Genomic DNA, 56,912 nt, shown 5'->3' with positions numbered 1-56,912 from the left:
CCCTACGATGGCGCGGTGACCAGTACCGCGTCCTCCACGGACACCCGGCAGGGCCAGGCGACCCACGAGCAGCGGCCGTCGTGGCAGCAGCGGCTGCGCCGATTCGGCTACACGGCGACGCCCTGGAGCGACGTCCGCGACCGGCTCGTGCCGCCGTATGTCCAGCCCAGCCCGCGGATGTGGCAGTTCCTCGGCGTACCGCGGCCGCTCGCCGAGCGGATCGCGCGCTGGTCGGGCTGGATCGGTCCGCTGCTGGTGACGCTGCTCGCCGGGGTGCTGCGGTTCTGGAACCTGGGCAGCCCCAAGGCGGTGATATTCGACGAGACGTACTACGCCAAGGACGCCTGGGCGCTGGTCCACCGCGGTTTCGAGGTCAACTGGGACAAGAACGCCAACGACCTGATCCTCGACATCGGCAGCCAGGTCAAGATCCCGACGGACGCGGCGTACGTCGTCCACCCGCCGGTCGGCAAGTACGTCATCGGGCTGGGCGAGCTGGTCTTCGGGTTCAACCCGTTCGGCTGGCGGTTCATGACGGCGCTGCTGGGCACCCTGGCCGTCCTGCTGCTGTGCCGTATCGGCCGCCGTATCTTCCGCTCGACCTTCCTCGGCTGCCTCGCGGGCGCGCTGATGGCGGTGGACGGGCTGGCGTTCGTGATGGCGCGCACCTCGCTGCTCGACGGGGTGCTGATGTTCTTCGTGCTGGCGGCGTTCGGCTGCCTCGTCCTCGACCGGGACCGGGCCCGCGCGCGCCTCGCCGCCGCGCTGCCGGCCGACCCGGACGGCCGGGTCCGCCCCGACGCGGACGTCGCGCAGACCCTTCGCCTGGGATGGCGCCCCTATCGCTGGCTGGCCGGTCTGATGCTGGGCCTGGCGATCGGCACCAAGTGGAACGGCCTGTACTTCCTGGTCGCGTTCGGCCTGATGACGGTGCTGTGGGACGTCGGCGCCCGCAGGGTCGCCGGTGCCCGCCACCCCTACACCGCGGTCCTCAAGCGCGACCTGGGCCTCGCCTTCCTGGCGACGGTGCCGGTGGCGATCGTCACCTACATCGCGTCGTGGGCCGGCTGGATCCTCTCCCCGACGGACGGCACCGGCGGCTACTACCGCAACTGGGCGGGCGCCGACGGCCGCGGCAGCAGCTGGTCGTGGCTGTTCCCCGACTGGTGGCTGAGCCTGTGGCACTACGAGTCCCAGGTGTACGAGTTCCACGTCGGCCTGTCGTCGCCGCACACCTACCAGTCCAACCCGTGGAGCTGGATCGTCGTCGGCCGCCCGGTGTCGTACTTCTACGAGTCCCCCGCGCCCGGCAAGGACGGCTGCCCCGTCGACGCGGGCGAGAAGTGCGCGCGCGAGGTGCTGGCGATCGGCACCCCGCTGTTGTGGTGGGTGGCCGCGTTCGCGGTCCTGTACGTCCTGTGGCGCTGGGTCTTCCGCCGCGACTGGCGGGCGGGCGCCATCGCCTGCGGCGTCGCGGCCGGCTACCTCCCCTGGTTCCTCTACCAGGAACGCACCATCTTCTTCTTCTACGCCGTCGTCTTCCTGCCCTTCCTCTGCCTGGCCGTGGCCATGCTCCTGGGCGCGATCATCGGCCCGCCGGGCTCCAGTGACACCCGCCGGGTGGCCGGCGCCACGGGCGCGGGCGTCCTGGTCCTGCTGATCGCCTGGAACTTCATCTACTTCTGGCCCCTCTACACGGGCACGGCGATCCCCATAGACAGCTGGCGCTCGCGGATGTGGCTGGACACCTGGGTGTAGCCGGCCGACGGACGGCGACGGCCGGTCGCCGGTGATCGTCAGCGGCCGTCACCGGTCACGCCCAGCCGGACTGACGACGGCCCGACGCGTCCGCAGCCACAGTGCCGCCCGCGCCGCGGGGTGTGCGGGGCCTGCTTCGGGCTCCCCTTGTCGGCGGCGCGCAGCACCGTGATCATCGCCGCGGCACCGCTCAGCAGCCCGCCGAAGCCGGACACCCCGGAGACCACGACCGGCAGGATGCTCGGCGAGGCCGACGCGCTCTCCAGGGCCGCGACATCCTCCGCCGGCTCTGCCTCGTCCACATCCCCCGGTGGCGCGCTCTCGTGGCTGCCGCTGACGGGGGCCAGGACGACGGCACGGTCCTCCGCGGCCCACGACACGAACGAGCCGAGGCAGAGCGCGAACAGAGCGGCGGCGGCGATCAGCCAGAGCAGCGAGGCACGGGCCGTGACCCGTCGGCGCAGGGCCGACAGCAGCGCCTGCCAGATCCGGGTCGGTTCAGTGCTGCTCAGCATGTCGATCGCTCCTCGTCTCCGTGGTGCCACACCTCCGCGGCGACCCCTGCCTCCATTGCGCCCCGGCCGCAGGTTCGCGTCACGGCACTGCATTTCGGGGCTTGACAACCCCCGGGCCAGCCCGTTCGTTCGGCCAAGAATCGGTCACACATTCGGACAACAAAAGAAAACAGTTCCCCCAGTGGTCCCCCACGCCACTTACAGTGCGGTGGACCGAAACGGGGAGGGACACATGTCCAAGGGGGTCAGAAACGCCGTCATAGGCGGCGTGTTCGCCCTGATGGTGGGCGGGGCCGGGTACGGCGCGTACAACATCATGTCGGCGTTGAACGGCGGAGGGGCGACCGGCCAGGGAGGGCCGGCGCCGGTGCGGTCGGGGCCGCCGAGCGCCGAGGAGGTCGAGGAGACCACGGCGAAGTTCTTCGCGGCCTGGGAGAAGGGGGAGTCGGCCCAGGCGGCGGCGTACACGAACAACGACGCGGCGGCCGTGCCGGTGCTGACGTCCTTCAGCGAGGGCGCGCACATCACCGGCGTGAAGATCACGCCGGGCAGGGCGACCGGCGCGACCGTGCCCTTCACGGTGAAGGCGAAGGTCACCTACGACGGCAAGTCCAAGCCGCTCAGCTACAAGAGCGAGCTCAAGGTGGTGCGCGGCATCACCACCGGCCGGGCCCTCGTCGACTGGCAGCCGACCGTGATCCACCCGCAGCTGAAGAAGGACGACAGGCTGGTCACCGGCGAGGCCTCGGCCCCGCCCATCGAGGCCGTCGACCGCGACGGCACCGTGCTGACGAAGGAGAAGTACCCCTCCCTCGGCCCGGTCCTGGACACCCTGCGCGACAGATACGGCAGCAAGGCGGGCGGCACCCCCGGCATCGAGCTGGCGATCCGGCACGCCGACGAGTCGCCGGACACCTCGCTGCTGACCCTCGCCAAGGGCAGGCCCGGCAAGCTGGAGACGACGCTCAGCGCGAGCGTGCAGGCGGCGGCCGAGAAGGCGGTGAAGAAGTACGCCCAGTCCTCGGTGGTGGCCGTCAAGCCGAGCACCGGCGAGGTCCTGGCGGTGGCCAACCACCGCGACGACGCCTTCAACGCGGCCTTCGAGGGACGTGTCCCGCCGGGCTCCACGATGAAGATCATCACCTCGGCGATGCTGATCGACAACGGCGTGACCACGATGAACGGGCCCGCGCCCTGCCCGTCCACGGCGACCTGGCAGAGCCAGACCTTCAAGAACCTCACCGGTATGAAGCCGGACGAGAGCGCGAGCGCCACGCTCGCGGCCGGCTTCATGCGCTCCTGCAACACGGCCTTCATCAAGCTCGTCGACGAGGATCCGCTCTCCGACGCCTCGCTGACGGCGGAGGCCGAGCAGCGCTTCGGGCTCGGCCGCGACTGGAAGACCGGCATCACCTCCTTCGACGGCAGCGTCCCCGCCTCCACCGGCCCGGACCGCGCGGCCAACGCCATCGGTCAGGGCCAGGTCGAGATGAACCCGCTGAACATGGCCTCGGTGACGGCGACCGCGATCACGGGCACGTTCCGGCAGCCGTACCTGGTCGCCCGCGACCTCGACGACCGCCCGTTCGCCACCGCCGACGGGCTGCGGTCGAGCACCGTCGCCCAGCTGAAGCAGATGATGCGACTGACCGCGACCTCGTCCCCGGGCACCGCCGTGCAGGTCATGTCCGGGCTGAGCGGTGACATCGGCGCCAAGACCGGTTCCGCCGAGGTCGGCGGAGAGGCCACCTCGGACAGCTGGTTCACCGGTTTCCGCGATGACGTGGCGGCCGCGGCCATGGCCCAGCAGGGCGGCCACGGCAGCGACGCGGCGGGCCCGATTGTCGCAGACGTGCTACGAGCGTCCGGCTGAACTCATCCCCTGGGGCACGGGACTCTAGGGTGGTCCCCGTCGTTGGTATGCGTGAGTCAGGCGGGGCGGCGGGGGCCCCTGGAATACGCGAGGGAACGGAAAGCAGTGGGCAACAGAGGGCGCGTCGCTGAGCGACGGAAGACCAACCCCGCCGTGCTCGGCGGGATGATCGCCGTGGTCGTCGGCGGCGCCGGGTTCGGCGCCTACGCGCTGTTCGGCGGCGGGGCCGTCGCCGACAGCCGTACGCAGTCGACGTCGGCGAGCGCCGACGACAAGGCCAAGGACGTCAAGACCGGCCCCCTGTCGGCGACCGAGGTCACGTCCGCGGCCCGCGAGTTCCTCACCGCCTGGCAGCGGGGGCAGGTCACCGAGGCGGCCGCCGCCACGGACGACACCACGGCCGCCAAGGCCCTGTTGACCGGCTACACCAAGGACGCCCACATCAAGGACGTCACCCTCACCGCCGGCGCCCGCACCGGCGACAAGGTCCCCTTCGCCGTGAAGGGCACCGTCTCCTACAAGGGCACCACCAAGCCGCTGGCGTACGGCAGTTCGCTGACGGTCGTGCGGCGCGCCGAGGACGGCAAGCCGCTCGTCGAGTGGCACTCGGCGATCGTCCACCCCGACCTGAAGGACGGCGACACCCTCGTCACCGGCGAGTCCGGCACCCCGCCGGTCAAGGCCCTCGACCGGGACGGCGGCGAGATCACCGAGGACAAGTACCCGTCGCTGGGCTCCGTCCTGGACGGGCTGCGCGAGAAGTACGGCGACAAGGCCGGCGGCAAGGCGGGCGTCGAGCTCCAGGTGGTCCGGGGCGAGGCGTCGAAGAAGGCCGAGCTGTCCGACAAGACCCTGCTGGAGCTGAGCCAGGGCACCCCGGGCACGGTGAAGACGACGCTGAGCCCGACGATGCAGGCCGCCGCGGAGCAGCAGGTCGCCGCCAAGTCGCGGGCGTCGGTGGTCGTGCTGCGCCCCTCGACCGGTGAGATCCTGGCCGTCGCGAACTCCTCGCACGGCTTCAACACGGCCTTCCAGGGCTCCCTCGCGCCCGGCTCCACGATGAAGGTCATCACCTCCTCGCTGCTGATCGACAAGGGCCTCGCGTCGGCGGACAAGGAGCACCCCTGCCCGAAGTACTTCACGTACGGCGGCTGGAAGTTCCAGAACGACGACAAGTTCGAGATCAAGGGCGGCACCTTCAAGGCGAGCTTCGCCCGCTCCTGCAACACGGCCTTCATCAGCCAGGCGCCCGCGCTGGACAACGACAGCCTGACCCAGCAGGCTCAGCAGGTCTTCGGCCTCTCCATGAACAACTGGTCCGTCGGCGTCCCGACCTTCGACGGCTCCGTCCCGGTCCAGTCGCAGGCCCAGATGGCGGCCTCGCTCATCGGCCAGGGCGGTGTGCGGATGAACCCGCTGAACATGGCGTCGGTGTCGGCGACCGTGAAGACGGGCACCTTCAAGCAGCCCTACCTGGTGGCCCCCTCGGTCGACAACCGCACTCTCGCCACCGCCTCCCGCTCCCTGTCCGCGTCCACGCTGTCCCAGCTGCGCGAGCTGATGGCGTACACGGCGGCCTACGGCACGGCGGCCGAGGCGATGTCCGGGGTCACCGGTGACGTCGGCGCGAAGACGGGCTCGGCGGAGGTCGACGGCCAGAAGAAGCCGAACGGCTGGTTCACCGCGTACCGGGGCGACCTGGCGGCGGCGGGCGTGGTCCAGGCGGGCGGCCACGGCGGTGACACGGCTGGGCCGATCGTGGCGGATCTGCTGAAGCTGGGCGGCTGAGGGTCAGCTCCTCAGCTGAGGCTCACGCTCGACGGGCGCGGTGGGTGCGGCGGCCAGATATGTCCGCCGCAGGAACCTCATCAGGGCCTTCGTCTCGAACTGCACCACCGAGACGCCTTGCGCGGAGTGGAACTCCACCACGGTCTGCACGCGGCCGCACGGCCACACCTGTATCTCCCCGCTGCCCGCGGGCGCGCGCAGGCCCTGTTCCAGCAGGGAGCGCGAGAAGGTCCACTCGCGTGACCGGCGGCCGGGCAACCGCATGCGCACCAGGCGCGGATCGGTCTCGGGGTCGTACTTCAACACGACCGGAACGGCGTCCTGTTCCTCCGCCAAGAGGTCCGCGTCAGTGACGATATGGGCTCGCGCATACTGCTCGACTACGGACATCGGACGTCCCCTTACCGTGCGTCACCTGCGCGGAAACCATGCATCCGCCTCCCCTCCAATGTCCCATATTTCCGGTATTACACCCTCCGGAGCGTCTTATCTCGTGTTTACAACAGAGAGTGAGCCGCTCTTGCGAATGGTTCGCATCAAGCCACACCATCGAAGGGTGCATGTACCTGACGGATTCATAGACGCCCCGACCTCCGCCGTGACCGGAGTGGTCGCCGCGGCCGCGGTCGCCGTGAGCCTGCGCGGTGCGCGCCGCGAGCTCGACGAGCGGACGGCGCCGCTGGCCGGCCTGGTGGCCGCGTTCATCTTCGCGGTGCAGATGCTGAACTTCCCCGTCGCGGCCGGGACCAGCGGACATCTGCTCGGCGGCGCCCTCGCCGCCATCCTCGTCGGCCCCTATACCGGCGCGTTGTGCATCTCCGTCGTCCTGCTGATGCAGGGCATCCTCTTCGCGGACGGCGGCCTGACCGCGCTCGGCGTGAACATCACCAACATGGCGATCGTCGGCGTCGTCGTGGCCTACGTCGTCTTCCGCGGCCTGGTGAAGGTCCTGCCGAAGACCCGGCGCTCGATCACCGCGGCCTCCTTCGTCGCCGCGATCGTGTCGGTGCCGGCCGCGGCCCTCGCGTTCACGCTGCTGTTCTGGATCGGCGGCACCACCGACGTCTCGATCGGCAAGGTCGCCACCGCCATGGTCGGCGTCCACCTGCTGATCGGCATCGGCGAGGCCGTGATCACCGCGCTGACCATCGGCGCCGTCGTCGCCGTACGCCCGGACCTGGTGTACGGCGCCCGTGACCTGCGACAGCCGCTGAAGCTGCGGGTCGGCGGCGAACTCGTCGACGCCCCGGCCGCCGAGGCCGCGCGGCCCGTCGCCGCACGGACCTCGCGCCGCACCCTGTGGATCAGCGGCCTGGCCACCTCCCTCGTGCTGGCCGGATTCGTCAGTTTCTACGCCTCCGCCAGCCCCGACGGCCTGGAGAAGGTCGCCGAGGACAAGGGCTTCGCCGAGTCCGCCGAGGAGCACGCCAGTGCCGACTCGCCGCTCGCCGACTACGGCGTCAAGAACATCGACAACGTCCGCCTCTCGGGTGGTCTCGCCGGAGTGATCGGCGTCGGCGCGACCGTCGTCGCGGGCACCGGCGTCTTCTGGGCGGTGCGCAGGCGTCGTACGGACGAGGGGGCCGACGTGTCCCCCACGAGCACGAGCGTCTGACATGGGCGCAGGGCACGCGCACCGGCTCTACCGGCACGGGCACTCGCCCGTGCACGGTCTGCCGCCGCACACCAAGCTCGCCGCGACGTTCGCGTTCGTGGTGGTCGTGGTGTCGACACCGCGGGAGGCGATGTGGGCGTTCGGGCTGTACGCCGTGCTGCTCGCGCTCGTCGCGTACGCCGCCCGCGTGCCCGCCGGGTTTCTGCTGAAGCGGCTGCTGATCGAGGTGCCGTTCGTCGCGTTCGCGGTGCTGATGCCGTTCGTGGCGGAGGGCGAGCGGGTCGAGGCGCTGGGGATGTCGCTGAGCGTCAGCGGACTGTGGGGCGCCTGGAACGTGCTGGCCAAGGGCACCCTCGGCGTCGCCGCCTCCGTGCTGCTCGCCTCGACGACCGAGCTGCGGGAACTGCTGTTGGGACTGCAGCGGTTGAGGCTGCCACCGCTGCTCGTGCAGATCGCGTCGTTCATGATCCGCTACGGCGACGTGATCACGGACGAGATGCGGCGCATGCGCGTCGCCCGTGAGTCGCGCGGCTTCGAGGCGAAGGGCGTACGGCACTGGGGCGTGCTCGCGAAGTCGGCGGGCGCGCTGTTCATCCGGTCCTACGAGCGCGGCGAGCGCGTGCATCTGGCCATGATCAGCCGGGGGTACGCCGGTTCGATGCCGGTGATCGACGAGGTGACCGCGTCCCGGGCGCAGTGGTCGTACGCCCTCGCGCTCCCCTTCGCCGCCCTCGTCGTCTGTCTGCTGGGATGGTCGCTGTGACGGAACCGATTCCCTCCCTGGAAGTGGCCGGTCTGGCCTTCGCCTACCCCGACGGCCACCAGGCCCTGTTCGGCGTGGACTTCTCCCTCGCGCGCGGCGAACGGGTCGCGCTGCTCGGCCCGAACGGCGCCGGCAAGACGACGCTCGTCCTCCACCTCAACGGCATCCTGAGCGGCGGCACGGGCACGGTGCACGTCGCCGGGCTGCCCGTCGGCAAGCAGCACATGGCCGAGATCCGGCGCCGGGTCGGGATCGTGTTCCAGGACCCGGACGACCAGCTGTTCATGCCGACGGTCCGCGAGGACGTGGCCTTCGGGCCCGCGGCGGCCGGGCTCAAGGGGCCGGAGCTGGAGGAACGCGTCGACCGGGCCCTGGAGCGGGTCGGCATGGCGGAGTTCAAGAACCGCCCGCCGCACCATCTCTCCTTCGGCCAGCGCCGCCGGGTCGCGGTGGCGACGGTGCTGGCGATGGAGCCGGAGATCCTCGTCCTCGACGAGCCCTCCTCCAACCTCGACCCCGCCTCCCGCCGTGAACTGGCCGACATCCTGCGCTCCTTGGACGTCACCGTCCTCATGGTCACGCACGACCTGCCGTACGCCCTGGAGCTGTGCCCGCGCTCGCTCGTCCTCAGCGAGGGCGTGATCGCGGCGGACGGCAGGACGGCGGAGCTGCTGTCCGACGACGAGCTGATGCGCACGCATCGGCTGGAGCTGCCGTTCGGCTTCGATCCGCGGTCCGTGGTGGGGGTGCCCCCGCGCGAGCCGGGCGAAGCCGGTTCGCGCGTGAGGGAGGGCGCGTGACGAACGAGGAGACCAAGGGCTCGCTGTTGCTCGACGAGCAGCTGTGCTTCGCGCTGTACGCAGCCCAGCGCGCCGTGACGGCCGCCTACCGCCCGCTCCTCGACGAACTCGGGCTCACCTACCCGCAGTACCTCGTCCTGCTGGTCCTGTGGGAGCGCGGCGAGACGACGGTGAAGGAACTGGCGGCGGCCCTCCGGCTCGACTACGGGACCGTCTCCCCGCTGCTGAAGCGGCTGGAGGCGGCCGGGCTGGTGCGGCGGGAGCGGTCGGCGCGGGACGAGCGGTCGGTGCTCGTCGCGGTCACCGCGCAGGGCGAGGGGCTGCGGGAGCGCGCACAGTGCGTACCCGGCACGCTGCTCGCGGAGACCGGGCTCGGCGGCCCGGAGGTGAAGCGGCTGCGCGAGGAGCTGTGGCAGCTGGCGGCGAAGGCGACGGCCGCCGCCGACCGGGCCCGCTGATCTCGGCTTACCAATGGTTACTACCCCCTGGTAACAGCGGCCCCATACCGGCCAGTACCTTGTGCACGATGTACTTGCGCACGTTCCTTCTGGGGGAGGGCCAACCATGACCGACGAGGGCACGGCAGTCGACACCCGTCCGACGAAGATCATGTACGTCGCCGAGGCCACCGCGCACGGCGGCCGGGACGGCTTCGTCACCAGCCTGGACGGGCAGATCGAGCTCAAGGTCGCGATGCCGCCGGCACTCGGCGGTGACGGCAACGGCACCAACCCCGAGCAGCTGTTCGCCGCCGGCTACAGCGCCTGCTTCCACAACGCGCTGATCCTGGTAGGCAACCGCGCGGGCTACGACCTCACCGGGTCCACGGTCTCCGCGAAGGTCGGCATCGGCCCCAACAAGCACCGCGGCTACGGCCTCGCGGTGGCCCTCAGCGTGTCCCTGCCGGTACTGGACGCGGACCTCGCGGCGAAGCTGGTGGATGCGGCGCACGAGGTGTGCCCGTATTCGAACGCGACTCGGGGGAACATCGACGTGAGCATTTTGCTGGGCTGAATTCCGCGGCCGGGATCGGTCGGGGAGACGTCGGCCACAGTTGGAATCGGGGGACTCGGGCCTGTGTTGGGATGGCTGGCGGTGGCCGTGGAGCACAGGCGCAGGGAGTACGGACGTGGATGTGAACGGCACAGTGGCCGAGGGCTTCGAGCCGGTCAGGGAGGCGTTCGTACGGAACTTCACCTCGCTCGGCGAGCGGGGTGCGGCGGTCGCCGTGTACCGGGACGGGCGCAAGGTCGTCGACCTGTGGGCCGGTACGAAGGACGTCGACGGCACGCGGCCCTGGGAGCACGGGACCGCGCAGGTCGTGCGCTCGGCGACCAAGGGGGTCGCCGCCGCCGTACCGCTCCTCCTCCATCAGCGCGGAGAGCTGGACCTGGACGCGCCGGTGGCCGCGTACTGGCCGGAGTTCAAGGCGCACGGCAAGGAGCGGCTGCTGGTCCGGCACGTCCTGAACCACCGCGCCGGGCTCCCGGTGCTGGACCACCCGCTCACGCCCGAGGAGGCCCTGGACCCGCACCGCGGCCCCGAGGCGGTGGCCGCGCAGGCGCCCGCATGGGAGCCGGGCACCGACCACGGCTATCACGCACTGACGTACGGCTGGCTGCTGGACGAACTCGTGCGGCGGGTGACGGGACGCTGGGCGGGCGAGTGGCTCGCGGCGGAGGTCACCGGTCCGCTGGGCCTGGACCTGTGGCTGGGACTGCCGGAGTCGGAGGCGGCACGGGTGGGCCGTACCGGCCGGGTCGACGGTCCTGAACCGGCCGGTGGACTGCGCTCACGCCCGAAGCGGTCGGTCACCGAGGCCTACGACGACCCGGACTCCCTCACGCGCCGCGCCTTCGCCGCCATCACCCCGTTCCCCGACCAGAACGACCCCGCCTACCTCGCCGCCGCCCTCCCCGCGACGAACGGCATCGCGACGGCCGACGGTCTGGCCCGCTTCTACGCGGCGCTGATCGGCGAGGTCGACCGCGTACGGCTCTTCGACCCGGCGACCGTCGAGGCGGCCCGCGCGGAGGAGTCGTCGGGCCCGGATCGCGTCCTGGTCGTCAACACCCGTTTCGGCCTCGGCTACATGCTCCACGGCCCCGCCTCCCCCCTCCTCGGCCCGGGCTCCTTCGGCCACCCCGGCCGCGGCGGCGCTCTGGGCTTCGCCGACCCGGAGTCGGGGATCGCCTTCGCCTACGTGACGAACGGCTTCCGCAAGACGGTGACAGCGGACCCGAGGGCCCAGGGGTTGATACGGGCGGTGCGGGCAGCACTCTCGTAAAGGCTCGGCGCCAGTGCAGCACAGGGCCCGGCACGCCCCCAATCTTTTGGGGGCGCGGGGCTGTATCGATTTGCGGCTCCGCCGCGCGGGCGCGACCAGCCACCTCACCTCTTGACGCGCGGCGCCACCAACCCCCTAGGGGCGCGGGGAACTGCGCGACCAGCCCCCACGCCGCCGCGGCCGAAACACAACCTGTCCCGGCACCCTCACACGTGAATGGGATGCGACGTACGCCCCGACGCCTGGTCGATCTCGCTGTGCGCCTTCGTGAGCATCTGCATCGCCAGCTCGTTCAACGCCCGCGCCCCGGCAATCTCCTCCCCCACCCGCGGCTGATTCGCGTCCGTGTGGTGCCGCGAGGCATGCCCGTGGGCGCGTACCTCACTGCCGTCGGGGAGGCGCACCATCGCCACCGCCCTGGTGTGCGTCTCGTCCTCCTGGAACTCCAGCTCGACATGCCATCCCACTGCGGTGTGCATCATGACGATCACCTCCGGAAGTTCTGCTTCCAGGGTGCGCCCAGGAGGCCACCGCCGACCAGTCAGAGGAGCAAACACGGCAACTCGGGATCAGTGAGACTCGGCACACTCCCTTCGGTGACCGCCTTCGCCCTGCTTCCATGGAGATGTCGCGTTCCACGGAGATGTCGCGCGCCGGACCTGGCCCCGCCGCCACCGCCACCTCCCCCGTTCACCGCACCGGGCCACATCGAGGACATGCGCTGCTGCTTCTCCGCCCACCTCCCCGCCCTCGCGGCACTGTCGGCCCTCCCCGGCCCCTGCGAGGTGCTTCGCTCCGGCGCCCGTCTCGCCCCCGCCCTGCTGCAGTCGGCGTCTGCCGCCGTGCAGCGGTCCCGCTCCCCCCACCCCGACGACCTGATCGCCGTCAGCCTCGAACTCGTCACCCTCACCGAGGACCGCGCCGTCATCACCTGGTACACCGGGATCCCGGGCACCGACGACGGCCTGGGCCACCCCCTCCCCGCGCTCACCGAGGGCGAGATCGTCTACGGCACCCACCCCTCCCGCCTCAACCGCACGGCGTCCGAGGGCCGCCCGACCGCCCACCACCAGGTCGAACTCACCGACCTGGAGCCGGGGCAGACGTACTACTACCAGGCCCGCTCCCGGGGCACCGCCGCGACGCCCACCCCGCTGCACCTCGTACGCGGCAACGCGGTGGGCACCTCGACGTTCGGGTTCGGATCGAGCGGCGGGCCGTACTGCTTCACCACCCCGCAGCCGCCGCCCGGCCGGCATCTGCTGTCGATCGCGCTCTGCAACGACCTGCACCTCGGCGAGACGACCGCCGGCCTCGTCGGCGGCATCCCCCTGTTGCGCGGGGTGCCTCAGCAGCCGGGCCGGGCACCGTATCCGGAGCTGATGAGCCGCGCCCTGGTCGAGGAGGCCCGGCGGCGCGGGGCGGACGTACTGCTGGCCGGGGGCGACATCTCGGCGGGCGGGGCGGCGCACGACCTCGGTGCGGCGCGGCGGATCCTGGACGGCTTCGGCGCGCACGGCGAGGACTACTTCGTCGTACGCGGCAATCACGACCGTTCCCGGGACAACGCCTCCTTCCAGACCGCGTTCCCGGTCGGTGACGCCGGGCCGGGGTACTTCGCCCGCGACCTCGGCGGCCTGCGGGTCATCGGCCTCGACACCTACGTCAAGACCGGCAACGGCGCCGACGCGGGCGGGCTCGGCCCGGAGCAACTGGCGTGGTTCCAGGCCCGGTTGAGGGAGGCCCCGGACCAGCCGACCCTCGTCTTCGGCCACCACCCCCTGACCGTGCGGGACTCGGTCTTCCCGGTCACCCGCGGCCAGCAGCTGGACCGCCGCCAGGCCCGCGCCGTCGTCGACGCCTACGCGTCCGCGCCCGGCGTCTTCCTCCACCATGCCGGCCACACCCACCGCAACAAGCGCACCGTGCTGTCGCGGGCCCCGCACGTGACCCAGCAGGAGGTCGCCGCCGCCAAGGAGTACCCGGGCGGCTTCACCCTGGTGCGCATCCACACCGGCGGTTACGCCCTCAACCACTACAAGGCCGGTGACCTGGCGGCCCGTCAGTGGAGCGAGCGCAGTCGCCGGGTGGCCGCGGGGCTGTGGCCCCACCACGCCCTCGGCCGGTCCGTGACCGACCGCAACAGCGTGACGGCACACGACCTGTCGGGGATCACGCGGCGCGTGTAGGGCCCGACTTCAGGCCGCCGTCGTCACCCCGGAACAGCATCATCCCGGCAGAAGATCGCGAAACTCGGCGCGCCACAGGATGATTTGGGGCATTTCCTACTTAATCTCCCTAAATCGCATCCACCTCACTCCACCGGAGATGACATGCACAAGCTTCGCAAGGCCGCGGTCCTGGTCGCCGCCCTCACCACCGTCGGTCTCGTGGGCGCGGGCACCGCGCAGGCCGACCAGGGCCCCCGGGGCAACAAAGTCGACGTGATGCAGAGCACCAACTGCAAGTCCCACGACCTGAACATCGACATCCTCGGCGTGGTCGGAATCCTCAACGGCCTCCTGGGCAGCGGCGTCAACGGCGAGGGCGATTCGGGCGCCCAGAGCACGCACCTCGGCTCGACAATGGGCTGCAACAACGGCGCCTTCAGCGGCTGACCGAACACCTGACGGTGCGGGAGCCCCGGCCACAACGGGCAGGGGCTCCCGCTACCCCGCGCGCAGCATCAGCCCGATCCCCACGACCAGCAACCCCGCCGCCACGATGCGCGGCGCCCCGAACCGCTCCTTGAAGAACACGGCGCCGATCGCGGCGCCGACGATGATCGACGACTCCCGCAGGGCGGCTATCGGCGCCAGCTCGGCCTTCGTCTGGGCCCACAGCACCAGTGCGTACGCGGCGAAGGACAGCGCGGCACCCAGCAGTCCCACCCCGGCGAACGGCCGCAGCACCGCGACCGTCTCCCGGCGCCAGCGCCAGACGGCGTACGCCGGCACGGCGAGTCCCTGCACCGCCATCAGCCAGGCGATGTACCCGAGGGACGACCCGGAGGCCCGCACCCCCAGCCCGTCCAGCACGGTGTACGCCGCGATGCTCAGCCCGGTCGCCAGCGCCGCGCCGATCGCGGCCCAGTTGGGCGGGTTCCCGCGCAGCCCCCACAGCGCGACGCCCGTGAGTCCCGCGCAGGACAGCGCGATCCCGGCGGCGGCCCATCCGTCCGGTACCTCATGGGCGACGAAGGCGGCGACCACGGCGACGACGAGCGGCGCGCTGCCGCGCGCGATGGGGTACGCCTGCCCGAAGTCGCCCAGCCGGAACGACTTCATGAGCAGCGCGAAGTACACGATGTGGACGAGGGCCGACGCGAGGAGACAGGGCCACGCCCCCGCCGCCGGAAACCCCCCGAACGGGATGAGGGCCAGCCCGATGACCATCCCGCCGCCCGTGATGAGCGTGAACCCCACCAGCTTGTCGGGGATCCGGTGGGCGAGGGCGTTCCAACTGGCGTGTGTGACGGCCGCGAGCAGGACCGCGGCCGTGACCAGCGGGGTCACGAAGTCCGCGGCTGCTCGCGCACGTCCACGAGGGTGGCGCCGGCATGGGTGACGAGGTCCTTGGGCGCCATCGGGAACACCGCGTGCGGGTTCCCCGCGGCGGCCCACACGACGTCGTGGCCGAGCAGCGAACGGTCCGCGAGCACGCGCGTCTTCGTACGGTGCCCGAAGGGCGGTACCCCACCGATGGCGTACCCGGTGGTCTCCCGTACGACCTCCGCCTTGGCCCGCGTGACCTTCTCGGCGCCGAGTTCCTTCCGGACGAGCTCGACGTCGACCCGCGAGGCCCCGTCCATCAGAACCAGCACCGGCTCGCCGTCCGCCGCGAAGATCAGCGACTTGCAGATCTGACTGAGCTCACACCCGATCGCCTCGGCGGCCTCGACGGCGGTACGGGTCGCGTCCGGAAACCGGCGGATCCGCGCCTGGAGGTCGGCCAGCCCGAGCTCACGAAGAGCATCGTCGAATCGGTTCATGTCCCGCAGGCTAGCGGGCCGATACGTGGCCCACGAATGAATTCCGGGTGCCCGGGGCGATGGTGAGGCGGCCGCCATGTCGCAGGCGGCGCCCGCGGAGGACGCGAAGGCCGGTGAGGGCACCCCGTCCCCACGGAGCCCTCACCGGCCGGCCCACTTCACTGGTCGCTCCTCAGGAGCACCGCTCAGACGCGGACCAGCTCCCGCTCGCCGTCCCCGTCCTTGTCGGTCTGCGTCCGCAGCCCCTCGCCCTCCACGTCGACGTTCGGCAGGGCGCGGTCCAGCCACTTCGGCAGCCACCAGGCCTTCTTGCCGAGGAGGGCGAGGACCGCCGGGACGATGGCCATGCGGACCACGAAGGCGTCGAAGAAGACGGCGACGGCGAGGCCGAAGCCGATCATCTTGACCATGGACTCGGACGAGCCGATGAAGCCCGCGAAGACGGCCATCATGATCACGGCGGCGGCCGTGACGACGCGCGCGCCGTACCGGAAGCCGGTCACCACCGCCTGGCTCGGCTTCTCTCCGTGGACGTAGGCCTCCCGCATCCGGGTCACGAGGAACACCTCGTAGTCCATGGCGAGTCCGAAGACCACGCCGACCATGAAGATCGGCATCATGGACATCACCGGGCCGGTCTCCTCCACGCCGATGAGGCCCGCGAACCAGCCCCACTGGAAGACCGCGACGACCGCGCCGAGGGCCGCCATCACGCTCAGCAGGAAGCCGAGCGCCGCCTTGAGCGGGACCAGGACCGAACGGAAGACCACGATCAGCAGGAGGAAGGCCAGGCCCACGACCAGGGCCAGGTAGGGCAGCAGGGCGTCGTTCAGCTTCTCCGAGACGTCGATGTTCATCGCCGTGGAGCCGGTGACCAGCACGGACGCGTCCGTGTCGGCCTTCACCTCGGTGCCTTTGGCACGGATGGCGTGGACCAGGTTCTCGGTCGTGACGGACGACGGCTTGGCGTCCGGGATCACCGTGATGGTGGCCGTGTCGCCCGCCTTGTTGGGCGTCGCCGGCGTGACTGTGACGACGTTCTCGATGCCCTTGACGTCGTTGCCGACCTGCTTGAAGACCGCGTCCGGGTCGTCGCTGCCCTTCGCGTCGACCACGACCATCAGCGGGCCGTTGAAGCCGGGCCCGAAGCCCTCGGACAGCAGGTCGTACGCCCGCCGCTGGGTCGTGGACGTCGGCTGCGATCCGTCGTCGGGCAGGCCCAGTTCGAGGGAGGTCGCGGGGATGGCGGCGGCACCGAGGCCGAGGACGCCGAGGAGGAGGACGGCCACCGGGCGGCGTACGACGAAGCTGGCCCAGCGGGTGCCCATGTTGGGCTTGGCCGGGGCGGCCGTACCGGAGTTGGTACCGGAGGCCGTACCTGAGGCCGTACCGGAGACGGTGGCCGCGGCGGCGGCCTTCTTGGCGGCCCGGTCGCCGCCCATCCAGCGGCTCCTCTTCCCGGTCGGCTGCACCTTCCTGCCCGCGTAGCCGAGCAGCGCCGGGATCATCGTCAGCGCGATCAGCACGGCGATCACGACCGTGCCCGCCGCCGCGATGCCCATCTTGGTCAGCATCGGGATGTTGACGACCGACAGGCCGACCAGCGCGATCACGACCGTCAGGCCCGCGAAGACCACCGCGGAGCCCGCCGTGCCGACGGCGCGTCCGGCCGCCTCCTCGCGCTCGCGGCCCTCCGCCAGTTCGGCGCGGTAGCGGGAGACGATGAACAGGGCGTAGTCGATGCCGACCGCGAGGCCGATCATCATCGCCAGCGTCGAGGTGGTGGAGCCCAGCTCCAGCGCGCTCGCCAGCGCGGTGATCGTCGAGATGCCGATGCCGACGCCGATCAGGGCGGTCAGCAGCGGGAGTCCGGCCGCGATGAGTGAGCCGAAGGTGATGACGAGGACGACCGCGGCGACCCCGATGCCGATGATCTCCGTGGCGCCGGTCTCGGGCGTCGTCTGGAGCGCGTCACCGCCGACCTCCACGGTCAGCCCGGCGTCCCGCGCGTCCTGCGCCGCGTCCTGAAGGGCCTCGCGCGAGGAGTCCTGGAGCTCCATGCCGGAGACCTCGTACTTCACTGACGCGTACGCGATCGTGCCGTCCTTGCTCACGGCGTGCCCGGTGTACGGGTCGGCGACGGAGGCCACCTCGGAGCCGTCGGACAGCTCCTTGACGGTGTCCTCGACGGTCGCCTTGTTGCCGGGGTCGGTCATCTTCTGGCCGTGCGGCGCCTTGAAGACGACCCGGGCGGTGGCGCCGTCGGCGCTCATCCCGGGGAAGCGCTGTTCCAGCAGGTCGAACGCCTTCTGCGCCTCGGTGCCGGGGATCGAGAAGGAGGTGGATCCGGCGGCGGGCGCACTGGCCGCGCCGACGCCGGCGAGGGTGAGCAGCGCGACCCATATCAGTGCGACGAAATGCCGTCGCCTGAAGGCGAGCCGGCCGAGTTTGTAGAGGAACGTGGCCACGAGGGCGACTCCCGGTCAGGTCGTGGGTTGTAGGGCCTGGTTTCGACCCAGGCCCGAGGGCAGGGGTGATCAGCCCGACGACGTGAGCGGTTACGTCAGGTGGAGGGCTTGCTGGGGAGGGGGCTCGTCGGTGACGGGCGTCAGTGGACGGGCGCGCCGAGGGCGGGGAGGACCACGGCGTCGATGTACGAGGTGAGGAAGGCCCGCGTCGGCGGCCTCTCGTCGAGGATCGTGCAGGTGACGAACGCGCCGAGCATCATGTGCACCACGAAGTCCAGTGCGGGGCAGTCCGGACGGACCTCACCCCGGTCGACCGCGCGTTGGAGCACGCGGCGGAACTCCACGATCTCCGGTTCGACGATCTGGCCCCGGAACTCCCTGTGCAGGTCCGGGTTCGCGTGCATCGCCATGGCCAGCCCGCGCATCAGGGCACTGCTCTGCGCCATCTCGGCGTCGTCCGCATGCGCCATGAGCGCGTGGAAGTCGCCGCGAAGCGACCCGGTGTCGACCTCGCCGATGTCCCGGCCAGGCTTGTTGTGCCGGATGGCCTTCACGACCAGCTCGGCCTTCCCGCCCCACTGGCGGTAGAGGGTGGCCTTGCTGGACCGGGTGCGAGCGGCCACGGCGTCCATGGTCAGGGCGTCGTAGCCGACTTCGCGGAGCAGGTCGAGCACGGCCGCGTAGAGCTCGGCCTCGCGCTCCGGGGTGATCCGACTGCGACGCGCCGTTGCGACCTCGGTCATGCCTGCTCACCTTCCCACTCCGAACGACACTGTTTCGTACACAACGAATGTAGCGCACCCTCCAGCGAAACGAAACGGTTTCGTTCGTGTCGTGGGTCACGACGACATCGCCATGGCATGGATGTCACGAGTTGCCCAGCTCCGTCCACAGGAAAAGCATGGGGAGGTGAGCTATCTGCGCCTGCCGCATCTCCATGACGACCTGTTGTGCTTCGTGGCCGAGGACGACCTGTGGCTGGCCCCCCTCGACGACCGGGGCCGCGCCTGGCGCCTCACCGTGGACCGCGCCAAGGCCGGCCACCCCCGCTTCTCGCCCGACGGCCGCCATCTCGCGTACACGAGCTGGCGCGGCCTCGTCCCCGAGATCCATCTGGTCCCGGTCGACGGCGGCCCGGGGACCCGGCTCACCCACTGGGGCTCGGCCGACACCCGGGTGTGCGGCTGGACACCCGACGGCGTGATCCTCGCCGTGGCCTCCCACGGCGAGCCCTTCTCCCACTACACCTTCGCCTACAAGGTCCGCCCCGACGGCGACCCCGGCCGCAAACTCCCCTGGGGGCCGTGCTCCGACATCCAGGTCGCCGACCTCGACGGCGAGCGACGGACCCTGCTGCTCACCGGCACCCCACCGCACGAGCCCGCCTCCTGGAAGCGCTACCGGGGCGGCGCCACCGGCCGCCTGTGGCTGCACGGCGAGCGCCTGCTCGCGGACCTCGACGGCCACCTCGACTCCCCCGTGTTCGTCGGCGGCCGGATCGCCTTCCTCTCCGACCACGAGGGCGTCGGCAACCTCTACTCGTGCGCGTACGACGGCTCCGACCTGCGCCGCCACACCGACCACGACGCCTTCTACGCCCGGCACGCGGCGAGCGACGGCACCCGGGTGGTGTACCAGTGCGCGGGCGACCTGTGGATCGTGGACGACCTCGCCGCCGGCTCCGAGCCGCGCCGCCTGGACGTACGCCTGAACGGGTCGGGCGCCGGCCGCCGCAGGTACCAGGTGCCGGCCGCCCAGCACGTCGACGGCATCTCCGTCGACGAGACCGGCCGCGCGAGTGCCGTCGTCGTCCGCGGCAGCCTCTACTGGCTCACCCACCGCGACGGCCCGGCCCGCACGATCACCGACACGCCGGGCGTACGGGTCCGGCTCCCGGAGATGCTCGGTTCGGCCGGGCAGGTCGCCTATGTGACGGACGCCGAGGGCGAGGACGCCGTCGAGATCGCCTACCTGCCGCGGGCGACCGGTGACCGCGAGCCGCGCAGGCTGGCCTCCGGCGAGGTGGGCCGGGTCCTGGAGATGGTCGCCGACCCGCAGGGCGAGCGCCTCGCCATCGCCGCCCACGACGGACGGCTCCTGCTGCTCGACGCGACGGAGGACTCCAACGGCGAGGTCACCGAGCTGATCAGCTCGGTCAACGGCCCCGTGAGGGACCTGGCGTTCTCCCCGGACGGCTCCTGGCTGACCTGGTCGCACCCCGGCATCGGCCGCTCCCTGCGCCAGATCAAGCTGGCCCGTATCAGGGACGGGCTGATCCTCGACGTCACGGGCGGCCGCTTCGAGGACGAGAACCCGGTGTTCACCCGGGACGGCCGCTATCTCGCCTTCCTCTCCTGGCGGGGCTTCGACCCGGTCTACGACGTCCACACCGGCGACCTCTCCTTCCCGCTGGGCTGCCGCCCCTACCTGGTCCCCCTCTCCTCCGCGACCCCCTCCCCCTTCGCCCTGACCCCCGAGGGCCGCCCGGCCGCCGGGGGCCTGGACCCGGTGGAGGACGAGGAGGGCGGGACCGGCGCCGCGCCGACCGTCGAGACCGAGGGCCTGGAGAGCAGGGTCACCCCGTTCCCGGTCGGCGCCTCCAAGTACTCGGCGCTGCACCCGGTCGCGGGCGGCGGCCTGGTCTGGCTGCGCTGGCCGATCTCGGGCGCGCTGGGCGAGACGTTCGCCAACCCGGACGACACGACCGGCCGGCCGACCCTGGAGCACTTCAACATCAGCAAGGCGAAGAAGTCCGAACTCGTCGACCACCTCGACTGGTTCGCGGTCAGCGGCGACGGCTCCCGCCTCGTCCTCGTCGACGAGGGCGACCTGCGGGCGGTGCCCGCCGCCGAGTCCGGCGACAGCGACAGCACGGTCTGGATCGACTCGCGCCGCATCCTGCACGAGGTCGACCCGACGGCGGAGTGGAAGCAGGCGTACGAGGAGGCGGGCCGGCTGATCCGGGCGTACTTCTGGGAGCCGGGGATGTGCGGCATCGACTGGGACGCGGTCCTCGCCCAGTACCGCCCCCTGGTCGAACGGGTCGCCTCCCCCGACGAGTTCGCCGACCTGCTCCGCGAGGTACTCGGCGAACTCGGCACCTCCCACGCCTACGTCACGGCCGCCCGCCGCAACGAGGGCCCCCCGCACTACCAGCGCTGGCAGGGCCTGCTGGGCGCCAACTTCGTACGCCGCGACGACGACTGGATGGTCCGCCGCATCCTCCCCGGCGAGTCCTCCGACTCCAAGGCCCGCTCCCCGCTGGCGGGCACCGGCATCCGCGAGGGCGCGGTGCTCACCCACGTCGACGGCCGCCCCGTGGACCCGGTCACGGGCCCCTACCCCCTGCTCGCCGGCGCCGGCGGCACGACCGTGGAGCTGACCTTCACCCCCGCCGAGGGCGAGGCGGGCCGCGCGCGGCGCGTGGCAGTGGTCCCCCTGATCGACGAACGCCCCCTGCGCTACCAGGACTGGGTCGCCAAACGCCGCGCCGTCGTCCGGGAGTTGAGCGGCGGCCGCTGCGGCTACCTCCACATCCCCGACATGGGCGGCTCGGGCTGGGCCCAGTTCAACCGCGACCTGCGCATGGAGATGTCCCGCCCCGCCCTGATCGTCGACGTACGCGGCAACGCCGGCGGCCACATCAGCGAACTCGTCGTCGAGAAGCTGACCCGCACGATCCTCGGCTGGGACCTGACGAGAAACGCCCAGCCCGTGTCGTACGCCTCGAACGCCCCACGCGGCCCCGTCGTCGCCCTCGCCGACGAGGCGACCTCCTCCGACGGCGACATGATCACGGCCGCCTTCAAACTCCTCGGACTCGGCCCGGTCGTGGGCCAACGCACCTGGGGCGGAGTCGTCGGCATGACCGGCCGCCACCGCCTCGGCGACGGCACGGTGATCACGGTCCCGATGAACGCGGCCTGGTTCGACGCCTACGGCTGGACCATCGAGAACAAGGGGGTGACCCCGGACGTGGAGGTCCTCCGGACACCGCTGGACTGGGCGGAGGGCAGACACGCCCAACTGACGGACGCGGTTGAACTGGCCTTGGACCTCCTGGAATCCAACCCCCCGGCAACGCCCCCGGATTACACACACGTACCGGATCGCTCAAGGCCCAAGCTGCCGCCCCGCACGACTTGACGTGGCGTAGGGCAACCCACCCAGGGGCGCGGGGAACTGCGCGACCAGCCCCCACCGGCCCGCACCCGAAACGCAGACGCGGGGCACCCCCCAAGCAGGGGCACCCCACGTCCACGTCAGCTGAGCCGAGGGCTACGACTACCGGTCGTAGTCCCGGTCGAACCGCTCCTCGTCCTCACGACGCACCCGCTCGGACTCCTCGTCCCGCTGCGGCCGCTGCGGCCGACCCCGCTCCGGCTGCTGCGGCTGCGGCTGCCCCTGCGGACGCCCGCGCTCCTGCTGCCCGTGCTGGCGAGCACGCTCCTGGAGCTGCTCGGACTTCTCCTTGAACTGGTCCTTCATACCCATGTGGGTTCACTCCCGTAGTGAGTGGGGGATTGGCCCCTCGGTGGGGCCTCGACCAGATTCACACGGGCGATAACCCCCCGCATGTCGATCAGTTACGCCGCGTAGTCCTCGCCTGCTCATCGGCCGCGCCGCCCGCTCCGACCAGCCCGATCCGCCGCCCCTCCAGCCGGTCCCCGAACCGCCGCACCTCCCGCTGTCCCACGGTCCCGATGAGCCCCGGCAGATACCCGCGCACCCCCTGCATCCCGCGCAGCCACCACTGCGCGTACACATGACTCGACCGCCACTCGATCCCGGCCACGATCCGGTCGACCGCGGGCCCCAGCGGATACGTCTTGTTGGACGGCCACGGCAGCCGCTTCCTCAACTCCCGCATGACGTCGTCCTGATCGGCACCGCGCACCATGTCGGTGTCGGTCCAGGACAGATACCCGACACCCACCCGCACGCCCTTGTGGCCGACTTCGGCCCGCAGACTGTGCGCGTACGCCTCGACACCGGACTTGGACGCGCAGTACGCGGTCATCATCGGCGCCGGGGTGATGGCGGCGAGCGAGGCGATCTGGAGCAGATAGCCGCGGCTCTCCATCAGCACCGGCAGAAACGCGCGCGCGGTCACCGCCGACCCGATGAGGTTGACCTCGATGACCCGCCGCCAGGCCTCCGGATCGGAGTCCACGAACGGACCGCCGCTCGCCACACCGGCGTTGGCGACGACGATGTCGACCTTCCCGAACCGCTCCTTGACCTCCCGCGCGACCCGGGCCATCGCCTCGTGGTCGGTGACGTCGGCGTACCAGTGGTCGCTGTCGCTGTGCAGCCGCTCGGAGACCTGCTTGAGCACGTCCGGCTCCAGCCCGACCAGCGCCACCTTCGCGCCGCGCGCGGAGAGCTTGCGGGCGAGCAGCTCCCCCACGCCGCGCGCCGCCCCCGTGACCACGGCGACCTGCCCTTCGAGGCTCACCCTGCTCATGCGCCCTCCTTCACCTGTGTGTACGTCGTGCTGCGCGTGTACCGCGTGACGAGTTCGCGTATCTTCCCGGTCACCGGGCCGGGCGCCTCTATCGGCGTCATGTGCCCGAGGCCGGGCAGTTCGGTGACGCCGAGGCAGTGGGGCAGCGCGGCGGCCAGCGTGTGGGCGTGCACGGGCGGGGTCAGCCGGTCGGCCGTGCCGACGACGATCGCGGTCGGTACCGCCAACTCCCGTACGCCGTGGTCGAGATCGAGCAGATCGAGGACCTGCGACCAGGCGTATCGCACCTTGCGCGGGCACGCGTGCACGATCCGCGCGCACGCCTCGACCATGTGCGGGGCCGAACCGGGGCCCATCGTGCCGTACTTGAGGATCGCCCGCGCGACCGGCGTGACCGGCCCGAGCGGCGCCCGGGCGCCGAGGACGCGCTTGGTCAGCCAGGTCCGCAGCCGTCCCGGCCGCAGCGGTAGGACCGTGGACTCGGCGACCAGCCGCGAGGATCCGGTGCTGCACAGCAGGACGGCGGCGGCGTGCTCGCGGAACCCGGGGCGGGTGGACGCGGCCATCACCGTCATGCCGCCCATGGAGTGTCCGGCGATCACGGCCTTCTCGCCGGGCGCGAGGGTCGCCTTCAGTACGGCTTCGAGGTCGTCGGCGAGCGCGTCGGCGCTGCACGCCGGGCCGGCGGGGCTGCGTCCGTGGCCGCGCTGGTCGTAGGCGATGACCCGGTGGTCGGCGGTCAGTTCCCGGATCTGCGCGGCCCAGAAGGCGGTCGAGCAGGTCCAGCCGTGCGCGAGGACGACGGCCGGCGCGTCCTGCGGGCCGTGCACCTCTATGTGCAGCCGGGCGCCGTCGGCGGAGGTGGCCGTCAGCTCACGGGCGGGGGCGGGCGGGGCGTACGGCCCGGACGTCACGTGCATGAGACGGCTCACGCGGTCACCTCGGCTTCTTCCTTGACGTCTTCCTCGGCGGTGGCTCGGAGCACGGCGTACTCCGACAGGTCCACGCGCCGCGTGACCCGCCGGAACTCCGAGGTGGTCCCGGGCCAGATGGTCGCGTTACGGCCGGTGGCGTCCAGGTACCAGCTGGTGCAGCCGCCCGTGTTCCACACCGTCCGCTTCATCCGCTCCTGCACCCGCCGGTTCCAGGTGTGCACGGCACTCGGCCGCGCGTCCAGGGCGACCCGCCCTCCCAGGACGTTCAGCTGCCGCAGGAAGTCGGCCATGTAGTTCAGCTGGGACTCGATGATCAGGATCATGGAGGAGTTCCCGAGCCCCGTGTTGGGCCCGATGACGGTCATCCAGTTCGGGAACCCGGCCGCGGAGGCGCCCCGCAGCGCCTCCATCCCGCCCTTCCAGGCCTCGGCGAGCGTCTTGCCCTCGGCCCCCACCACCCGCTCGGCGATGGGCATGTCGGTGACATGGAACCCCGTGCCGAAGATGATCGCGTCGACCTCGGCCTCGCTCCCGTCGGCGGCCACGACGGTCGAACCACGGACCTCGCTCAGCCCGCTGGCCACCACGTCGACATTGGGCTGGGCGAGCGCGGGGTAGTACGTGCTGCTCAGCAGGATCCGCTTGCAGCCGATGCGGTAGTCCGGGGTCAGCTTGGCGCGCAGGGCCGGGTCCTTGATGGAGCGGGCCATGTTGCGCTTGGCCAACTGCTCCACGAAGCCGAGCTCGCCCGGATGCTTCGTGAACGCCTGGACCTGGAGCTCCCGGATCCCCCACAGCAGTCCGCGGCGCAGCTGGGCGGTGAGGGGCAGGGCCCGGTGCAGGGAGCGTTCGACGCCCGTGATGGCGCGGTCGACGCGGGGCATGACCCAGGGCGGGGTGCGCTGGAAGAGGATGAGCCGCTCCACGTCGGGCTGGACGGCGGGCACGATCTGGATGGCGGAGGCTCCTGTCCCCACCATCGCGACGCGCTTGCCGCGCAGGTCGTAGTCGTGGTCCCAGCGGGCCGAGTGGAAGACCTTGCCGGGGAAGGAGTCGAGCCCCGGGACGTCGGGGACCTTGGGGTCGGACAGCGGCCCGGTGGCGGAGACGACGAAGTCGGCCGACAGACTCCCGCCGCTGGTCTCGATGTCCCAGCACAGCCGCTCGCCGTTCCAGGTCATCCGCTCCACCTCCGCGTTGAAGCGGATGTGCGGCCGCAGCCCGAAGACGTCCGTGACGTGCTCCAGATAGGCCCGGATGTGTTCCTGCCCGGAGAAAGTGCGCGGCCAGTCGGGGTTGGGCGCGAAGGAGAACGAGTACAGATGGGACGGCACATCGCAGGCGCACCCCGGATAACTGTTGTCCCGCCAGGTGCCGCCGACGCTGTCGGCCCGCTCCAGGACGACGAAGTCGGTGACGCCCTCGCGTCGCAGCCGGACGGCTGCCCCCAACCCACCGAACCCGGACCCGACCACCGCGACCCGCACATGTTCGCGTTCGGCCATGCCTGTGCCTCCACACTTGAACACACTTGAACCGGAACCCTGCCAGTGAACACTGGCGCAATGGGGAGAGTAGAGGAGGTCCGTACCGACCGGTAGGGGTCGGCCGACGAAAGTTACCTGCGGTACGCCTTAAGGTGCCCAGGTGACCGAGAAGCGTGAATACCGCATGGAGGAACTCGCCCGCCTGGCCGGCATCACGGTCCGCACCCTGCGCTTCTACCGCGAACGCAAGCTGATACCGCCACCGCGCCGCGAGGGCCGCATCGCCTGGTACGACGACCACCACCTGGCCCGCCTGCACACGATCTCGGCCCTGCTGGAACGCGGCCACACCCTCAACGGCATCGCGGAACTGGCCGACGCCCTCGACCACGGCCGCGACGTCGCCGACCTCCTCGGCGTCGGCGCCCCCACCGAGGAGGAGCCGGTCCGCCTCACCCCCGAGGAACTCGCCGCCCGCTTCGAGGGCGAGGTCACCCCCGAGAACCTCGCCGCCGCCATGGAACTCGGCTACCTCGGCACCGACGGCGACGAGATCGTCCACATCAGCCGCCGCCTCCTGGACGTCTCCTCCGCCCTGGTCCGCGAGGGCATCCCCCTCGCCGAGGTCCTCGCCGCCGGCAAACGCGTCCGCGAACACGTCGACGACCTCGCGGAGATGTTCGCCGACATCGTCCTGCGCCACGCGGGGGAGGAAGACCTGCAACGCCTTCGCCCACTGGCGAGGAGCGTGGTGGAGGCAGAACTGTCACTGGCCCTGGACCGGCGGTTGCGGAAGCAGTCTTAAGCCTGGAATATCCCGCTTTCCAAGGACATTCACTCCATCGAGGCACTTTTCGGGCTTCGGCATAAGACGGTCCGCGATGCCTCCGGTCTCCCGGTGCGCAAAACGACTGACAACGCCCGGCGCGGTGGCGCGGGTGGGCCGCTACGACCTGCCCGCGCCCGCCCTGTCACATCTCGAAGACAACCGTGACGGGAGCATGATCCGACCACCGTTCCGCGTGGCTGGCCGCCCGCTCCACGAATGCCTTGACCGCGCGCTCCGCGAGCCCGGGGGTAGCCACCGCAAGGTCGATCCTCCATCCCGAATCGTTGTCGAAGGCACGGCCTCGATACGACCACCACGTGTACGGCCCCTCCACGTCCGGGTGCAGCGACCGTACGACGTCGACGTACCCGCCCGCCGAGGGCGCGAGCACCTCGCCGAGCCACTCCCGCTCCTCCGGCAGGAACCCGGAGCTCTTCTGGTTGCCCCGCCAGTTCCTCAGGTCGGCCTTCTCGTGCGCGATGTTCCAGTCACCGCAGACGAGCACCTCGCGGCCGTCGGCGGCGGCGCGCTCGCGCAGGTCCTTCAGATAGGCCAGGAACTCACCCATGAAGCGGACCTTCTCGTCCTGCCGCTCGGTGCCGACCTCGCCGGAGGGGAGATAGAGGGAGGCGACCGTCACACCCGGCAGGTCCGCCTCGACGTAGCGCCCGCTCCCGTCGAACTCACTCGACCCGAAGCCGACCTGGATCCGGTCGGGCTCCCGCCGGGTGTACAGGGAAACACCGGCACGCCCCTTCGCGGCGGCGGGCGCGTGCACGACATGCCAGCCGTCGGGCGTACGCACCTGCTCGGGCAGCTGCTGCGGCTCCGCACGCACCTCCTGCAGGCACAGCACATCGGCTTCGGTACCGGCGAGCCACTCCACGAAGCCCTTCTTCGCGGCGGCCCGCAGCCCGTTCACATTCACAGAGGTCACAGTCAGCAAAACACTCTCCCAGGCGACAGGAGAGTACGTTACTGGGTGAGTTCCTCACCTCGGCCACCAACCGCTCTCGTACGGGATGCACCACCTGGTAGCGGGGCTGCCTCTCGCGTGAGCCATTTGAACGCCTCGGCCTCAACGTCCGTTCGTTGAGCCCATACGCCTTCGCAACCGAGTGACCGGCTCACGATGCGTAGGACGCGTCGGTACCTGTAGCCGGGGGCGCTGGCCTTCGCCCTCGCGTACGTGTTCCGCCCTGTGGGCGGTGAGGCTGCCCGCGGCAGGGGCCGTGGCCCCTGCCGCGGCATATTGCACTAATCCCCGCGCGTGCGAATGTAGCGCCACCCAAAGAAGAGCACTCCCAGCACTCCCCCAGCTGCTCCCGCCACACACAGTACGGTTGCCCATGGAGCCATGTCCTGCGTGATCCACAGCAGGCTCACTACGGCCAGAGCTATGGAGAACGAGAATCGCTCTCCATTACCCAGGCGGCGGCCGGTCAGTCCCCGGTTGCTGTGCACGTGTATGTCACGCCCTTCATTTTGATGTCCGTCCACCCTATCCGCGTACTGAGGGGGGCGACATCAGTGCCACCGCCACCGCCACCGCTATCCTTCTTTCGACAGTAGTAACCGAGCGCATCGAGCTTCTTAATATCGCTCATTGCCTGGTACTTCTTGTATGAAGCGATCATGGCGGCCCGTCTTTGCGCAGGCGTGGCTTCCTTCGCCTTCGAGTACAAATAGCACCCGACACTAGCTCCGATCCCTACCCACGACGCACCCTTGGCCAGCGCCTTGGCAAGGCCTGCCGCACCACTGCCGATCCCCAAGACTGTGCAGATTTCATTAGCTCCGACGCGGGATTGTCCTGCCGTTGCCGCCTGTGCGACTACTGCCGTCCTGCCACCTTCCGGTGAAGTCGCATATGCAGTATTGGCGCCAATTCCGCACATTGCGCCGGTCATAATTACGGCAATCGCGGTAGAAATCCCCTTGCTTCGCATACTCACGAAGTAAATCCCCGTACGTTCGGCAATTACTGGTCAGGCAATTGCTTGATCATTACAGCAGGGAGGCTACCAGCGGGAAGATGCGTACACAATGGCGAACTTTGCTCATGGGGCTTCGTTAACGATTTCTTACCTAGGCCATCTCCACAGAATCGGGCGAATCTCATGCAATTCCGCAGACCGGGCATCTCGACCGCGTAGACGTAACCGCCTGACCGTGTGCACCCAGCGAAAGACGTAGGGCTCGAATGTCCCCCCGCCAGCGAGCCCGTGCGCCGTCCTGCTCGGCCTCAGCTCTCCGAAGCCACGGAGCTGAAACGCCTTCCCACCGCAATCTGCTCGACCGCATCCGCTCTCCTGAACGCAAGGTGCGCGAGAACGCCGGCCGCGCCCAGACCTGCCCCGCCCTCGACGAGATCCGCGACGGCGTCGTACGCATCGCCGAGGGCGGCCCGCTCGTCGTCGTACCCCCGGGCAAGGACTACGCGAAGGGCGGCGGGCACGTCCGCGTCCGTATGCACGTCGCCGGCGGGGCGACCGTGGTCGTGGACGAGTGGGATGCACCCGCGGGTCGCGGGCCGGTCATCGGAAGCCGAGGATCGAATCGCTCCGCTCGTGCCGCCGGCAACCGTCTGAACGAGCACCAAGGGCCGCCCACCTACGACCGGCACCCTGTGACGTTCTCACCGGGCAACGTCCAGATTCACGCGATCAGCGTCGCGCTGGAGACCGGCGACCAAACGCGCGCCCTCTCCCTCAACCGTCGCACCAGCCCCGACCTGGTCGCCGCGCTGTCCAACTCCCGCCAGGGCCACCATCACATGGACCTCGCCCGCAAGTGGCTGTGGGACGGCAACCGCGACAAAGCGCTGTCCGAACTTGAGACGGCCGAACGCATTGCCCCGCAGCTGGTTCGCAACCATCCCATCGCCCGCTCGACGCTGCGCAGCATCGTCTACAACGAGCGCACCGCCACTCGCGAGAAGCTGCGCCGCATGTCGAACCGCTTCCACCTCGACGGATGAGGGTCGTATCCCCCTGAGTCACATTGGCCCCCTGACTCGTTTTTAGCTTCAGGGGCATGAGTCGACGAGGAACCCCCACCAGCCTTCTCAAGGCGGCGCGTTAGGCACCGCTGCGCCCTTCCACCCCCAACTCGGTGACCTCGCACGGGACACGTCGAGGGACACAGCCGGCCGCAACCCCCGGCCGTTACGCGCAGTCTCGTATTCCCCGGCCGCGCCCCGCCCTGTCGGCTACCGGTGCAAGGCTCTCGCGACGCCTCTGAACGGCAACCGCGCGGTTGTTCTCGCCGCTCACAATGCCCGCTCACCACGCCTCGCCGCGCGATGGCTCCAAGCACAGGCCGAACGGCTTGCCCGGCGCCTCGACCCGGACCCGTTCGCCCCGTGGCTGCACGCCGCCCCGCTCGTCCTCACGGGTAACACACACGCCGCTGACGTACTGCGTACATGGGTCCGAGACCCGACCAGGTATGCGGACGCCATACACAAGCTCGCCGCCCGCGTCTCGTACCACCTCACCATCACAGACAGCGATGCGCGTACCCCCTCATCGTGGCCCCCGTACCCGTACGGCGGCCCCCACAGTCCATGCCCCCCGCCGCGCGTTTCCCCTACCCGGCCGGGGGCGGGTTTCCAACCCGCAGCCGCCTACGCCGCCTCGCGGATCACCGCACAGCGCGGAAGCAGACTCCCCGCCCGCCCCCACATCGCATCTCCCTCCCCGGGCGGCCGGGGACTCCACCGCGGCCGAGGCCGCCAACAGAAGGCCCGCCACGGTGCGCACCACGTCCGAAGCACCACCCAACTCAAGGAGGCACGGAACGTGACCACAGCACAGAAGCGCATCCCGACCGACGCGCGGACGCTGATCAACACAGACCTGCGCGAAACCCTGGTCGACAACATGCGACATGCTGATCAAAGACGCCGGCGACCTGATTCTGCTGGACTGGGCCCTTGCCTGCCCTGCCCCTGCATGGGCAGATGCCGCGCTGACAGTCCCCCGGCTCATTGCCGCCGGGCACACACCAGATCAGGCGGAGTCGATAGCCCAGCAGGTTCCCGCGTACCGCACAGCTGCCCCCGCGGCGGTCACCGCCCTCGCGCGCACGGTCTACGCCGCATGGGAGGGCTGGGAGCGAACGCGCCCTATGCCCCACAGGGCCGCGCTTACCGCTGCAGCTGGGGCGTGGGCTGCGCACCGCGAGACCCCGGTACCGATACGGCCGTAAAAGCACATACCGATACCGGCACCCTGGACCCAGTCCGGTTCTGGAATCCGGCGCAATAGAACTCATATACGGTGTTCGGCATGGACATACGCCGGGTCGCCTTCGACCACCCCGACGCTGTCAAGCTCAACGACCAGGTCCAGGCCGAGTACGGCGTCCGCTACGGCGACGACGGCGACGCCACCCCGCTGGACGTCACGGACTTCAGGCCGCCGAACGGCCTGTACCTGATCGCGTACGACGAGCTCGGCACCCCCGTGGCCTCCGGCGGCTGGCGGTCCCAGGACGAGAACGGCGAGGGCAACGCGGACGGCGACGCCGAGCTCAAGCGGATGTACGTCATCGAGCAGATGCGCGGCCGGGGCCTCGCACGCCGCATCCTGGCCGCGCTGGAGGAGGACGCGCGGGACGCGGGCCGCAGGCGCATGGTCCTGGAGACCGGGGCCAAGCAGCCGGAGGCGGTGGCGCTGTACACGTCCAGCGGGTACGAGCCGTGCGAGAAGTTCGGCTTCTACCGCTTCCACGAGCTCAGCCTGTGCTACGCCAAGGCCCTGTGACCCGTACGCCCGACCTCACCCGCCCCCGCCCTCCTCGCCCGTCAGTCGGTTGATGCGGTACACGTCCCGCACACAGAGGTTGAGGCCCAGGGAGAGCACGACCAGTCCCGCGCACGCCACCAGCACCGTCCGGCTGTCCCAGAGTCCGGCCGCGAGGGCCGTGAGCAGATAGCCGAGGGGGATGGCGAGCCGTTCGCCGACGTTGTTGAACGCGCTCATACGCCCCAACTCACCCTGCGGCACATGCTGCTGGAAGGCGGTCGTCCACGCGACGATCGTCACGTCGAGGCCGACCCCGGCGAGCAGCGCGGCCAACAGCACCCAGGGCAGCGGCAGTCCCCACGCCATGGCGAGCAGCGGCGCGGCGAGCGGCGTACAGGCCAGGATGGCCACGACCAGCAGCCGGTACGGCCGCCAGCGCAGGCACACCACCGTCCCGCCCAGCAGCCCCGCCGCGAACGCGGCCTGCACGAGCCCCCAGTCGCGTGCCCCCGCGTACCGCTCCGCCGCGACGACGGGCCCGAGCAGCTGGTATCCGGCCAGCCACGCGGCGACCAGGAGCGTGCCCGCGGCCGTGTAGGTCCACAGCCAGGTCCGCGACCAGAACCCCGCCCAACCGTGCCGCAGGTCGCTGAGCGCGCTGGTGACGATGATCGGCGCGTCCAGGCGCAGCCCGAGCAGCAGGAGGGCGGCGACGGCGAAGGTGAGTGCGTCCCAGGCGAGCGCCCAGGCCGGGCCGCTGACCGCGACGACGGCTCCGCCGATGGCCGGCCCGAGCACCTTGACGGCGTTGCTGGGCAGCCTGAGCAGCGCGTTGGCCTGCTGCAGCTGTGCCACGGGGACGATCTGGCCGACGGCGCCCTGGGTGGCGGGCACGGTGAAGGCCACCGCGGTCCCGGAGACGAAACCGCAGACCGCGATGGAGGTCGTCGACGCCTGCCCCGTGGCGACGATCACGGCCAGCGCGCCCTGGGCGACGGCCGCGAGCAGATTGCCGAGGAAGAGCATCAGGCTGCGGGACATCCGGTCCGCGAGCACTCCGCCCACGAGCAGGAACAACACCGTCGGCACGGTGTTCGTGGCGAGCACCAGCCCCAGCTCACCGGCTCCGCCGCCCTCCCCGATCACGGAGTAGGCGAGCGCGAGCGGCGCCATGGCGGACCCGGTGGCGGAGACGAGGTTGGCCAGCACGAACCGCCGGAAGCCCGGAATCCGCAGCGGCGCCGCACGTCCCGCCGATAACTCTGCGTCGACCTTCTCCACGCTCCCCCTCGGGACGGCGGCACTTGGGCACAACAAAGATCCCGCCCGATCAGCCGATCGGACGGGATCTCTCAACTCCCGGGTTTCCCCGGAGAGTTGTTGCGGTGGACCTGAGGGGATTTGAACCCCTGGCCCCCTCGATGCGAACGAGGTGCGCTACCGGACTGCGCCACAGGCCCTTGCAACGAGTGAAACTTTAGCACCCCGATCGGCCTGCTTGGAAATCCGTTCCCGGCCGGCCGCCGCGCCCGGCCGCAGGTGACGGCTACTCGTTGGCCGCGCGCGGCCGGTCGCCGTCCTCGTACTGGTCGAACAGCGGCGTACGGCCCCGCTCGCGGGCCCGGCGGGCGGAGGCGGCGCGGCGGGCGTCGCTGCGACCGCCCCCGTCGGCCTTCTCCTCCTCGCACCCCGCGTCCCCGTCGCCCGGCTCCGCGCCCCGCGCGGCACCGCCCCCGGCCTCGACGCCGGTCTCCCGGTCCCGGCCCACGGTGCTCGACCGCGCCGAGCTCCAGGCGTCCGGGGCGCCGAGGTCCACGTCGGGCGTGGCCCGGGGCGCGACCGGCGCGGTCACATACGTCGGCAGCGGCACGGGCACCGGGTCCCAGCTGTCGCCGTGTCCGGGCCTGCGCTGCCGCTCGCGCTGCTGGTCGACCCACTCGGCGTGGTCGGTCTGCTCGACGAGGGCGCGCCGGTCGGCGGCGAGGGCGGACAGGCTGGGGTCGGTGGCGCCTGGTTCGGCCCCCTCGTCGGGCTCGTCGAGGCCCGCACCGGGGTCGGTGCCGCCGCGACGACCCGACTGGCGCGCATGCTCACGAAGCCGCTGCGCGGCGGCCTCGGCCTGCCGTCGGTCCATCTGGTAGGCGAAGCGGCGGCGCTCCTGGGACCGCAGGTACGCGATGTACCCGCTGAGCAGCACGGCGGGGACGCCGGGCGCCCACAGGAACGCCAGCCCGCCGACCGCGGCGACGATCGCGCCGAGCGTGAAGGCGAGGAAGAGCATCACGGTCGTACGGCGACGGCGCGCGAGCACCTTCGAGCGCCGGGCGCGTGCCGCGGCCGCCTCGTCCGAGGGGGCTCGCCGGGCGGCGGGCACCCGCTTGCGTGCCTTGGCCGCGGGGCCGGGGCCCGCTTCGGCGGAGGGCGCGCTCGCGCGTTCGGGTGCCGACCGGGAACCGTGTTCGGGTGCCGGCTTGCTCCCCTGGTCCCGCGCGGAGTCGCGTGCCGGTTCCGGGCGCCCTGGTGCCTGTGCCGGGACCGGCGCCTGGGTCTGCGGACGGGTCGGAGGCATGGCGAAGGCCCGGACGTCCACCGACTCGGTGACGTCGCCCGGGTCGTCGGCGCTGGGCTCCCCCTCCTCGGTGGAGCGCGCGCGCAGGTCCTTGGCGTACCGGCGCTCCATCCCCGCCCGTCCGGACAGCAACCGGATGGCTGTGCTGAAGCGTTCCGTCGGACGGGCCTCGTTCAGCTCGTCCTGCCTACGGAGCCACATCGGCACCAAGTAGGCGGCCCAGGCCCCGACAATGACTGCGTAGATGAGGCCGCTGCTGCTCACGCCTCACACGGTAGAGGGGTTTCCGTGGGGCCATCCGCCAATTGAGCCGGTGTGTCGCACGATCTGGCTGATATTTCGAACTTTTTTTGTGACCGATGCGATCAGCAGGCCGCCGAGGCCGCGAATTTAATGCCTGAGCCGGTCATCCTGCGATCAATTTCGAACACTTATTCAATTTCCGAGGCGTCTTCGGACTACGCGGGATTCCCCTGCGGGTTCTGCCGGGTGTTCTGCGACTTCGCGTCCGCGGCTCGCTGGGAGCGTTCCCGTTGCCAGCGGCTCAGCAACCCTTCCGGCACCTCTTCCGCCGTGAGCGCGAAGACGAGATGGTCCCGCCAGGCCCCGTCGATGTGGAGATATCGCGGACGCAGCCCCTCCTCGCGGAATCCGAGTTTCTCCACGACCCGCCGGCTGGGCCGGTTCTCGGGGCGAATGCAGACCTCGATGCGGTGCAGACCGACGCCGCGGAAACAGTGGTCCACGACCAGGGCCACGGCCGTCGGCATCACCCCGCGGCCCGCCACCGCCTCGTCCACCCAGTAGCCGACGTGCCCCGAGCACATCGATCCCCAGGTGATCCCGGCGACCGTCAACTGCCCGACCAGCCGCCCCTGGTACTCGATGACGAACGGCAGCATGCGGCCCGAGTTCGCCTCGGAGCGCAGGTGCCGGACCATCTGGCGGTAGGTCGGCCGGTGCGCGATCGGCCCGCTGGGCGTGGGCGGCGGAATCGTCGCCTCCCACGGCCGCAGCCAGTCCCGGTTGCGCCGGTTGACCTCGCGCCAGGCCCGTTGGTCGCGCATCTTTATCGGCCTGAGGACGACGTCGCCGTCCCTCAGCACGACGGGCCAGGATGGGCTGTTCAGCTCGCACCCCCACTGCTGGGTCTGGGGTGGTCGCCGCCGCGGATCTGGTCGACGGCGTGGATCAGGAGGGGCTCCAGGACGGCCAGACCGTCCTTCACCCCGCCGCTGGAACCGGGCAGGTTGATGATCAGCGTGCCCCCGGCGACTCCGGCGAGCCCGCGGGACAGCGCCGCCGTGGGCACCTTCTCCCGTCCGAACGCCCTGATCGCCTCGCCGATGCCCGGAACCTCGAAGTCCAGGACGGCTCGGGTGGCCTCCGGTGTGCGGTCGGTGGGAGAGATGCCCGTGCCGCCCGTGGTCACGATGACGTCGTAGCCGGCGTCGACGCCGGCGCGCAGGGCGGCGAGGACCGGGTCGCCGTCGGGCACGACCTGCGGTCCCTCGACGTCGAAGCCGAAGCCCTTCAGGCCCTGGGCGACCAGCGGACCGCCCTTGTCCTCGTAGACCCCGGCCGCGGCCCGGTTGGAGGCGGTGACCACCAGAGCCCGATACGTCATGCCCGGCTCCAGTCGCCCGACTTGCCGCCCGTCTTCTCCTCGACCCGTACGTCCGTGATGACCGCTCCCTTGTCGACCGCCTTCACCATGTCGATCACGGTGAGCGCGGCGACGGAGACCGCGGTGAGGGCCTCCATCTCGACGCCCGTGCGGTCCGTGGTCTTCACGGTGGCCACGATCTCCACGGCGTCGTCCGCGACCGACAGGTCCAGTTTCACACCGGACACCGCGAGCGGGTGACAGAGCGGGATCAGATCGGGGGTCCGCTTGGCGCCCATGATCCCGGCGATCCGGGCGGTGGCGAGGGCGTCGCCCTTGGGGACACCCTCGCCGCGCAGCAGCTCGACCACACGGGGCGAGACGAGGACGCGGCCGCTGGCGCGGGCGGTGCGCGCGGTGACGTCCTTCTCGGAGACGTCGACCATGCGGGCCGCGCCCGCCTCGTCGATGTGCGTGAGGTGGTCCTGCGTGGATGGGTCCTGCGTGCTCATGCTGGTGTGGCGCTCCCGGTCCTGGCCCGTCGCGGTGCGGCGCACGGGCCTGCTGTGCGCGACACGGTACCGCCAACCAGGGCCGCTCAGCCGAGCAGGACCACCTCGACCTCGGCGCCGGGCTCGACGCTCTCGGTGTCCTCGGGGACGACGATCAGCGCGTCCGCGTGCGCGAGGGCGGCGACCAGGTGGGATCCGGCGCCGCCGACCAGCCGCACCGCGCCGTCGGCGTACGTCCCGCGCAGGAACTGTCTGCGCCCCTTGGGCGAGGTCAGCGCCTTGTCGGCGGTCAGGGTCGCGGTGGTCCGGGGGCGGTGGACGTCCTCCAGGCCCATCAGGGTGCGGATCGCGGGGCGCACGAACAGTTCGAAGGAGACGTAGGACGACACCGGGTTGCCGGGGAGCGCGAGCAGCGGAGTGTGATCGGGGCCGATGGAGCCGAAGCCCTGGGGCTTGCCGGGCTGCATGGCGAGCTTGCGGAAGTCGATGCCGCCGCCGGCCTCGTCCTCGTCGGCGACGTGCGACAGGGCTTCCTTGACGACGTCGTACGCCCCGACGCTCACGCCGCCGGTGGTGACCATGAGGTCGGCGCGGACGAGCTGGTCCTCGATGGTGGAGCGGAGGGTCTCGGCGTCGTCGGCGACGGCGCCCACGCGGTAGGCGATGGCGCCGGCGTCGCGGGCGGCCGCGGTGAGGGCGAAGCTGTTGGAGTCGTAGATCTGGCCGCCGGAGAGCTGCTCGTCGGGCTGGACGAGTTCGCTGCCGGTGGACATGACGACGACCCGGGGGCGCGGGCGCACCCGTACCGTGCCACGGCCGATGGCGGCGAGCAGGGCGATCTGGGGCGGGCCGAGGACCGTGCCGGCTTCGAGGGCGCGGTCGCCGTACTTCACGTCGCTGCCCTTGGCGCGCACGTGCGCGCGTGCCTCGGCCGGCCGGTGGACGTGCACCTGGCCCTGGGCGCCCTCGGGGGCCAGGCTGCGGGCGCGCATGCCGGTGACCGGCCCCTCGCCGAGGCCGCCGTCGGTCCATTCCACGGGGACGACGGTCTCGGCGCCGGGCGGCAGCGGGGCGCCGGTCATGATGCGGGCGGCCTGGCCGGGCCCCACGTGGAGCAGGTCGGCCTGGCCCGCCGCGACGTCCCCGACGACCTCCAGGACGGCGGGGAACTCCTCGCTCGCGCCCGCGACATCCGCGACCCGGACCGCGTACCCGTCCATGGAGCTGTTGTCGAACGGCGGCAGGGAGACCGGCACCGTGACGTCGTCGACCAGGACACAGCCCTGGGCGTCGAGCAGTTGCAGCTCGATGGGTTCGAGGGGGCGGACGGTCGTGAGGATGTCCTCCAGGTGCTCGTCCACCGACCAGAGGTGGTCCTGGCCGGCGGGGCGGGGCGCGGCGGTGCTCAACTCGCTACATCTCCTCGGCTACGTAACTGCGAAGCCAGGTCCGGAAGTCCGGGCCCAGGTCTTCACGTTCGCATGCGAGTCTGACAATGGCACGCAGGTAGTCGCCGCGGTCGCCGGTGTCATAGCGGCGGCCCTTGAAGACGACGCCGTGCACGGGGCCGCCGACCTTCTCGTCCTGCGAGAGCTGCTGGAGCGCGTCGGTGAGCTGGATCTCGCCGCCACGGCCCGGCTCGGTCTTGCGCAGTATGTCGAAGATGTGCGGGTCGAGCACATAACGGCCGATGATGGCGTAGTTGGACGGGGCGTCGGCCGCGGCCGGCTTCTCGACGAGGTCGTGCACCTTGACCACGTCGCTGTCCTCGGTGGGGTCCACGGCCGCACAGCCGTAGAGGTGGATCTGCTCGGGCGCGACCTCCATCAGCGCGACGACGCTGCCGCCGTGCCGCTCCTGGACCTCGACCATCCGCTTGAGCAGCGGGTCGCGCGGGTCGATCAGGTCGTCGCCGAGGAGGACGGCGAAGGGCTCGTGGCCCACGTGGGGGGCCGCGCACAGGACGGCGTGGCCGAGGCCCTTGGGGTCGCCCTGGCGGACGTAGTGCATGGTGGCGAGGTCGCTGGACTCCTGCACCTTCGCGAGCCGGCCGGCGTCGCCCTTCTTCTGCAGGGCCGATTCCAGCTCGTAGTTGCGGTCGAAGTGGTCCTCCAGGGGGCGCTTGTTGCGGCCCGTGATCATGAGGACGTCGTCGAGGCCCGCGGACACGGCCTCTTCGACCACATACTGGATAGCCGGCTTGTCGACGACCGGCAGCATCTCCTTGGGAGTGGCTTTGGTGGCCGGCAGGAAGCGGGTGCCGAGACCCGCTGCGGGGATGACAGCCTTGCTGATCCGAGGGTGGGACTGAGTCATGCCCGCCACCCTATCCGGTGCCTTTGTAGGGAATCTGAGGCTCCGGTTATTTGGCTCTCTTATGAGCACATTGGGAAGGGTAAGGGAGCGGCCCATGAGTCACACCGGACGTCCGGACGATCCTGACAAGCGCGCGTTGCGGCGGGAGATCCTGTCGGTGAGAGGCAGGTTGACGGCGGATGACGTGCGGGTATCGGCCGGCGCGCTGGCCGGGCGGGCGCTGGAGCTGCCCGAGCTGGCACACGCGCGCGTCGTGGCGGCGTACGTCTCCGTGGGGAGTGAACCCGGCACCCTCGCGCTGCTCGACGCGCTGCGCGCGCGGGGGGTGAGCGTCCTGCTGCCCGCCCTGCTGCCCGACAACGACCTCGACTGGGGCGGCTACTTCGGGGAGGGTTCCCTGGCCCGCGTCCAACACGGCGGGAAGATGGCCCTCTTCGAGCCGTCCGGCGAGCGGCTCGGCCCGGACGCCGTGACCGGCGCCGACGTGGTGCTGCTGCCTGGCCTGGCGGTCGACGCGCGCGGGATGCGGCTGGGGCGCGGCGGCGGGTCGTACGACCGCGTCCTCGCCCGTCTGGAACGCGCGGGCGCCCGGCCCTCGCTGGTGGTGCTGCTGTACGACTCGGAGGTCGTCGAGCGCGTCCCGGAGGAGCCGCACGACCGACCGGTGCACGCGGTGGTGACACCGTCGGGGGTGCGCCGCTTCGAGGAGCACTGAGCCCGCCCCGATCGCGAAGGGGCCCTCCACGCGCGCGTGGAGGGCCCCTTCGGCGGTACGGCGTCAGCGGCTCACGGCCTGAGCACCAGGGTGTCGCTGGTGCTGTCCTCGACCGCCTTGTCCGAGAAGGACCAGTCGAGCAGTTCGCCGTCGGCCCACTTGTCGGTCTGGTCGGTGTAGTGGGCGCTGTAGGCGTGCCCGGAGGCGCCGGTGAGGTTGATCCACTTCGACTTGTCGAGGTCGCTGAGGTTGACCACCATCCGCATCGACGGCACCCAGACGACGCCGTAGCCGCCGGCGGCGTTCCAGCCGGAGGCGTTGACCGTGGCCTCGCCGCCGCTGAGCTTCCAGGGGCCGCGGTTGAGGATGTACTGCAGGACACCGGGGCCCTCGGTGCCGAGGGTCTGGTTCTTCAGGAACAGGCGGTGCAGCCGACCCCAGCTCCAGGTGTCGATGTCCTTGCCGAGCTTGGCGGTCAGCTCCCAGCGGGCGTCGACCATGGCGCGCCGGAACAGGTCGTCGCGGTTGTGGTTCGCGCCCTTGCGGTTGCCCGACTTGGGCGTCGTCCACCAGTCGCTGTCCTTGTCCTCCATGAGGGTGCGCACCACCTCGAACCAGCGGTCGCCGCCGTCGGGCTGCGCCTGGTCGGTGTCGCGCTCGCCGCACTCGCGTACCTTCTCGGTCGCGTCCACGGGCCCCGTGGTGCTGACCGGGTCGACCAGCAGGCACTGGCCCTTGACCCGCAGCTCCTTGGGCAGCTTGTTGCCGAAGGCGAGCTTGAGGATGTTGCGCCAGACCGCGTTGAAGTAGGCGGCCGCCGCCGAGTCGGCGTCCTGGGTGCGGTCCCAGCCCTCCAGGAGCTCCTGTGCCTCCCGGACGTCCGCCGCGTCCCGGACGTCCTTGTCGGAGATGTCGATCTTCAGCAGCTCGGGGACCAGCAGCCTGGCGATCTCGCTGCTGTTGTCGAGCTGCATCTGGCGCATGTCGTCGGTGGAGATCTTGCCGCCGCCGTCGATCTTCGACTGGATCAGGTCGTTGATGCGCTGGCTGCGGGCGCCGTAGCCCCAGTCCGTGGTGAGCGTGTACGGGTACTTGGCCTTGTCGACGACGGCCTGGTTGGCGGTGACGATGTAGCCCCGGGACGGGTTGTACTCGTACGGCAGCTCGTCCTCGTCGATGTAGCCGGTCCAGCGGGACCTGGAGTCCCAGCCGGGCGCCGGGACGGAGCCGTCGTAGCCCTTCGCGCGCGTGGGGATCTTCCCGGGCAGCGTGTAGCCGATGTTGTCCTTGGTGTCGGCGTAGATCAGGTTCTGCGAGGGCACGTCGAACAGGGCCGCCGCGCCGCGGAAGTCCGTCCAGTTCGCCGCCTTGTCGATGGCGAAGACGGCGTCCATGGAGGTGCCCGGGTCGAGCGCGGTCCAGCGCAGCGAGATGCCGTAGCCGTCGCCACGGTCGGGGGCGGCGGTGTCGACGGTGGCCTTCTTGCCGACCTTCACCAGCTCGGAGCTGCGGTCGGACAGCAGGGGTCCGTTCTCGGTCTCGCGGACGACGATCTTCTTGGGCGAGCCGCCGGCGACCTTGATGGTCTCCTCGCGCGTGGTGAAGGGCACCGTCTTGCCGTCGAGCTGGTAGCCGTCGCCGGAGAGCTTCTCCAGGTAGAGGTCGGTGACGTCGACGCCGGAGTTGGTCATGCCCCAGGCGATGTTCTGGTTGTGGCCGATGATCACGCCGGGCATGCCCGCGAAGGTGTAGCCGCTGACGTCGTACTGGCACTTGCTGGAGACCGCGCGGCAGTGCAGGCCCATCTGGTACCAGACGGACGGCAGCGCGGCCGACAGGTGCGGGTCGTTGGCCAGCAGGGGCTTGCCGGTGATCGTGTACTTGCCGTCGACGACCCACGAGTTGGAGCCGATGCCGTTGCCGTTCACGCCGACGGCCGTCGGGAGGTCGTCCAGGACGTCCTGGAGGCCCGCCAGCTGGCTCTGCAGGCCGCTGGTGCCCGAGCCGGAGGCGGCGCCCGTGCCGGTGCCGGACGAGCCCGCGGAGGACGTGGCGCCGCTCTGCTGGAAGGTCCTGGTGATGTCGTCGTACTGGCCGGTCTGGACGATCGTCTCGTTCCGGCCGTACGGGTAGTCCGGGTACAGGTCCTGGATCTGCTTGGGGCCGAGGCGGCTGGTCATCAGGGCGCGGTCGATCTCGTCCTGCATGTTGCCGCGCAGGTCCCAGGCCATCGCCTTCAGCCAGGCGAGCGAGTCGACCGGGGTCCACTTCTCGGGCTTGTAGTCGTTGGTGAACCCGAGCGCCGCGTACTCCAGGGAGATGTCCTTGTTGTCCTTGCCGTCCAGATAGGCGTTGACTCCCTGGGCGTAGGCCTGCAGGTACTTCTTGGTGGACGCCGACAGCGTCTTGTCGTACTCCTCCTTGGCGACGCGGTCCCAGCCGAGGGTGCGCAGGAACTCGTCGTTGTCGACCTGGCTCTCGCCGAACATCTCCGACAGCCGCCCGGAGGTCATGTGCCGGCGGACGTCCATCTCGTAGAACCGGTCCTGCGCCTGGACGTAGCCCTGCGCCATGAACAGGTCCGCGTCGGAGGAGGCGTAGATCTGCGGGATGCCGTAGTCGTCGCGCTTGACGTCGACGGGCCCGGACAGGCCGGGCAGCGTGAGTGATCCCGTGGTCTGCGGGAAGGAGGCACGGACGGTGCTGATGGACCAGTACCCCCCGTAGCCGACGCCTCCGACAAGGGCCAGCACCAGCACGAGGACGATCAGACGGGCTCTGCGCCCCTTCTTCCTGCCGGACTTGCCGGGCTGCTGACCCGTGGAGGCGGTGGTGTTGGGGGGCATCGCTGTCCTTGCTGTCCTAACGCGAGAGGCAGGCGGTCCTGGAGTGCTGGAGCAACCATAGGCGCAGGGCCCGATGCAACTTGACTCGGAGTAGGGAACCAGCACGGACGGACGTTCGATCATGCACCCCTTAGCGTCAAGAAATCGTCAAGAGTTAGGTAAGGTAACGAAGTAGTTGGGTGCGGAGAACCGCCACTTCGTGTCCTATGTACGTGAGCCCACGCGCGCGTGCGCGCGGGCCAGGGAAGGGAACGGCCGCTGACTGTCCACGACCTCAACCAGCTCCTGCTCGTCTGCTCGCTCGTCCTGCTCGTCGCCGTCGCCGCGGTCCGGATCTCCTCGCGCAGCGGGCTCCCCAGCCTGCTCGTGTACCTGGGCATCGGCGTCCTCATGGGCCAGGACGGCATCGGCGGCATCCGCTTCGACGACGCCGAGCTGACCCAGGTCATCGGGTACGCGGCCCTGGTCGTGATCCTGGCCGAGGGCGGTCTCGGCACGAAGTGGAAGGAGATCAAGCCGGCCCTTCCGGCCGCCACCGCGCTGGCGCTGGTCGGGGTCACGGTGAGCGTCGGGGTCACGGCGACGGCCGCGCACTACCTGGTCGGGCTGGAATGGCGGCAGGCACTGATCATCGGGGCGGTCGTCTCCTCGACCGACGCCGCGGCGGTGTTCTCCGTACTACGGCGGATCCCGCTCCCCTCGCGCATCACCGGCACCCTGGAGGCCGAGTCCGGGTTCAACGACGCCCCCGTGGTCATCCTGGTGGTCGCCTTCTCCACGCACGGTCCGATCGAGCACTGGTACGTGCTGCTGGGCGAGATAATGCTGGAGCTGGCCATCGGCGCCGCCATCGGCCTCGCGGTGGGCTGGCTGGGCGCCTGGGGCCTCAGGCACGTGGCGCTGCCCGCCTCCGGTCTCTACCCGATCGCCGTCATGGCCATCGCCGTCGCCGCCTACGCGGCCGGCGCGATGGCGCACGGCAGCGGCTTCCTGGCGGTCTATCTGGCCTCGATGGTCATGGGCAACGCCAAGCTGCCGCACTGGCCCGCCACGCGCGGGTTCGCCGACGGGGTCGGCTGGATCGCCCAGATCGGCATGTTCGTCCTGCTCGGCCTGCTGGTCACCCCGCACGAGCTGGGCGACGACATCCTGCCCGCGCTCGTCATCGGGCTGGTGCTGACCATGGTGGCCCGCCCGCTGAGCGTGGTGCTGTGCCTGGTGCCGTTCGGCGTCCCCTGGCGGGAGCAGGCCCTGATGTCCTGGGCCGGGCTGCGCGGCGCCGTGCCCATCATCCTGGCGACGATCCCCATGGTGGGCGGCGTCGAGGACAGCCGGCGCATCTTCAACATCGTCTTCGTCCTGGTCGTGGTCTACACGCTGGTCCAGGGGCCGACCCTGCCGTGGTTCGCGCGCAAGCTGCGGCTCGGCCAGGAACCCGAGCCCGCCGACCTCGGCATCGAATCGGCACCGCTGGAACGGCTGCGCGGGCATCTGCTGTCCTTCGCGATCCCCCGGGGCTCGAAGATGCACGGCGTCGAGGTCAACGAGCTGCGGCTGCCCGCCGGGTCCGCCGTGACCCTCGTCGTACGCGATGGAAAATCGTTCGTTCCGCTGCCTACGACAGTGCTGCGACGCGGGGACGAACTCCTGGTCGTCGCCACCGACCCGGTGCGGGACGCGGCCGAGCGCCGACTGCGCGCGGTGGGGGCCGGCGGCAAGCTGGCCGGATGGCTGGGGACGAACGGTACGTCCTGATCGCAGGCCGAGCGCCCGCAGTGCTCAGATTCACAAGGTCAACGGCCCGCGTTCCCTGTACTATGCAGGCGTACCCCTAGATCGAACCACCTCTGCCTGACGCAGAGCTGGCGCGACCGTATGGCGGCCGGGACGTCCCTCCTCAGCGGACGCCGGTATCTACCGCAGTTCCGCGCGACAGGACAGCTCTCGGCGCCGCCCCCCACCCGACGGGGCCGCGCTACCAGGCGGCAGAAAGGCACGGGCCGTGGCATCCACGGTCACCACCGAGCAGTCGAAGGACTCGCCGGCCTCCTCCCGCCCGGGATACGGACAGCTGCTGCGCACCCGCGGCGCCTGGACGTTCCTGCTCCCCGGCTTCGCGGCACGCCAGCCGTTCGCGATGCTGACCATCTCCATCGTGCTGCTGGTGCAGCACACCACCGGTTCCTACGGTGCGGCGGGCGCCGCCGCGGCCGTCACCGGCGTCTCCATGGCGCTGTTCGCGCCCTACAGCGGCCGCCTCGCCGACCGCTACGGACAGCGCGCCGTCCTGATCCCGGGCGTCCTCGTGCACGTCGCGTCCGGTCTGACGCTGACGGCGCTCGCGCTGGCGGAGGCACCCCTGTGGGCGCTGTTCGTCGCCGCCGTGCCGACCGGCGCCTCGGTGCCGCAGATCGGCCCCATGGTGCGGGCCCGCTGGGGTGTGAAGCTCCAGGGCTCGCCCCTGATGACGACCGCGGCCGCCTTCGAGTCGGTCACCGACGAGCTGACCTTCGTCGTCGGCCCGCTGCTGGCCACCGCCCTGTGCACCGCCGTCGACCCGGCCGCGGGCCTGGTCACGGAGGCCGCGCTCACACTGCTCGGCGGTCTGCTGTTCGCCGCGCAGAAGAGCACCCAGCCCTCGGTCGCCGTCGCCGGGCACGCGCGCGTGGAGCACTCTTCGGCGCTGCGCGTCCCCGGCGTGCGCGTGCTGATCGTGACCTTCCTCGGCATCGGTTCCGTCTTCGGCGGCATGCAGGTCTCCCTGACCGCGTTCACCGAGTCCATCGGCGAACCCGGACTCAACGGCGTCCTGTACGGCACGTTCGCCGCCGGCAACATGCTCTCCGGCATCGTCTGCGGCGCCATCGCGTGGAAGGTGGCCCCACAGCGCCGCCTCCTCGTGGGCTACGCCGCCCTCGCGCTGGCCGCGTCCGGCCTGTGGGCCGCGCACTCGGTGCTCGTCCTGGCCGGCCTCGGACTGCTGGTCGGCATGTGCATCGCGCCCGCGCTGATCACCGGCTACACGCTGGTCGAGAGCCTGGTCCCGGCCGGTGCCCGCACCGAGGCCTTCACCTGGCTCACGGGCGCGGTCGCGCTCGGCCAGGCCGCCGCGGTCACCGTGGCCGGACAGCTGGAGGACCGCTTCTGGGGCGGCGCCGGATTCCTGGTCCCGATGGGCGGGACGCTGCTGGCGCTGGCGACCCTGGTGGCCCTGCGGTCACGGCTGGTGGCCCGGCCCCGGGGGCGCACCGTGGCACGTGGCGTCGGTCACCGCGTGCCGGTGGCAGTGGACTGAGCGGCCGGAATACGTCACACTTGACCGTCGTTAGCACTCATCGAGTGAGAGTGCCAGGAGGAAGACAGTGCCGACCTACCAATACCAGTGCACCGCGTGCGGCGAGGGCCTCGAGGCGGTGCAGAAGTTCACCGACGACGCCCTGACCGAGTGCCCCAGCTGCCAGGGCCGCCTCAAGAAGGTGTTCTCCGCGGTCGGCATCGTCTTCAAGGGCTCCGGCTTCTACCGCAACGACAGCCGCGGCTCCTCGTCGAGCAGCTCCCCGGCGTCGTCGAAGCCGTCGACGTCCTCCTCGTCCGACTCGTCCTCCTCCTCGACGTCGTCTTCCTCGTCGTCCTCGGAGTCGAAGTCGTCGAGCGCCGGCACCTCCTCCAGCAGCTCCGCGGCGTAAGCACTTCCTAGGGGCACGTAGGACGCACTTCTTACGGGACCCTGTCGCCCTCCGGCGACGGGGTCCTCGGCGTTCGCGGGTGCGGTTAGGGTGCGGACATGGCGAACAAGGCGAACGTCGAACTCGGCGTGATCGGTGGCTCCGGCTTCTACTCGTTCCTCGACGACGTGACCGAGATACAGGTGGACACCCCCTACGGGCCGCCCAGTGACTCCCTCTTCCTCGGCGAGATCGCCGGCCGGCGGGTCGCCTTCCTGCCCCGGCACGGCCGCGGCCACCATCTGCCGCCGCACCGCATCAACTACCGGGCCAACCTCTGGGCGCTGCGCTCGCTCGGTGCCCGCCAGGTCCTCGGCCCCTGCGCGGTCGGCGGTCTGCGCCCCGAGTACGGGCCGGGCACCCTGCTGGTGCCGGACCAGCTGGTCGACCGCACGAAGTCCCGGGTCGGCACGTACTTCGACGGGCTGCCGCTGCCCGACGGCACCGTGCCGAACGTGGTGCACGTCTCCCTCGCCGACCCCTACTGCTCCACCGGCCGCGCGGCCGCGCTGAAGGCGGCACGAGGGCGGGACTGGGAGCCGGTGGACGGCGGCACGCTGGTCGTGGTCGAGGGGCCCCGCTTCTCGACCCGTGCCGAATCGTTGTGGCACCAGGCGCAGGGCTGGTCGGTGGTGGGCATGACCGGCCATCCCGAGGCCGCGCTCGCCCGTGAACTCGAGCTCTGCTACACGTCGTTGACGCTGGTCACCGACCTCGACGCGGGCGCCGAGACCGGCGAGGGCGTCTCGCACGACGAGGTGCTGCGGGTGTTCGCGGCCAACGTGGACCGGCTGCGGGGCGTGCTCTTCGACGCGGTGGCCGCGCTGCCGGCGAACGAGGAGCGGGACTGTCTGTGCGCGACGGCGCTGGGTGGGATGGATCCGGGGTTCGAGCTGCCGTAGGGGACGGTGGCAGGGGGCAGCTGCAGGGGACGGTCGCAGGGGGGTGTGCGGGGCGGGGCGTCTGCGGAGCAGTGGAACTTCCCGTTCGGGTGGCGGAGTTTTCCACAACCGGGCGGTGGTCCACGGGCTCCGGCGGGCGGCGGCGCGATGGCTCATCGTGGCTACGTCGTGGCTTGCCAAGCCGTTCCGTCGTCACAGGTGGTGGTCCTCATGTCCGTTGCCCGTCCGCTTTCCTCCGCCCTCCCCGCCCCTGCCCCCTCCCCCTCCTTGTCTCCCTTCTCCCCCGTCCTTCCGCTGCCGCTGGGCACGGACGCTCCGGCCACGTGCGAGGTGCCGCACTTCGCTCCGGTGCGGGTGCGCGGCGGGCGGTATCGGTTGCGCCGGCTGCTACGGCATCGCAGGCGGGCCGCGGCGGCGGGGCTCGCCGTCACCGCGGCCGCGCTCGTGGCCGCGGGGCCCGGGGAGACCGGCCCGGCACGCGGGCATCCGGTGGCGGAGCCGGTTCGCCAACACCGGGCCGTGGAGCGGGTCTCCGCGCCGGTGCGGATCGCCGACGAGGCCACCGTGCGGCTGCTGCGGCCCGGCGACCGGGTCGATGTGATCGCCGCGGAGGAGAGCGCGCCGGGCGGGGGTGGCGGCGGCGCCGAGGTCGTCGCGCGCGGGGCGCGGGTGTCGAAGGTGCCGGAGCCGCTGGACGTCACGGCCGGGAGCGGGGCGCTGGTGGTGCTGTCGGTGCCGCGGTCCACGGCGGCGCGTCTCGCGGGCGCGAGCGCTACGGCGCGGCTGGCGGTGACGCTGTGCTGAGCTGGGTCGGGCGTGTCGTACACATGATGCTCATCGTCCTGTCAAGCCCCACGTTCCGGTGGTGCAATTGGACAGGATGGCCTAGCCCTGACGTAGGTTGCGGAGCTGTTCGTTCCACAACCTGTGCACATGAGGAGAGGCTCCGCGGTGAGCGAGAAGAAGGAACCGGGCATCTGGGACGGCTTCAAGGCCTTCCTGATGCGCGGGAACGTCGTCGATCTGGCGGTAGCGGTGGTCATCGGCGCCGCGTTCACCAACATCGTGAACGCGGTGGTGAAGGGGATCATCAACCCGCTGGTCGGAGCGATCGGCACCAAGAACCTCGATCACTACAGCTCGTGCCTGAGCTCGTCGTGCGCGGGCGACAAGGGCATCCAGATCCTGTGGGGCTCGGTCCTCGGCGCCGCCCTCAGCTTCGTGATCACCGCGGCCGTCGTCTACTTCCTGATGGTCCTGCCGATGGCGAAGTACCTGGCCCGGGTGGAGGCCCGCCGCAAGGCGAAGGAGGGCGCGCAGGAGGTCATCGAGGTGACCGAGCTGGAGGTCCTCAAGGAGATCCGCGACGCGCTGGTCGCCCAGCGCGGCTCGGGACACGACCAGCGGTAAAGGCTCAGATGTGGTGGGGCGGCTTCTCGTCGAGGAAGCGCTTCAGGTCGGCCGCGCTGTCACCGTCGGCGCGCGGCCGCTCGCCCCAGCCCCGGTCGGTGTCGTCCGAGGACTGCTGGTCCAGCGGGTCGTCGAAGATCAGCGCGGGCTTCGGCTCGCGCGGCTCGGAGGCGGGGGCGGTGCTCATACGTCCAGAGTACGGCCCACAGGGCGACGGCCTGCCCGACGGTGGGTCGGGGGCTCGCGCACGACGGCACCGGGAGGCTCGCGCGTGGCGGCCCGGGAGGCTCGCGCGCGGTGGCCCGGGAGGCTCGCGCACGACGGCCCGGGGGCTTGCGCGCGGTGGCCCGGGAGGCTTGCGCACGACGGCCCGGGGGCTTGCGTGCGATGGGCCGGGGAGCCTGGCACGCGATGGTCCTGGAGGCTTAGGCTCGACGGTCGGGAAAGCCTGCGCGCGACGGTCCCGGGAGGCATGCGCGGCTGTGATCCCTTCGCAGGAAATTCCGCGCCCGATCTGCTGTGCTTGACCCCATGACGTCCAGTTCGACTCCCGCGCCGGACTCCCCCCGCCCGCCCGGACACCGCCGTCCCCTGCGTCGGCTCACGGCCCGGGGCCGCGGTGAGGCGCACCGTGCCGCCACTCCCCTGGAGCTCTTCTTCGACCTGTGCTTCGTCGTGGCCATCGCCCAGGCGGGCATGCAGTTGGTGCACGCCGTCGCGGAGGGGCATCCGGGCGAGGGGATCCTCAACTACGCGATGGTGTTCTTCGCCATCTGGTGGGCGTGGATGAACTTCACCTGGTTCGCCTCGGCCTACGACAACGACGACGTCCTCTACCGGGTCGTCACCCTCGTCCAGATCGCCGGCGTGCTGGTGCTGGCGGCCGGGGTCACCAGGGCGTTCGAGGACCACGACTACCTGGCCGTCCTGCTCGGCTATGTGATCATGCGGCTCGCCCTCGTGACGCAGTGGCTGCGCGCGGCCAGGTCGAGCGAGGGCTCGGAACGACGGATGGCCCTGCGGTACGCCTGCGGTGTGCTGCTGTGTCAGATCGGCTGGGTCGGCCTGGTGGTGCTGCCCAAGGACGCCAGGCCCTGGGTGTTCCTGGTGATGGCGGTCCTGGAGATGTGTGTGCCGCCGTTCGCGGAGAAGGACCATCCGACGTCCTGGCATCCGCGTCATATCGCCGAGCGGTACGGGCTGTTCACGATCATCGTGCTCGGCGAGACCATCGCCGCCGCCACGGTGGCCGTGAAGACCGGCATCGACGAGAACGACGCGCTGGGCGACCTGCTGCCGATCGCCGCGGGCGGGCTGCTGATCATCTTCGCCGCCTGGTGGATCTACTTCGTGGTGCCGATCCACGGCCATCTGAACTCCAACAGACAGGCCTTCCTGTGGGGTTACGGCCACTACGTGGTGTTCGCCTCGGCGGCGGCGATCGGCGCGGGTCTCGAGGTGGCGGTCGAACAGGCCGTCCACAAGGCGCACATCTCGACGCTGGCGGCGTCGGCGGCGGTGACCCTGCCGACGGCGCTGTATCTGCTCACCGTGTGGGCGCTGCACTCGCGCTACTTCAAGGTGGGCATCGCCCAGCAGCTGGTGCTGCCGACCGCGGCCCTCCTGGTGATCTGCTGCACCTTCCTGGGCGACTGGGCGGTGCTCGCGGCCGGGCTGGTCTCGGCGGGGACGGTGGCGACCGGGGAGACGTTGACGGCACGCAGGGCGGGCCGGGCGCGCAGGGAGGCGACGGCGCCGGTCGGCTGACGGCAGGAGCGGCGGCGTCCGGCCGGAGTCCCTCGTGAGTTCCGCGAGAGTTCCGGGGGCGGCGCAGGTGGCTGGACGACACTGGGCCCATGACAGTTGACGCTCTGACAGATGTCGCCGGGCTGCGGGTGGGCCACGCGACGCGCGACGGCGAGGGCTGGCTCACCGGCACCACGGTCGTCCTGGCGCCCGAGGGCGGGGCGGTGGCCGCGGTGGACGTACGCGGCGGCGGGCCCGGCACCAAGGAGACGGACGCCCTCGATCCGCGCAACCTCGTACAGAAGGTCGAGGCGATCGTGCTGACCGGGGGCAGCGCGTACGGGCTCGACGCGGCGTCCGGGGTGATGGCCTGGCTGGAGGAACAGCGGCGCGGGGTGCGGGTCGGGGTGGATCCGGCGCATGTCGTGCCGGTGGTGCCCGCCGCCTGTGTCTTCGATCTCGGGCGGGGCGGTGACTTCCGCGCGAGGCCGGACGCGGCCACCGGTCGGGAGGCCGTCGAGGCGGCCGCGGCGAGCGAACCGGGCGCCCCGGTGCTGGAGGGCTGCGTGGGCGCCGGCACCGGGGCCACCGTCGGGCCGGTCAAGGGCGGGATCGGCACCGCGAGCACGGTCCTCGGCTCGGGGATCACGGTGGCCGCGCTGGTCGTGGCCAACGCGGCCGGGTCGGCGGTGGATCCGGAGACCGGCGTGCTCTACGGCGAGCTGTTCCAGGGGCGGGTCGACTACCCGGAGGCGGGCCTGCACGAGGCCGCGCGGCAGCGGCTCGCGGACATCGCGGCGAAGAGCGCGCCGCCCCCGCTGAACACCACGCTCGCGGTGGTCGCCACCGACGCGGACCTGACGAAGGCACAGGCGCAGAAGCTGGCCGGTACGGCGCACGACGGCATCGCGCGGGCCGTGCGGCCGGTGCATCTGCTCAATGACGGGGACACGGTGTTCGCGCTGGCCACCGGGGACCGCCCGCTCGACGCGGGGCATCCGCTCGCGCTGAACGAGCTGCTCGCGGCGGGCGCGGACGCGGTGACGCGCGCGATCGTACGGGCCGTGCGGGCGGCCGGGTCGGTGGCCGGGCCGGGTGGGGTGTGGCCGTCGTACGGGGCGCTGTACGGAGGCTGACGATGTCGAAGTGTCGCGGTTCTGTCACGTGACGGCATTCACCACGAACGCTGGGAACCCGGTTCGGGGGCGGTGACCTCTTCCCCCCTGCAACGGAACGCATCCCGCAGATCGCATGAAGATGGAGCAGATCGTGACAACGCCGGACATAGCAGCGCGGCGCGCACTGGGGGCCTGTGCCGCCCTGATGATCGGCGCCCTGACGCTCACCGCCTGCGGTGGGAGCGCCAACGCCGACAACGACGACAAGGCCGGCAAGGACTCCACGTCGTCCGCCGCGACGATCGAGATCTCGGCGAAGGACGGCTCCAACGGGGCCTCGATCAACTCGACCGGCGTGAAGGTCAGCGACGGCAGGCTGACCGAGGTGAAGATGACGGTGGCGGAGAGCGGGCAGTCCGTGCCGGGCTCCCTGTCCGCCGACGGGGGCAGCTGGAAGCCGAAGGAGCAGCTGGAGCGGGGGACGAAGTACCGCATCGCGGCCACCGCGAAGGACGGGGACGGGCGCAGCACCGCTGCGGACTCCACCTTCACCACGGTCTCCTCGGCCAACAGCTTCATCGGGACCTACACACCCGACGAGGGCACCACGGTCGGCGTCGGGATGCCGGTGTCGTTCAACTTCGACAAGGCGATCGGCGACAAGAAGGCCGTCCAGTCGCACATCACCGTCTCCTCCAGCAGCGGGCAGAAGGTGGTCGGGCACTGGTTCGGGCAGCAGCGGCTCGACTTCCGGCCCGAGGAGTACTGGAAGGCCGGCTCCAAGGTCACGATGAAGATCGACCTGGACGGCGTCGAGGGCGCGAACGGCGTCTACGGCGTGCAGAAGAAGACGGTGACCTTCACCATCGGGCGTTCGCAGGTCTCCACGGTCGACGTGAACACGCAGACGATGACGGTCGTGCGGGACGGCAGGACGATCAAGTCGGTGCCGATCTCGGCGGGCAGCCCGGAGTTCACCACCTACAACGGGCAGATGGTGATCACCGAGAAGTTCGAGAAGCTGCGGATGGACAGCCGGACGGTCGGCCTCGCCAACGCCTACGACATCCCGGACGTGCCGCACGCGATGCGGCTGACGCAGTCGGGGACCTTCATCCACGGCAACTACTGGTACAGCAAGGGCAACCCGCCCTTCGGCCGCCAGGGCACGAGCCATGGCTGCGTCGGCCTGCAGGACGTGCGGGGCGGACAGGGGGACACGCCCTCGAAGTGGTTCTTCGACAACTCGACGGTCGGTGACGTCGTGATCGTCAAGAACTCCCCCGACAAGACCGTGACGCCGGACAACGGCCTCAACGGCTGGAACATGTCGTGGAACGAGTGGGTGGCGGGCAGCGCAGTCTGACCCCCTCGGTCTCCCTCGTAACGGCCTGAAGGAGCTTTCCAGCAGGGATTCTTGACGGTTCGTCGGGCCGCGCGGGAACTTCTCGCGCGGCCCGCGCGTTTTACCGGACGTACGTTTTCTCGGTTCCCGGACATGATGTCCGACCGAGGGGCTACGGTATGCACCCACAAGGTGACATGCAGCAACGCCGGGAGAAACCTTGAGCGTTCCGTACGAGACGGCAGCGTACGAACCAGCCGAGTCGCCCGAGTCTCCGGAGGAGCATCTCGCGCGACTTCTCGGCCGCGCCCTGAACTCCTTCGAGTTGCCGGACGAGACGATACGGCGGCTCGACTGTGCCCTGGCCCACGACAGCTCACTGCACTCCGCGCACCACAGCGCGGGGCTGCACCGCGAGACGTACCGGCACACCTGGCTGCTCGCCGACGGCTCGGCGCTCACCCTGTGGGAGCTCGTCCACAACACCGCACGGGGCCGCGAACCGCAGCACGAGGTGTACGCCGACGAGGAGGAGCTGCGCGCCGCGACCGCACGGCTGCCGCTGCCGCCGGACGCCCCGGACTTCGAACTGCCGGTGACGGTGCAGCTGTCGGCGATACCCGCGTCCCGGCACGCGTACGCGCCGGACGACTCGGCGGACCACGCGCGCCGGGTGCTGCGCCGGGCGGAGAACCCCGACCGGCCGGACGCGGCGACGGCCGCGCTGCTGGCCACGGCGTGCGCGCACCAGATCACCCAGGCCTTCGGACGTCCGTGCCGTGCCGCCGGGCTGTGCTTCTCGCTCTACGAGCACGCCTTCCTGCTGCGCGACGGCGAGGAAGTGTCCCTCTGGGAGGTCGAGCACACGGCGACGCCGGACGGGCGGCACATGTGCGAGGTGTACGTCAGCGAGGACGCGGCGCGCGCGGCGATGGAGCGGCGGGCGGCACAGCTCTCGTAACGCCGGGCAGCGCAGGTGTCCTAGCGGCGGACGCCGTGCTCAGCGGCCGTTGCCGAGCTGTCGCACCAGGCCCGCGAAGGCGTCCCGTTCGGCCGGAGTGAGCTCGACGGCCTCCAGGTCGGGGGCGGTCTGCCGCTGGTGCGGAAGGCCGGGGAGCGCCTGGCCGGGTGCGCGCCGGGGGTCCAGCGCGCGGTAGCGGCGCAGCAGACGGGTCAGTCCGGTCACCCACAGTGCGACCGCCAGGGCGAGTACGACGGGGCCCAGCAGCTGGAGGATCGTGACGTTTTCCGGCATACGCCCCAGTAGACACCACGGTCCGGGCCAGGTGGCCCGGACCGTGACGTATCTCGCAGGTGCCGTGAACAACTCACAGCTCCCCAAAGGGACAAGCGGGAGGCCTACGCGGCGACCGGCTGCTTCGCCTCGGCGGCCGGGGAGACGGCGTCCGCGGTGCCCTCCGGTGCCTTCCGGCGCATCCCCTTCAGCAGGATGACCAGGCCGGCCGTGACCGCCGTACCGGCGGCGATGGCCAGCAGGTAGAGGAACGGCTTGCCGATCAGGAAGGTGACCCAGATGCCGCCGTGCGGGGCGCGCAGGGTCGAGCCGAAGGCCATGGCCAGCGCGCCGGTGACCGCGCCGCCCGCCATGGACGCGGGGATCACGCGCAGCGGGTCGGCCGCCGCGAACGGGATGGCGCCCTCGGAGATGAAGGACGCGCCCAGCACCCAGGCCGCCTTGCCGTTCTCGCGCTCGGCCGTGGTGAACAGCTTCTTGCGGACCGTGGTGGCCAGGGCCATGCCCAGCGGCGGGACCATGCCCGCGGCCATCACGGCGGCCATGATCTTCATCGCGGAGTCGCTGGGCGCCGCGACGGAGATGCCGGCCGTCGCGAAGGTGTAGGCCACCTTGTTGACCGGGCCGCCGAGGTCGAAGCACATCATCAGGCCGAGCAGGATGCCGAGCAGGACGGCGTTGGCGCCGGAGAGGCTGTTCAGCCAGTCGGTCAGGCCCTTCTGCGCCTCGGAGATCGGCTTGCCGATCACCACGAACATCAGGAAGCCGACGACCGCCGAGCCCACCAGCGGGATCACCACCACCGGCATGATGCCGCGCAGCACCGGCGGGATGTCGATCCGCTGGATGCCGAGGACCACGCCACCGGCGATCAGACCGGCGACCAGTCCGCCGAGGAACCCGGCGCCGATGGTCACGGAGATCGCGCCGCCGACGAAGCCGGGCACGAGACCCGGCCGGTCCGCCATGCCGTAGGCGATGTAACCGGCGAGGACCGGGACGAGGAAGCCGAAGGCCGCCGCGCCGATCTGGAAGAGCAGCGCGCCCCAGCTGTCGACCTGGCCCCAGTCGAAGTGCTCGGTGACCGACTTGGCCTCGTTGATCTGGTAGCCGCCGATCGCGAAGCCGAGGGCGATCAGCAGGCCGCCCGCCGCGACGAACGGCACCATGTAGCTCACGCCGGACATCAGCCACTTGCGCAGCTTGGTGCCGTAGCCCTCGCCGGACTCGCCGGCGCGCTCGACGGGGGTGCCGGGCCGGGCGGCACCGGTGACCTCGCCGCGCTCGGCCTTGCCGCGGACCTCGGCGATGAGCTCGGCAGGGCGGTTGATGCCCGCCTTCACACCGACGTCGACGGTCGGCTTCCCGGCGAACCGGTCCTTCTCGCGTACGGCCACGTCGTGGGCGAAGATCACGCCGTCCGCGGCGGCGATGACGGCCGGGTCGAGCCGGGTGAAGCCGGCCGAGCCCTGCGTCTCGACGACGAGTTCGACACCCGCCTCGCGGCCCGCGTTCTCCAGTGACTCGGCGGCCATGTACGTGTGGGCGATGCCGGTCGGGCAGGAGGTGACGGCGACGATGCGGAAGGGTCGCTCGGCGGCCGGCACGGCGGGTGCCTCGGAGGTGGTGCCCGTGGCGGCGTCGGCGGAGGCCGCCACCGACGACGCCACGGAGTCTGGGGAAACGGAGGCGGCGGGCGCGTCGGCCGCCTCGGGCGCCGGGGGCTCCTCGCCCCGGATCAGCGCCGCCGCGGACGCCGCGTCGCCCGCGCCGCGCAGGGCGTCGGTGAACTCGGCGTTCATCAGCTGGCGGGCCAGCGACGAAAGGATCGTCAGGTGGGCGTCGTCCGCGCCCGCCGGAGCGGCGATGAGGAAGATCAGGTCGGCGGGGCCGTCCGCAGCGCCGAAGTCGATCCCGGCGGCGCTGCGCCCGAAGGCGAGCGTCGGCTCGGTGACATGGGCGCTGCGGCAGTGCGGGATGCCGATGCCGCCGTCGAGGCCGGTCGGCATCTGTGCCTCGCGCGCGGCCACGTCGGCGAGGAAGCCCTCCAGGTCGGTCACCCGGCCCAGGGCCACCATGCGCTCGGCGAGGGCACGCGCCGCCGCTTCCTTGGTGTCGGCGGACAGGTCGAGATCGACCAGGTCCGCGGTGATCATGTCGCTCATCGCGGGCTCCTTAGCACGCGTATCGCCCGGTGAGTCTGGTGGGCGGGAAAGGGGACGGGGGTGCCGTGGGGGGAGGTTCGGGTGGGGGAGGCGAGGTCGGGGAAATCCCGCCTCCCCCGGGCGGCAGAGCGGCTCAGGAGGCCCTGCCGTCCGTCGGCGGGCGTGAGTAACGCCGAGCTTCGCCGCTTATGGGCCGGATCGGCAACAACTGTGACAACCGCGACATTCGTCATGACACCGGCTCCTTGAGGACACGGTCCACCGGCACCTCGGCCGTGACCGTCACCGCCGACGGGTCCAGATCGGAAGGCGAGGGCATCACGCTGCCGGGCAGCTGCACGGCGGCCGCGCCGTGCGCGACGGCCGAGGCGAGGGCCTGCGGGCCGCTGCCGCCCGCGATGAGGAACCCGGCCAGGGAGGAGTCGCCGGCACCGACATTGCTGCGTACGACATCCACGCGCGCGGTGGCGAACCAGGCGCCCGCCCCGTCCACGAGAAGCTGCCCGTCCGCGCCCAGGCTCGCCAGTACGGCGCCGGCGCCCATCTCACGCAGTTCCTCGGCGGCCTTCAGCGCGTCGCCGACGGTGGTCAGGGGGCGCCCGACCGCTGCCGCGAGCTCCTCGGCGTTGGGCTTCACCACGTCGGGACGAGCCCGCAGGGCATCGAGGAGGGCGGGTCCCGAGGTGTCCAGGGCGATCCGCGCGCCCCCTGCGTGCGCCCGGGCGACCACGTCGGCGTACCAGGACGGCGCGAGTCCGCGCGGCAGGCTGCCGCAGCAGGCGATCCAGGCGGCGTCGCGCGACTGCTCGCGCACCGTCTCCAGGAGCAGCTCCTGCTCGTCCGCCGACAGCTCGGGGCCGGGCGCGTTGATCTTCGTGAGCACCCCGTCCGACTCCGCGAGCGCGATGTTGGAGCGGGTGGCCCCGGCGACGGGGACGGGCGCGACCTCGATGCCCTGGGCGTCGAGCAGGTCGGCGACGAGCGCGCCGGGCGCGCCGCCCAGGGGCAGTACCGCGACCGTGCGCTGCCCGGCCGCCGCCACGGCACGGGAGACGTTCACGCCCTTGCCGCCCGGGTCCATGCGCTCGCCGGTGGCGCGGATGACCTCGCCGCGGTCGAGGGAGGGCACCTCGTAGGTGCGGTCCAGGGACGGGTTCGGGGTGACGGTGAGGATCATGCGCGCACTACTTCCGTGCCGCCGCGCTCGATCGCGGTGGCGTCTTCGGGGCTCAGCCCGCTGTCGGTGATCAGCAGGTCCACATCGCTCAGGTCACCGAAGCGGGCGAAGTGCTCCTGGCCGTGCTTGGAGGAGTCGGCGAGCAGCACCACGCGGCGGGCGGCGGCCACGGCCGCGC

Annotated in this window: 52 protein-coding genes, 1 tRNA gene and 1 pseudogene (1 of these 54 cut by a window edge); 26 read left to right on the top strand and 28 right to left on the bottom strand. The window is 71.1% G+C overall.

The window, feature by feature from the left end:
* The first annotated feature begins 15 nt into the window (after positions 1–15).
* Positions 16–1,758 carry a phospholipid carrier-dependent glycosyltransferase gene (locus tag ACFZBP_RS23665; protein ID WP_391415852.1) on the top strand — a complete coding sequence of 581 codons (1,743 nt, stop codon included), beginning with the start codon at positions 16–18 and terminating at the stop codon, positions 1,756–1,758.
* Between the two features lie 38 nt (positions 1,759–1,796).
* Here ACFZBP_RS23665 and ACFZBP_RS23660 read toward each other — a convergent pair whose 3' ends face one another.
* A complete protein-coding gene (locus tag ACFZBP_RS23660) occupies positions 1,797–2,273 on the bottom strand; it encodes a hypothetical protein (RefSeq protein WP_391415850.1) in 477 nt (158 codons plus the stop codon).
* A gap of 232 nt (positions 2,274–2,505) precedes the next feature.
* Here ACFZBP_RS23660 and ACFZBP_RS23655 point away from each other — a divergent pair, with 232 nt between their 5' ends.
* Positions 2,506–4,146, top strand: a complete 1,641-nt coding sequence (locus ACFZBP_RS23655) for a penicillin-binding transpeptidase domain-containing protein (protein WP_391415847.1) — start codon at positions 2,506–2,508, stop codon at positions 4,144–4,146.
* Positions 4,147–4,251: 105 nt separating this feature from the next.
* Positions 4,252–5,934 carry a penicillin-binding transpeptidase domain-containing protein gene (locus tag ACFZBP_RS23650; RefSeq protein ID WP_391415845.1) on the top strand — a complete coding sequence of 561 codons (1,683 nt, stop codon included), beginning with the start codon at positions 4,252–4,254 and terminating at the stop codon, positions 5,932–5,934.
* Between the two features lie 3 nt (positions 5,935–5,937).
* Here ACFZBP_RS23650 and ACFZBP_RS23645 read toward each other — a convergent pair whose 3' ends face one another.
* Positions 5,938–6,324, bottom strand: coding sequence for an SsgA family sporulation/cell division regulator (locus tag ACFZBP_RS23645; protein ID WP_391415843.1), 387 nt, complete (start codon positions 6,322–6,324; stop codon positions 5,938–5,940).
* Between the two features lie 166 nt (positions 6,325–6,490).
* Here ACFZBP_RS23645 and ACFZBP_RS23640 point away from each other — a divergent pair, with 166 nt between their 5' ends.
* From ACFZBP_RS23640 to ACFZBP_RS23615, 6 genes are all read left to right on the top strand, one after another.
* Entirely contained in the window at positions 6,491–7,549 is a 1,059-nt protein-coding gene (locus tag ACFZBP_RS23640; RefSeq protein ID WP_383447998.1) for an energy-coupling factor ABC transporter permease, read from the top strand.
* Position 7,550: 1 nt separating this feature from the next.
* Positions 7,551–8,312: a cobalt ECF transporter T component CbiQ gene (gene cbiQ, locus ACFZBP_RS23635; RefSeq protein ID WP_391415841.1), complete on the top strand. Its 762-nt coding sequence runs from the start codon at positions 7,551–7,553 to the stop codon at positions 8,310–8,312.
* Positions 8,300–9,112, top strand: coding sequence for an ATP-binding cassette domain-containing protein (locus ACFZBP_RS23630; RefSeq protein WP_391415839.1), 813 nt, complete (start codon positions 8,300–8,302; stop codon positions 9,110–9,112). Before cbiQ ends, ACFZBP_RS23630 begins: the two co-directional genes overlap by 13 nt.
* The gene (locus tag ACFZBP_RS23625) at positions 9,109–9,570 is read left to right on the top strand and encodes a MarR family transcriptional regulator (RefSeq protein WP_391415837.1); all 462 of its coding nucleotides are present in this window, start codon (positions 9,109–9,111) and stop codon (positions 9,568–9,570) included. Before ACFZBP_RS23630 ends, ACFZBP_RS23625 begins: the two co-directional genes overlap by 4 nt.
* A 106-nt stretch (positions 9,571–9,676) precedes the next feature.
* Complete coding sequence (locus ACFZBP_RS23620) at positions 9,677–10,126, top strand: Ohr family peroxiredoxin (RefSeq protein ID WP_391415835.1); 450 nt, start codon at positions 9,677–9,679, stop codon at positions 10,124–10,126.
* A gap of 115 nt (positions 10,127–10,241) precedes the next feature.
* Positions 10,242–11,399 carry a serine hydrolase gene (locus ACFZBP_RS23615; RefSeq protein WP_391415833.1) on the top strand — a complete coding sequence of 386 codons (1,158 nt, stop codon included), beginning with the start codon at positions 10,242–10,244 and terminating at the stop codon, positions 11,397–11,399.
* Between the two features lie 206 nt (positions 11,400–11,605).
* Here the strand turns inward: ACFZBP_RS23615 and ACFZBP_RS23610 are convergent, their stop codons facing one another.
* A complete protein-coding gene (locus ACFZBP_RS23610; protein WP_391415831.1) occupies positions 11,606–11,881 on the bottom strand; it encodes a dsRBD fold-containing protein in 276 nt (91 codons plus the stop codon).
* Positions 11,882–12,115: 234 nt separating this feature from the next.
* Between ACFZBP_RS23610 and ACFZBP_RS23605 the strand changes: the two genes are divergently transcribed.
* The gene (locus ACFZBP_RS23605; RefSeq protein ID WP_391415829.1) at positions 12,116–13,588 is read left to right on the top strand and encodes a metallophosphoesterase; all 1,473 of its coding nucleotides are present in this window, start codon (positions 12,116–12,118) and stop codon (positions 13,586–13,588) included.
* Positions 13,589–13,732: 144 nt separating this feature from the next.
* Complete coding sequence (locus ACFZBP_RS23600; RefSeq protein ID WP_383447974.1) at positions 13,733–14,017, top strand: hypothetical protein; 285 nt, start codon at positions 13,733–13,735, stop codon at positions 14,015–14,017.
* A 51-nt stretch (positions 14,018–14,068) separates the two neighbouring features.
* Here the strand turns inward: ACFZBP_RS23600 and ACFZBP_RS23595 are convergent, their stop codons facing one another.
* From ACFZBP_RS23595 to ACFZBP_RS23580, 4 genes are all read right to left on the bottom strand, one after another.
* Entirely contained in the window at positions 14,069–14,914 is an 846-nt protein-coding gene (locus ACFZBP_RS23595) for an EamA family transporter (RefSeq protein ID WP_383447971.1), read from the bottom strand.
* Positions 14,911–15,390 (bottom strand): YbaK/EbsC family protein, encoded by a 480-nt coding sequence (locus tag ACFZBP_RS23590; RefSeq protein WP_391415826.1) that lies wholly within the window; start codon positions 15,388–15,390, stop codon positions 14,911–14,913. The genes ACFZBP_RS23595 and ACFZBP_RS23590 overlap by 4 nt, the downstream gene beginning before the upstream one ends.
* Before the next feature lie 185 nt (positions 15,391–15,575).
* Positions 15,576–17,858: an MMPL family transporter gene (locus ACFZBP_RS23585; protein ID WP_391415823.1), complete on the bottom strand. Its 2,283-nt coding sequence runs from the start codon at positions 17,856–17,858 to the stop codon at positions 15,576–15,578.
* A 140-nt stretch (positions 17,859–17,998) separates the two neighbouring features.
* Positions 17,999–18,601 carry a TetR/AcrR family transcriptional regulator C-terminal ligand-binding domain-containing protein gene (locus tag ACFZBP_RS23580; RefSeq protein WP_391415821.1) on the bottom strand — a complete coding sequence of 201 codons (603 nt, stop codon included), beginning with the start codon at positions 18,599–18,601 and terminating at the stop codon, positions 17,999–18,001.
* 166 nt (positions 18,602–18,767) lie between these two features.
* Here ACFZBP_RS23580 and ACFZBP_RS23575 point away from each other — a divergent pair, with 166 nt between their 5' ends.
* The gene (locus tag ACFZBP_RS23575) at positions 18,768–22,004 is read left to right on the top strand and encodes a S41 family peptidase (RefSeq protein WP_391415819.1); all 3,237 of its coding nucleotides are present in this window, start codon (positions 18,768–18,770) and stop codon (positions 22,002–22,004) included.
* 138 nt (positions 22,005–22,142) lie between these two features.
* Here ACFZBP_RS23575 and ACFZBP_RS23570 read toward each other — a convergent pair whose 3' ends face one another.
* The 4 genes from ACFZBP_RS23570 to ACFZBP_RS23555 all read right to left on the bottom strand — a co-directional run bounded on the left by ACFZBP_RS23570 (position 22,143) and on the right by ACFZBP_RS23555 (position 25,765).
* Positions 22,143–22,352 carry a hypothetical protein gene (locus ACFZBP_RS23570; protein ID WP_383447955.1) on the bottom strand — a complete coding sequence of 70 codons (210 nt, stop codon included), beginning with the start codon at positions 22,350–22,352 and terminating at the stop codon, positions 22,143–22,145.
* 88 nt (positions 22,353–22,440) lie between these two features.
* Positions 22,441–23,325 carry a short-chain dehydrogenase/reductase gene (locus ACFZBP_RS23565; RefSeq protein WP_391415816.1) on the bottom strand — a complete coding sequence of 295 codons (885 nt, stop codon included), beginning with the start codon at positions 23,323–23,325 and terminating at the stop codon, positions 22,441–22,443.
* Positions 23,322–24,257 carry an alpha/beta fold hydrolase gene (locus ACFZBP_RS23560; RefSeq protein WP_383447945.1) on the bottom strand — a complete coding sequence of 312 codons (936 nt, stop codon included), beginning with the start codon at positions 24,255–24,257 and terminating at the stop codon, positions 23,322–23,324. The genes ACFZBP_RS23565 and ACFZBP_RS23560 overlap by 4 nt, the downstream gene beginning before the upstream one ends.
* The gene (locus tag ACFZBP_RS23555; RefSeq protein ID WP_391415814.1) at positions 24,254–25,765 is read right to left on the bottom strand and encodes an NAD(P)-binding domain-containing protein; all 1,512 of its coding nucleotides are present in this window, start codon (positions 25,763–25,765) and stop codon (positions 24,254–24,256) included. Before ACFZBP_RS23555 ends, ACFZBP_RS23560 begins: the two co-directional genes overlap by 4 nt.
* 142 nt (positions 25,766–25,907) lie before the next feature.
* On the opposite strand from ACFZBP_RS23555, the gene ACFZBP_RS23550 reads away from it, so the two are divergent.
* Positions 25,908–26,552 (top strand): MerR family transcriptional regulator, encoded by a 645-nt coding sequence (locus tag ACFZBP_RS23550; RefSeq protein ID WP_391415812.1) that lies wholly within the window; start codon positions 25,908–25,910, stop codon positions 26,550–26,552.
* Between the two features lie 166 nt (positions 26,553–26,718).
* Here ACFZBP_RS23550 and ACFZBP_RS23545 read toward each other — a convergent pair whose 3' ends face one another.
* From ACFZBP_RS23545 to ACFZBP_RS23535, 3 genes are all read right to left on the bottom strand, one after another.
* Positions 26,719–27,522, bottom strand: coding sequence for an exodeoxyribonuclease III (locus ACFZBP_RS23545; RefSeq protein ID WP_391415810.1), 804 nt, complete (start codon positions 27,520–27,522; stop codon positions 26,719–26,721).
* A gap of 496 nt (positions 27,523–28,018) precedes the next feature.
* Positions 28,019–28,525 (bottom strand): hypothetical protein, encoded by a 507-nt coding sequence (locus tag ACFZBP_RS23540; protein WP_391416098.1) that lies wholly within the window; start codon positions 28,523–28,525, stop codon positions 28,019–28,021.
* A gap of 296 nt (positions 28,526–28,821) precedes the next feature.
* The gene (locus ACFZBP_RS23535) at positions 28,822–29,034 is read right to left on the bottom strand and encodes a hypothetical protein (protein WP_391415808.1); all 213 of its coding nucleotides are present in this window, start codon (positions 29,032–29,034) and stop codon (positions 28,822–28,824) included.
* A gap of 70 nt (positions 29,035–29,104) precedes the next feature.
* Between ACFZBP_RS23535 and ACFZBP_RS23530 the strand changes: the two are divergent.
* Positions 29,105–29,556 (top strand): annotated as a pseudogene (locus ACFZBP_RS23530) (transcriptional regulator); the annotation flags it as partial.
* Positions 29,557–30,868: 1,312 nt separating this feature from the next.
* Positions 30,869–31,345 carry a GNAT family N-acetyltransferase gene (locus tag ACFZBP_RS23525; RefSeq protein ID WP_391415806.1) on the top strand — a complete coding sequence of 159 codons (477 nt, stop codon included), beginning with the start codon at positions 30,869–30,871 and terminating at the stop codon, positions 31,343–31,345.
* A 15-nt stretch (positions 31,346–31,360) separates the two neighbouring features.
* Here the strand turns inward: ACFZBP_RS23525 and ACFZBP_RS23520 are convergent, their stop codons facing one another.
* The 8 genes from ACFZBP_RS23520 to galU all read right to left on the bottom strand — a co-directional run bounded on the left by ACFZBP_RS23520 (position 31,361) and on the right by galU (position 38,330).
* Entirely contained in the window at positions 31,361–32,608 is a 1,248-nt protein-coding gene (locus ACFZBP_RS23520) for an MFS transporter (protein WP_391415804.1), read from the bottom strand.
* Between the two features lie 105 nt (positions 32,609–32,713).
* Positions 32,714–32,787, bottom strand: a tRNA-Ala gene (locus ACFZBP_RS23515).
* Positions 32,788–32,873: 86 nt separating this feature from the next.
* A complete protein-coding gene (gene glpR / locus ACFZBP_RS23510) occupies positions 32,874–34,160 on the bottom strand; it encodes a gephyrin-like molybdotransferase receptor GlpR (RefSeq protein WP_391415802.1) in 1,287 nt (428 codons plus the stop codon).
* A 194-nt stretch (positions 34,161–34,354) separates the two neighbouring features.
* Positions 34,355–35,002, bottom strand: a complete 648-nt coding sequence (locus ACFZBP_RS23505) for a GNAT family N-acetyltransferase (protein ID WP_391415800.1) — start codon at positions 35,000–35,002, stop codon at positions 34,355–34,357.
* A gap of 20 nt (positions 35,003–35,022) precedes the next feature.
* Positions 35,023–35,523 (bottom strand): molybdenum cofactor synthesis domain-containing protein, encoded by a 501-nt coding sequence (locus tag ACFZBP_RS23500; protein ID WP_391415798.1) that lies wholly within the window; start codon positions 35,521–35,523, stop codon positions 35,023–35,025.
* Entirely contained in the window at positions 35,520–36,014 is a 495-nt protein-coding gene (gene moaC, locus ACFZBP_RS23495; RefSeq protein WP_383448522.1) for a cyclic pyranopterin monophosphate synthase MoaC, read from the bottom strand. Before moaC ends, ACFZBP_RS23500 begins: the two co-directional genes overlap by 4 nt.
* Positions 36,015–36,100: 86 nt before the next feature.
* Entirely contained in the window at positions 36,101–37,423 is a 1,323-nt protein-coding gene (gene glp / locus ACFZBP_RS23490) for a gephyrin-like molybdotransferase Glp (protein ID WP_391415795.1), read from the bottom strand.
* 4 nt (positions 37,424–37,427) lie between these two features.
* Positions 37,428–38,330, bottom strand: a complete 903-nt coding sequence (gene galU, locus ACFZBP_RS23485; RefSeq protein WP_383447908.1) for a UTP--glucose-1-phosphate uridylyltransferase GalU — start codon at positions 38,328–38,330, stop codon at positions 37,428–37,430.
* 94 nt (positions 38,331–38,424) lie between these two features.
* Between galU and ACFZBP_RS23480 the strand changes: the two genes are divergently transcribed.
* Positions 38,425–39,045, top strand: a complete 621-nt coding sequence (locus ACFZBP_RS23480) for a 5-formyltetrahydrofolate cyclo-ligase (protein ID WP_383447903.1) — start codon at positions 38,425–38,427, stop codon at positions 39,043–39,045.
* Between the two features lie 71 nt (positions 39,046–39,116).
* Here ACFZBP_RS23480 and ACFZBP_RS23475 read toward each other — a convergent pair whose 3' ends face one another.
* On the bottom strand, positions 39,117–41,891 hold the full coding sequence (locus ACFZBP_RS23475) for a penicillin acylase family protein (RefSeq protein ID WP_391415792.1): 2,775 nt from the start codon (positions 41,889–41,891) through the stop codon (positions 39,117–39,119).
* Between the two features lie 228 nt (positions 41,892–42,119).
* Here ACFZBP_RS23475 and ACFZBP_RS23470 point away from each other — a divergent pair, with 228 nt between their 5' ends.
* The 6 genes from ACFZBP_RS23470 (at position 42,120) to mscL (ending at position 47,928) form a co-directional block, all read left to right on the top strand.
* Positions 42,120–43,646 (top strand): potassium/proton antiporter, encoded by a 1,527-nt coding sequence (locus ACFZBP_RS23470; protein ID WP_383447896.1) that lies wholly within the window; start codon positions 42,120–42,122, stop codon positions 43,644–43,646.
* A gap of 247 nt (positions 43,647–43,893) precedes the next feature.
* Positions 43,894–45,186 carry an MFS transporter gene (locus ACFZBP_RS23465; protein ID WP_391415790.1) on the top strand — a complete coding sequence of 431 codons (1,293 nt, stop codon included), beginning with the start codon at positions 43,894–43,896 and terminating at the stop codon, positions 45,184–45,186.
* A gap of 67 nt (positions 45,187–45,253) precedes the next feature.
* A complete protein-coding gene (locus tag ACFZBP_RS23460; protein WP_383447890.1) occupies positions 45,254–45,577 on the top strand; it encodes an FmdB family zinc ribbon protein in 324 nt (107 codons plus the stop codon).
* Positions 45,578–45,675: 98 nt separating this feature from the next.
* A complete protein-coding gene (locus tag ACFZBP_RS23455) occupies positions 45,676–46,518 on the top strand; it encodes an S-methyl-5'-thioadenosine phosphorylase (RefSeq protein ID WP_391415787.1) in 843 nt (280 codons plus the stop codon).
* Between the two features lie 210 nt (positions 46,519–46,728).
* A complete protein-coding gene (locus ACFZBP_RS23450; protein ID WP_391415785.1) occupies positions 46,729–47,322 on the top strand; it encodes a hypothetical protein in 594 nt (197 codons plus the stop codon).
* Positions 47,323–47,469: 147 nt separating this feature from the next.
* Positions 47,470–47,928, top strand: a complete 459-nt coding sequence (mscL, locus tag ACFZBP_RS23445) for a large conductance mechanosensitive channel protein MscL (RefSeq protein WP_391415783.1) — start codon at positions 47,470–47,472, stop codon at positions 47,926–47,928.
* 4 nt (positions 47,929–47,932) lie between these two features.
* On the opposite strand, the gene ACFZBP_RS23440 is transcribed toward mscL, so the two are convergent.
* On the bottom strand, positions 47,933–48,115 hold the full coding sequence (locus ACFZBP_RS23440) for a hypothetical protein (protein WP_383447876.1): 183 nt from the start codon (positions 48,113–48,115) through the stop codon (positions 47,933–47,935).
* 344 nt (positions 48,116–48,459) lie between these two features.
* On the opposite strand from ACFZBP_RS23440, the gene ACFZBP_RS23435 reads away from it, so the two are divergent.
* From ACFZBP_RS23435 to ACFZBP_RS23420, 4 genes are all read left to right on the top strand, one after another.
* Positions 48,460–49,695, top strand: a complete 1,236-nt coding sequence (locus ACFZBP_RS23435) for a low temperature requirement protein A (protein WP_391415781.1) — start codon at positions 48,460–48,462, stop codon at positions 49,693–49,695.
* An 89-nt stretch (positions 49,696–49,784) separates the two neighbouring features.
* Positions 49,785–50,810: a P1 family peptidase gene (locus ACFZBP_RS23430; RefSeq protein ID WP_391415779.1), complete on the top strand. Its 1,026-nt coding sequence runs from the start codon at positions 49,785–49,787 to the stop codon at positions 50,808–50,810.
* A 133-nt stretch (positions 50,811–50,943) separates the two neighbouring features.
* Positions 50,944–52,158, top strand: coding sequence for an Ig-like domain-containing protein (locus tag ACFZBP_RS23425; protein WP_391415777.1), 1,215 nt, complete (start codon positions 50,944–50,946; stop codon positions 52,156–52,158).
* A 199-nt stretch (positions 52,159–52,357) separates the two neighbouring features.
* Positions 52,358–53,098 (top strand): DUF6227 family protein, encoded by a 741-nt coding sequence (locus ACFZBP_RS23420; RefSeq protein WP_391415775.1) that lies wholly within the window; start codon positions 52,358–52,360, stop codon positions 53,096–53,098.
* 39 nt (positions 53,099–53,137) lie between these two features.
* On the opposite strand, the gene ACFZBP_RS23415 is transcribed toward ACFZBP_RS23420, so the two are convergent.
* From ACFZBP_RS23415 to ACFZBP_RS23400, 4 genes are all read right to left on the bottom strand, one after another.
* Positions 53,138–53,392, bottom strand: a complete 255-nt coding sequence (locus ACFZBP_RS23415) for a hypothetical protein (protein ID WP_383447861.1) — start codon at positions 53,390–53,392, stop codon at positions 53,138–53,140.
* 104 nt (positions 53,393–53,496) lie between these two features.
* Positions 53,497–55,557, bottom strand: a complete 2,061-nt coding sequence (locus ACFZBP_RS23410; protein ID WP_391415772.1) for a fructose-specific PTS transporter subunit EIIC — start codon at positions 55,555–55,557, stop codon at positions 53,497–53,499.
* A 229-nt stretch (positions 55,558–55,786) separates the two neighbouring features.
* Positions 55,787–56,734, bottom strand: a complete 948-nt coding sequence (pfkB, locus tag ACFZBP_RS23405; protein ID WP_391415770.1) for a 1-phosphofructokinase — start codon at positions 56,732–56,734, stop codon at positions 55,787–55,789.
* Positions 56,731–56,912, bottom strand: the end of a protein-coding gene (locus ACFZBP_RS23400; protein WP_383447846.1) for a DeoR/GlpR family DNA-binding transcription regulator. The gene runs 580 nt beyond the window's last position; the window shows 182 of its 762 coding nt (coding positions 581–762); the start codon falls outside the window, past its right edge — the gene reads right to left on this strand; it ends in the stop codon at positions 56,731–56,733. Before ACFZBP_RS23400 ends, pfkB begins: the two co-directional genes overlap by 4 nt.

It is taken from the genome of Streptomyces sp. NPDC008086 (genome assembly GCF_042957325.1).
Taxonomy (GTDB): Bacteria; Actinomycetota; Actinomycetes; order Streptomycetales; family Streptomycetaceae; genus Streptomyces.
Note: the sequence above shows the minus strand (reverse complement) of the source record. Positions and strands in the feature narration are given on the sequence as shown.

Bases quoted from the DNA above. Each gene is read 5' to 3' on its own strand.
- ACFZBP_RS23660 (WP_391415850.1), bottom strand. From the start codon at position 2,273: ATGCTGAGCAGCACTGAACCGACCCGGATCTGGCAGGCGCTGCTGTCG.
- ACFZBP_RS23655 (WP_391415847.1), top strand. From the start codon at position 2,506: ATGTCCAAGGGGGTCAGAAACGCCGTCATAGGCGGCGTGTTCGCCCTG.
- ACFZBP_RS23645 (WP_391415843.1), bottom strand. From the start codon at position 6,324: ATGTCCGTAGTCGAGCAGTATGCGCGAGCCCATATCGTCACTGACGCG.
- cbiQ (WP_391415841.1), top strand. From the start codon at position 7,551: ATGGGCGCAGGGCACGCGCACCGGCTCTACCGGCACGGGCACTCGCCC.
- ACFZBP_RS23630 (WP_391415839.1), top strand. From the start codon at position 8,300: ATGGTCGCTGTGACGGAACCGATTCCCTCCCTGGAAGTGGCCGGTCTG.
- ACFZBP_RS23620 (WP_391415835.1), top strand. From the start codon at position 9,677: ATGACCGACGAGGGCACGGCAGTCGACACCCGTCCGACGAAGATCATG.
- ACFZBP_RS23610 (WP_391415831.1), bottom strand. From the start codon at position 11,881: ATGATGCACACCGCAGTGGGATGGCATGTCGAGCTGGAGTTCCAGGAG.
- ACFZBP_RS23605 (WP_391415829.1), top strand. From the start codon at position 12,116: ATGCGCTGCTGCTTCTCCGCCCACCTCCCCGCCCTCGCGGCACTGTCG.
- ACFZBP_RS23600 (WP_383447974.1), top strand. From the start codon at position 13,733: ATGCACAAGCTTCGCAAGGCCGCGGTCCTGGTCGCCGCCCTCACCACC.
- ACFZBP_RS23590 (WP_391415826.1), bottom strand. From the start codon at position 15,390: ATGAACCGATTCGACGATGCTCTTCGTGAGCTCGGGCTGGCCGACCTC.
- ACFZBP_RS23580 (WP_391415821.1), bottom strand. From the start codon at position 18,601: ATGACCGAGGTCGCAACGGCGCGTCGCAGTCGGATCACCCCGGAGCGC.
- ACFZBP_RS23570 (WP_383447955.1), bottom strand. From the start codon at position 22,352: ATGGGTATGAAGGACCAGTTCAAGGAGAAGTCCGAGCAGCTCCAGGAG.
- ACFZBP_RS23565 (WP_391415816.1), bottom strand. From the start codon at position 23,325: ATGAGCAGGGTGAGCCTCGAAGGGCAGGTCGCCGTGGTCACGGGGGCG.
- ACFZBP_RS23555 (WP_391415814.1), bottom strand. From the start codon at position 25,765: ATGGCCGAACGCGAACATGTGCGGGTCGCGGTGGTCGGGTCCGGGTTC.
- ACFZBP_RS23540 (WP_391416098.1), bottom strand. From the start codon at position 28,525: ATGCGAAGCAAGGGGATTTCTACCGCGATTGCCGTAATTATGACCGGC.
- ACFZBP_RS23525 (WP_391415806.1), top strand. From the start codon at position 30,869: ATGGACATACGCCGGGTCGCCTTCGACCACCCCGACGCTGTCAAGCTC.
- ACFZBP_RS23500 (WP_391415798.1), bottom strand. From the start codon at position 35,523: ATGACGTATCGGGCTCTGGTGGTCACCGCCTCCAACCGGGCCGCGGCC.
- moaC (WP_383448522.1), bottom strand. From the start codon at position 36,014: ATGAGCACGCAGGACCCATCCACGCAGGACCACCTCACGCACATCGAC.
- galU (WP_383447908.1), bottom strand. From the start codon at position 38,330: ATGACTCAGTCCCACCCTCGGATCAGCAAGGCTGTCATCCCCGCAGCG.
- ACFZBP_RS23480 (WP_383447903.1), top strand. From the start codon at position 38,425: ATGAGTCACACCGGACGTCCGGACGATCCTGACAAGCGCGCGTTGCGG.
- ACFZBP_RS23475 (WP_391415792.1), bottom strand. From the start codon at position 41,891: ATGCCCCCCAACACCACCGCCTCCACGGGTCAGCAGCCCGGCAAGTCC.
- ACFZBP_RS23455 (WP_391415787.1), top strand. From the start codon at position 45,676: ATGGCGAACAAGGCGAACGTCGAACTCGGCGTGATCGGTGGCTCCGGC.
- ACFZBP_RS23450 (WP_391415785.1), top strand. From the start codon at position 46,729: ATGTCCGTTGCCCGTCCGCTTTCCTCCGCCCTCCCCGCCCCTGCCCCC.
- ACFZBP_RS23440 (WP_383447876.1), bottom strand. From the start codon at position 48,115: ATGAGCACCGCCCCCGCCTCCGAGCCGCGCGAGCCGAAGCCCGCGCTG.
- ACFZBP_RS23435 (WP_391415781.1), top strand. From the start codon at position 48,460: ATGACGTCCAGTTCGACTCCCGCGCCGGACTCCCCCCGCCCGCCCGGA.
- ACFZBP_RS23430 (WP_391415779.1), top strand. From the start codon at position 49,785: ATGACAGTTGACGCTCTGACAGATGTCGCCGGGCTGCGGGTGGGCCAC.
- ACFZBP_RS23415 (WP_383447861.1), bottom strand. From the start codon at position 53,392: ATGCCGGAAAACGTCACGATCCTCCAGCTGCTGGGCCCCGTCGTACTC.
- ACFZBP_RS23410 (WP_391415772.1), bottom strand. From the start codon at position 55,557: ATGAGCGACATGATCACCGCGGACCTGGTCGATCTCGACCTGTCCGCC.
- pfkB (WP_391415770.1), bottom strand. From the start codon at position 56,734: ATGATCCTCACCGTCACCCCGAACCCGTCCCTGGACCGCACCTACGAG.